Below are 57,671 nucleotides of genomic sequence, written 5' to 3'. Positions count from 1 at the left end.
GCCGCTTACGAACACGCTGTAATCCGGATGTCCGGCCAGCCATGCTTGTACGGTTTTATTGAAATTAGGCTTCATTACGTTGTCCAGCACATGCAGGGTACCATTGGCCAATATCACATCTTGACGGGTGACCTCGGATCCAGAAAAATACAGTTCATTTTCCGCGCCCCCATTTGGGTTTGTGGATGCCCTGGAAGTATACACTTCCGCATCGGATAAAGTGGCATAACGCACATCAATACCGTTGTTGGGAATATCAGTTACACTCAACTTACGAGGTAACAAATGGTATCCGATCACCTTTTTCAGGCTATCTGCGTTCAGTTTATCAAAATCTGTGGGATTATAAATACCCATTCTGTTAAATGCAGCATCAGTAGGTGCCAATATGGTAAAAGGGCCTGCTCCGTTGAGTTCATCCACATAGCCTACTTTTTTAATGGCTGCATAAAACAAGCGCATCTCATAGTTATTCTTCACAAAATCGGCTGCCGGACGGATGTTCTCGTTAGGTGCAGCAGTCGTTAAATCATCATGCTTACAGGAAGCTAGCAATAAGAGTTGCATTCCTATGGCCAGTATCATCAGCGTTTTACTCCTATATTTTCTTTTTTCCATGGAAATCATATTCTTAATAAATTGGCGGTGCATATTTCCTTTGAATAGTGGTTAAATAAACCTTACCATTTACTACTTCAATGGTGTTTACGGTAGCGAATGTGGCTGGATTGTTCTTTCCAGAGTGGATGTTAACCAATAGATTGGGCAATACTGCTCCGTTATCACTGCTCTGTAGTCTGATTTTACCATTTAGAAGGCAATTCACAGAAACCCAGTTCCCTCCGTTATCAATAGACCCATCAAAAAATGGATTGGTAGAAATATCCATTCCCGGCACAAAAAAGTCGAAGCGCTGCCAGATGTTTGTGGTGATGCCATTGGATGATTTGCTGGCCCAGATCGGGAAGCTGGAATAAGGGTTAACCACTGCGGTTTCCGTATTTAGCTTCACATTGGCGAAGTATTTCCCTTTATAACCCGGTACTGTAGGGCCTTTATGGTTCAATATATTCTGATCTTCGTAGAGTGAAAGATAAACGTTCATGTCATCTTTCATTCCCCACTGAAAACTTGCGAGCAGGAAATTGTCTTCTTTAAGCGACTTGTCGGCCTCCCAATAACCTTTTCCGCTCATGTTATAGAAATTCACATAGGCTAGTGAGTCAGATAGTGGGAGTTTATGGAAGATTTCCTGACGCAATAAAACACCTGTTCTTTTGGTCACGAAATCTTTCTGCAGCAGGTGCATGGTGTAAACCTCCTGAGCGGTTAAATTGATAGTCGTATCGATCAGAATATCTTTTTTAAGATGGTTTTCCAATTGAAAGAATGGCACCGTATTTTTAGGCCGGTAAGCGAACATAATGCGCACTTTCCCAGATGGCACCTGTGCCCAGCTGCTCAAATCAAAACCGTTTAAGATCGGACCTACCAATACATTTTCTTTTCCAGGATATTCCGGGTTGTTTACCGAAGTACTGGTTCCGATATGCGATGGATATGGTGGTGCATAAGCATCCCGCTGGTCTAGAAAATCACCTACAATTTCCGCACTTACCGGCATGCCGCTGGCATCCACTACAGGATTGATGAACATGCAGAAAAACGGCACTTTATTGTCCTTGCTGCCTAGGGTTTGCACGTAGTTAAGGTTGTTGAACACACGCAGGTAAGCAGGTTCTTTAATTTTACTGTACTCGACCTTTACACAACCGGAAGCTAACAGCAGGAAATTACAAGCTACCAGCCAGACGAATGTGGTGTTGATTTGAAATAATCTATTCTTTTTCATTATTTGTTATGTTTGATAATGATCATTTTTGCTTTGGTTGCCGGCGTACTTCCCGTTCCCGATTGCCCAATTAAGCTCAGGGTATAAATACCCGGCTCATGCACAGGCAATGCTCTTGCTGGTCGCAGATACAAGTCTTTATTGGCGATAAAGGCATCGCTTTTCAGCACCTCAATGTCGCTTGCCCAAATGCCCGGAACAACGTTAGGTTTAGAACGGTAGGCCATAATTTCGTATGGATTTTGCTCATAGCTACTGCTCACATAAGGACGCTCAAACAATGGCATTCCCGGCTGAAGATTCACTCCGGCATTGGGGTTGTCATCGCCGCTGGAAATAGACTGCCCATTATTCAAGGTGAAAGTGATGTAGGGATTGCCAGTTGAAAGGTTTAAAAACCTTTTAAAGAAGAAGTAGCGGTACTGATTTCTGGCATAAGTAGCATCTTCTTGTGCAAGGCCTCCGCTATAAGTTGCCCCACTTAGATCGTTGGCTACTAATAATAATTTAGGCCCACCTGCAGCATCCGGAGATAACCAGGCTGTATAATTTTGTGCAGGGCGAAGTACTTGCGTTACGCTGGCAATGACCTTACCTGAGGCATCTATAGCTTCGATGGTATGCGTACCCTGGATAAAATTACTATAGGCACCTGATGCACCAAAACCAAGGTCGGTAGCAATGGTTTTACCATCTACCCTGAAACTTACAGCTGCTGTATTCAAAGCATTAACGCCCTGTATCCTGAAGTAAGTGTTATTCACCGCAGGGCTATTGTCATTGAGTATTTGAAATGAATTCTGATAAGTATCAGCAGTCTCAGAGTTCTCATTGATCAGATAATTAAACCGCTGTGGTGCGATTAAAATTGTGTAAATACCTCCAGGTTGATAGGTTTGAATTGGCGCATAAGTTAAAGCGGTAGAATTCATCATATCTTTAGGAATCGTAGAGGTTGGTGGATCCAGCAAGGTGTATTGATTCAATTCGGAACCTAGCGCCGGCATTTGTCGGCCATCCTGCATCAGCACTTTGAACTGATAAGTACCATAAGGGACCTCTATATATTCAGATGTTTGTGTTGCTGAGCTGATGTTATTGGTCTTCGGATTTACCAATGAACCATCGGAATAAGCCAAAGAGACACTACCCGTTAAATCTTCCAAAGCCCCACTGCTGTTGAAGCCAGGAACTTTAATTTTACCGGAAAGGTTTACGATTCTGATTTTAAAATGATCAGGTTTTGAGGGTGCCGCAACACCGCGCTTTATTGGAACAACCTCCGGCTGCCCTTCCATACCAAAGGTTGGCATCAGGAAATAGTCCGTAGGGTTATTGTAATCATTTTTGACCTCCGTTTTGATATCATTACCCAATGTGGCCTGATATGATCTGGTCATGAAGTCCAGTTTTACAATTTCCTGTGCATTAAAAAGATCCTGAGGCACATTCCAGATTTTAGTCAAATACCCATTGTTCGGGAAATAAGAGGTTCCCGGTAATTTAGGTGGTGATCCAGGAGTTGGACTAGGGGTTAGAAAACTGGTCAGACTATCGCCATTGGCGATCACCTGATTATAAAGTGCTAGATTGATCACCCTGGCAGTAGAATTGATACGGTTTTCCGTTAAAACGCGGTTATCTGCCTCAAAATTCAGCTTGTCCTTTTTACAGGCCTGACCTAAAATCATGACCATCAGGAAAAAGAGGGGGAGGGGTTTATATTTTAGCTTATTCATTATTTAAAAAGGTTATAGGTAAAGCCCAGCATAATTTCTGCACCACGAGTAAAACTTCGGTTGATGTATTCGTTACCGTACCATTTACCCCCAGTCTGAGGATTTGCATAAACGGTTTTTATTGCCGGATTCAGGATATTCTTAGCGTAGCCTTTAAATTTCACGCTTTTAGTGATCCGCTGACTGAAGACAAAATCCAATACCGGTACTGGTTGCGTATATAAATCGGGTTCGCCGGTCAGGTTAATCTGTACCAAACGCTCACCTACCATATTAAAGGTCATGGTTAAATCAGAGCCCGATTTTGGGTTTTCATAGTTTAACCAAAGGTTGATAGAATACGGTGCCTGCTCAAAAAGCGGAGAGTTTTTTGGCGTATAACGATCCAGTGAACGAATGGCTTCATAACGTTCCGGTGTTTTTTTAATGTCACTTTGTGCCAGTAACAAGTTAGAACCGAAATAGAAATTCTTCAAAGGATCATATAAAGAGCCAAGGCTTTTCACTACCTCCAACTCCAATCCCCATACTCTACCCACGTTAGGATCGTTCTGGAACTGGATGGTTGGAAACTCTGGGTAGGTAGCTGCTAAACCTGCGGTTTGCAAGCTGAATACCTTTACCAACTGGTTTTCGATGCGTTTACCAAAGGCAGAAATTGCCAATACTTCTCCTTTTTCGGGAAACCATTCCCATCTGAAATCCAGATTTTGGGTAGATTGGTTTTTCAGGTTTGGATTACCTACTACCAATCCCATCTGGAAGGCGTCGAATTCAAAAACGTTGGTAATTTCCCTTAACTCTGGTCTGGCCAAAGTGGTGTTGTAAGCCGTACGGAAATTCATATTGTCGTTTAAGGTATAGGTCGCGTTTACAGAGTAATAAGGCTTGAAACCTGTTTTGTATACCGAATTGGGGTTGATTGGATTCAAAGGGATCCTTCCGCCGTTGGCGCCTCCTGCAGTCAATGAAGGATCTAAGAATACACCTGCAGTATCTACTTTCGAGCCAATATTAGTAGTTTCGAAACGTACACCCCCTGCTAAACGAAGTTTTTCAGTGATTTTCAAATCTACCATCCCGTAAAGGGCATTGGTTTCAAAATAGCCGGTATAGTTGTTTGGAGACTTCTGGGTATTGTATAAGAAACCACCGATAGGCAACATGCCCTCGCCCTGATTGGCTGCAGGCATTTTTACGCCGATCACCTGGTTGCTCACCAGTCGGTTCAGGTTACCTTCCACATCGTACAGTGGGATAGATTTATTAGTAGTAAAATTAGAACCTGGTAAAAACAACTGGTTCTCTGTGAAAGAGCGGTCACGGAATAAATAATTTACCCCTGTTTTAAATTGCTGGATGTGTCCGAATAATTTAAAAGGGATGCTTAAGTCTGCTTTGTAGTTGTAGTTTTTTTCATCCAGGTTACGCCATCTACGTCCGTTTGGCTCTGCCTGCATGATACCGTAAGGGCCAAATCCATTTACATAACCAGAAGTTAAGGCGTAAAGATGTTTAGTATAAGTCAGATCGCCACCAGTACTTCCAGCCCCGACTCCTGGTCTCTGGTACCAGCCACCAGCTCTTGGCATATAGTCCACTAAACTCGCGAAACGGAAATCCGGATCGTTTTGTTTCGACCTGGAGCTGGCCACATTATAGCTTAAACGAGGCGACATTTCTGTATCCAGAAATTTATGCTCTCCTTGTAAGTTAAATGTATTCAGGTTACGGAAAGTCTGTTTCAGCGAATAGGTGGTGGTGTATACATCGCCTGGTAAGCCTGTGTATTCATAACGGCCATACAGGTTTGTTGCCTTGCTTTCTCCGCCCCAGCTACCCAGATACTGCATACTGATTTCGTTTCGACTGTTAAAACGATAGGTTAAACCTGCCAGGGTACCGTAATTGAGGGTTTCAACACCAGTATTTTCTTTATAGGTCTGGTATTTACCCATGTACAAACTGTTTGGCGTGATATAGTTTGGAATATTTCGTGGACTGTATACATCTGGATTGCCAGTCACCACACCCTGATAGATACTGTATTGAGTTAAATCTCCACCAGAAATATCGGTAATGCGGCGGTAGTAATTTCCACCCAGAATCAAGCCTATTTTATGCTTTTTAAACACCTCATAGCTATTTCCGTAAGTAGCCGAGTACAATTGGTTCAACGGAGCCTTTTTGTATTGGGTAGTCATTACCGGATCAAAAGATTGCATGATGTTGTTGATCCTGTTTACTTCCTGATAAGCTGAAGGGCTGTAATTACTGTTTGCAATCATGCTTTGAATAGAGCCCAATCCGGCCGGATATTGCTGAGCCAGATTTTTGAAATCAGCAGTTAGATTTTTGTCGTTTATTTTATCGCCAAAAGTGCCCATATCGCTGTTCCAGAAACTATTGTATTGGCCGTCTAGGCCTACATTAGAGTTTAAGCCGCTTTGTGCTATGATTTCAAAAGTCTCCTTTTCAGGTACCGATTTTGTTTTTAGCTCTACAATACCGGCTGCGGCATCGGCAGGTTTATCCGGGGTTACGGTTTTATAAATGGTGATGTTATCTAACAGAGAGGCCGGGACGAGGTCTAAAGGAATGGTACTTCTGTCTGGATCTGAAGAAGCTAAACGTACACCGTTGAGCTGTCCGATTACACTTCTATCACCCAAACCGCGGATAGCTACATATTTATCATCGGTTACGGTTACACCAGCTACTCTTTGCAAAGCCTGTGTAGTTGTGATGCTACCGGTCTTTTCAATCAGTTCTGAGGAAATGGCATCCTGTATAATGGAAGATTTTTTCCTTTCATCCAAAACGGCGATGCTGGTGTTTGCTTTTCTTCTTGCCTGTACGGTGACCTCATTCAATGCCTTACTTGAAGCGCTCATGGCTACTGTAAGGTTACCGCTGTTTTTATCAACTTTCAGCTCTCTGCTGTTATAGCCGATATAGCTAAATACCAACACGACTTCCGGCTGACTGATCGTCATACTGAAATTACCATTGGCATCGGTTGTGGTGCCCCCCTGCACGCCTTTTACCCGGATAGATACGCCCGGTAAGGTTTCCTTGTTCACTGCATCAATTACTTTGCCCGTAATGCGCTGCTGGGCGGGGATGGCTTCGATTACCACATAATGATCTACTATTTTATATCTTAACCCCGAGTTCGAAAGCACATTTTTAATCGCTTCGGCAACTGTAATATCAGGGGCCCTGAGATTTACTTTTTTGGAGCTGATGTCAAGCGTCTTCTGCGGAAGCAGAAACTTAACGCCACTTTTGGCTTCTATAGCCAGTAGACTTTCTTTAATCCCCATCCCTTCCAGCTTCAGATCCACCTTTCGGCTAAGATTCTGACCAGTAACGGTGTTGGCATACAACATGCCTACCATAGTAAGCTTAGTAAACAACAGGACAAATGAACATTTCATCAGCAAATAAATTATTCTTAAAAATCTGGAACCACCGGGTTCCAATAAAAGTGAAGGATTAGCTATTGATCCTTTTTGCATATATTTGAATGTTATACGGGTTAAAATTGCCCTTTGGGCAAATAATCTGTTAATAGGCCGGTTTTCCGGCTGCCATTTCATCGTGCCTATGTGTCTTCCAAAACAATGAGGGCCCGAAGAAATATCTAAGCGTTCCCTTTAGCCTGCCAGGGCCATTGGGAACGTTTTGTTTGAAGTAACTAATGAGTCATAACCGCCTTTCCTTAATTAATGATGATGTTTTTACCTTTTATACTGTATTTAAACTGTGCGCCGGCACTTAAAACCCGAAGGGTTTGGTTTAATGGGATATTGTCCTGAAGGGTTACCGTGACTATTTCTCTGGCTTTTGCAGCATTTTTGAAGCTAAACTGAACATCATAAGCCCGTTCCAGTTGTCCTGCTATTTCCCCAATGGATTGATCCTTAAATACAAGCTTCGAATTTTTCCATCCACGAACATCCTGAACGGCTACCTGCCCAAGTATTGCGGTACTGTTTAAGGAACTTAACGTCACTTGCTGACCCGGCGTAAGCACTGCCAAATGCTCTGTTTGCCCTGGATTTACACGATCAACGCGAACTTTACCGGTAGCCACCTGCACTTCAAATGGCCGTCCTTTGATTGCATTCACTTTGAAAGAGGTGCCTAGGACCTGTGTGCGGATGTTTTGTGTGTGTATGATGAATGGTTTTTGTGGATTGTGGGCTACCTCGAAAAAGGCTTCTCCCTTAAGTGCGATCACTCTAGTTGAATCCGAAAACTGTTCTGGATATTTTAGTGTACTGGCCGGCCCCATATATACCAATGTGCCGTCTGCAAGGGTGATCTTTGCCCGTTGCCCTTTTACTGTACTAAATTCTTTCATCACCAGCGTCGCAATAGCAGGGGCCGATGTTGAAGGGCTATCTTTTAGCCGGCTAAAAGCATAAATTCCGACGCCGAGGATTAAAGGAATCCATACTGCTGCATACTTTAAAAAGCGAGGGCCTCTAAAAGAGCGGGATGTTTCGGACTGATCTAAAAGCGTTGTTTGAGCAGTTTTTCTTAGCTCAAATTTTGCTTGCCATTCTCTCATTTGATCATCAGGGATCAGCGTTGTATTGGTTTGCTGTTCCCATTCCTCTTGTGAGTCGGAAGTAATCAGGTCATGCAAAATTTCCCGGGTACCTGGTCTTAGCAAATAAGCGCGGACTTGCTGCAATTCTGCAGGGCTACAACTGTCCTTAAGGTATTTTTTTAGTAATTCTTTATCTATTGGTTGCTGCATAATGCGATGTCCTTCAAAAGGTATAGCGCAGAAAAGCAGGAGTAGGGTGAATGTATTTTAAAAAATAATTGAATTATTTTATCAACCAGGAAAGAAGGATTAGGAGAGTAGTTACATCAAGATGTTCGTGTAGGCTTTTTCTCAAATGATTTAGAGAAAAGCTGATGTGACTTTTGACGGTATTAGCAGATAAATTTAGTTTATGGGCAATTTGAGGATAGGTCATTTCTTCCTCTCTGCTCATTTCATATACTTTTCTGCGTTGCGGACTAAGTTCGTTTAGCTTTCTCTGAAGGCAGGTCTCTATTTCGGCAGAGATTTGATCATGGTCGGCATACCTTGAATCTTGCATAGTTTCCTCATGATACAGCTCAATAGGTTCTGTAGCTAAGGTCTTTTTGCGGAAAAAACTGATCACGCTATTGCGTATGGCTCGGAACAAATAGGCTTTAAGCGTTCCTTCTGGACAAAAATCGGTGGTTCTTTTCTCCCACACCCACATCATTAAATCCATGGCCAGCTCTTCTGCTACTTCAGTATTACGGACGTATTTAAGGGATAAGGAATACAAGGGTTTAAAATACCGCTGAAAGATGACGTCAAAAGCTTTATCATTACCATTGCGACAATATTCCAATAGCTGACGGTCTGATAAAGCATATAATTCCTTCATGATCTTCCTGAACTTAACGCTGGCAAACCTAGCAGGAAGAAATAAGCTGAAGATTAAGAATGGATTATGTGATTGTTAAGAAAACAAAATCGCCTGCGTCATTATAACGCAGGCGATTTTGTTTATTGTTTTTGTTTAGTGCAGATCTGCTGGCACTTCGACATTCTTTTTGAATTTTTGTAGGTACAGCAATGGGATCGAGCAGAGCAAGATCAGTCCGGCTACCCAATAGGCATCACTATAGGTTAACAATAGCGATTGTTTGGTTACTGTACCATCGATTGCCTTAATGGCAAGTGCCTTGGCATCAAGGTACGAATAGCCCTTGGCCATAAAATTGTTTAAAAAGGCGTTAAAACGATCGGTAAAGGCAGGGTTGTACTCGTTAACATTCACGAGTAAGTTGCTGCGGTGGAAGCCCTGACGCACATGTATAAGCGTGGTTAAGGCTGCGATACCGAATGAACCGCCCAATTGTCTCATCATGTTGTTTAATCCTGCACCCTGACCAATTTCGGCACCTTTTAAGTCCTGAATAGCCAGCGTGGTTAATGGCACAAATAACAAAGCCATACCCACACCACGAATCATCAGGGGAAAGAAAAAGTCGTTGGGCCCAGATTGCAGTGTCGATCGGCTCAGCATAGAGCAGAATACAAAGAACAGGAACATTCCGATGGTGGCCATGAATTGTGCAGGGATGTTTTTCTTAAGCATAATCCCTATAAATGGCATCATTACGATAGTACAGAGTCCTCCTGGGAATAAAAGTTCTCCGGTTTGAAGCGGTGAAAACCCAAGGAGATTCTGACAGAATATAGGAAATACGAACACAGAGCCATATAAGCCAAACCCTAAAATAAATGAGGTAAACATTCCGACAGAGAAGCTACGATGCCTCATGATTTTAAAGTTTACAATAGGGTGGTCGGTACTCAGCTCTCTCCATATAAATAGGATTAGACCTAGTACAGAAGCTACTGCAAGGGCTACAATGTATGGTGTGGCAAACCAATCTTCACTTTCTCCTTTTTCCAATACAGTTTGTAAACTACCAACGGCAACCGCCAATAGTAAAATACCCCACCAATCTACAGGCATTCCTTTTCCATCTTTTGGGGTTTCCCTGACAAAGGTATAGGTGCAATAGGCCGCAAGGATTCCGACGGGAATATTGACATAGAATATCAAAGGCCATGAACTGATCTCGAGTAAGTAACCTCCTATTGTAGGGCCAACAGTAGGACCTACAACCGCTCCAAGGCCGAATAAAGCCGTCGCAATACCCACATCCTCTCTTGGCCAGGTTTCTATTAGGATCGCTTGTGCCGTTGAAATTAAGCCTCCTCCTGCTAGTCCTTGCAAAATCCTGAAGGCAATGAGTTCTTCGAGGTTAGTTGCATTTCCGCAAAGAAAGGAAGCGATGGTAAAGAGGATAATGGAAAAGAGGAAATAGTTTTTACGTCCAAAACGGCTGCCCAGCCACCCCGACATCGGTAATACAATTACGTTTGCAACTGCATAACCGGTAGATAACCAGGCTACATCTTCTAGAGTTGCCCCAAGGTTACCTTGTATTTGAGGGATTGCCACGTTTACAATAGTGGTGTCAATCAGCTCCAATAGTGAAGCTGTGATCACTGTAAATGTGATAATCCACTTTTTTAAACCTTTCTCGGCCATTGTTTAGTCTTTTATAGAAACAGAAACCTTAACGCTCATTCCAGGACGTAGCTTTTCAAGGATATCTTTTGGGGCTTTGGTTATTTTTATTTTAACGGGTACGCGTTGTACAACTTTAACAAAGTTACCTGTGGCATTATCAGGGGGAAGCAACGAGCCTTTTGCTCCTGTAATCGGTGCAAAATTGTAAACTTCACCTTCTACGTCCTGATCAGGGTAAGCGTCCACTTCTACTTTAACCTTTGATCCGGTTTTTATGTCCTCCAGTTGAGTTTCTTTGAAGTTTGCCGTAACGTATAAGCTGTTCTCGTTTACAATAGCGAACAGGGATTGACCCGCTTGTACAAGTTGTCCTTTTTGAACATTCTTTTTAGATACAATACCTGAAGCCGGAGCTTTGATTTCTGTATAGGACAATTGTAATTTGGCAAAATCTACATCGGCCTGACGTTGTGTTACGCTAGTGCTGCTTACAGCCAATTGCGATTGCGTAGTACCAACTTGTTTCACCGCGGCATTGTATTGGTCGTTTGCTGCAGTAAAGGCTGCTTGAGCCGATTCTTTTTGCGCTTTGGCCTGATCAAATTGCTGTTGGGTAACAGATCCGTCTTTTACCAGGTTCTGGTAACGGTCATAATCTTTTTGTGCAAGGTTTAACTTTACTCTTGCAGCCTCGATATTGGCTTTCGCTGTACTGGTATTCGCCGAGGTGGCGGCAATTTGTGATTCAGAAACTCCAACTCCAGCACTTGCACCTTTTTGTCCAGCCATGGCCTGTTCCAGCTTTATTTTGTAGTCGCTATCATCGAGCTTAACCAATACATCACCTTCTTTAACTCTGGTGTTTTCTTCGAATTTAATGTCCTGTACATAGCCGCCTACGCGGGAAACTACCGGACTGATGTCTCCATCGATTTGGGCATCATCAGTATCTACGTGCTTGCTATAGTAGATATATTGTTTGATGCCAAATATTGCACCCAAGAGGATGAGAACCCCTAATATGATCGGGATAACTTTATTCTTTTTTTTCTTTTCAGTTGTCATTGCCTAATTTGTTATGGTATTTTATTGAGAAATTTTTCCGGTAGATTTTAATAAAGTGTAATAGGCTAGTCCAGCATCCGCTCGGGCCAGTTCTAAGTTGATTTTAGCCCGATATAGCAGGGTTTCGGCATCAATTCTGTCTATGGCTGATGCTACGTTGTTTTTATACTTTGAAGCAAGCAACTTGTCGTTTTCTGTTGCCTGTGCTATGGATGTTTCCAGGACACTGATCTTGTTTAAGGCCAACTGGTAGTTTTGATAGTTTCTGTTGATCTCTGTTTTAACCTGGTCAGAAAAGATATCTTTTTGGATCACAAGTTCTTTTTGTTGTATTCTGGCATCCGTTACTTTATGCTTATTTGTCCATAAGTTGCCAATGTTCCAGGAAACGTTAGCGCCAATGGTTACCGGCATAATGTATTGGTTGGCTGAGGGAATAAAGCTGCCATTAGGATTAATGTAGTAGAGATTTGCACCTACACCAACAGTAGGTAAAGTATTCGCTTTAACCGATTTAATATTTACATCAGCAACCTTATTTTGTAAATCCAGTTGTTTCAATTCCTGTCTGCTCGCAACGCCCATGTCCAGATAATTGCTTAGAGGGCCTATGGTTTTCAAATCTTTGGTCGGATCTGCAATTTCAATTTGGGTGTTTTCATTTAAACCCAGTAAGATATCAAAGTTATAATTGATGATCTTTCTGTTGTTTTCGGCTTCCATGTCCGTAAGGGAGATGTTTGCTTGCTGAAGTTGAAACCTTAAAACATCATTTTTGGTGACGATACCCTGTTCGAAAAAGCGTTGAGATTGCTTAAGTTGACTGGCGATAGACTCCAGATTTTGAGCAATGACTTTTTTGCTTTGCAATACTTTAAACAAAGAATAGTAGGTATTGATAATGGCATAGCTAATCTCTTCCTTGTCTTTGTCAGCGTCCAGGTTTGCTACATCAGTGAGTAGGCGGGTCGATTCTTCCGCATATCTCAGTTTCCCGCCACCATAAATCAGTTCTTCTACCGCTGCTGTTCCGACAAAGGCATCAGCGCGTTTAGGCAATTTAATTGGATCCGCGTCACCGATGCTTAAGGTATTGGTTGGGATTTCTGCATGGTTGTATAGAAATGAAGCCTTTGCTGTGGGTAAGACATTATCCTTAACCATGTTTAGCTTTGCTACGGCCTGATCTATTTTGTTTTGGGAAAGCTTTAGATTCTTGCTATTCTCTATCCCAAGTGCTATAGCTTCCTGTAAGCTTAACTTTTTAACATCCTGGGCGTAGAGGAGTCCTGGAACAAGGAATGTTAAGCAGCTTAATTTGATTGATTTATGTATCATTTTTTGGTGTTAAATACGTGATGATGAGGTCTTTTAAATGATCGATTAAACGGGCGGTAATCAGCTCCCGGTCTTCTTCGTTATTGATGTCAAGTGTTGTACCAGAGGTGATCTTTGAGGGGGAGATAGCGACATTACTGATCGTGCCCATAATCGTGGCAATCAGCATTCTAACGTCTACTTGTCTAAAACTTCCTTCGGTAATGCCGTCAGTGATGATTTTCTCTATGATCATCAGATTTTGAGCCATTGAGTTTTTGATCTTAAAAAACATTTCCGGACGGTGGGGCATGGAGAGCTCCCTGTGCATCATTTTATGAAAACCTGGATTGGATAGTATTCTTGTGGTATAGCCTTCGATTACTTTCAGTAATTTTTCCATCCCAGACATGTTGCCTTGATCGAGGCAAGAAAGCTGTGCGTTAAAATCGGCAATCCTTTGGCTCATGATTTCCATGAAAACACCATCTTTAGATCCGAAATAATAATTGATCATGGCCATATTGACCGCGGCATCTTTTGCAATTTGTCGGGTAGAAGTTGCTTCATAACCCAATTCGATAAACAATTTTTCTGCCGCTTCGAGGATATTGGCCCTTTTATCTATTTTTTCCATTTTATATTTGAGACAACGAAATTAATCAATCGATTGATTAATTTCTCTTGTGTGATTACTTATTTGTAATAATTGACGAAATACTGACAAGGGTTTGTTATTTTTATAGCTTACCAAATAAACGTTTGATATGAAATGGATGTATGTATGTGTCTGGTTTTTAGGCCTAACATTAATTTCGTTGAATGGTTACACTCAGCATTTGAATTCGGATCCGTCATGGGTCAGAATAAATTTACTCGGGTATCAGCCTCACGCTGTTAAAGTAGCGGTTTGGGTAAGTAAGGATCAAAAGGAACTGCCTGAGAAGTTTGATATTATAGAAAAAGGAACTGGAAAAGTGGTATACAGCTCAGGAAACCTGAAGTCCTTTGGTGCTTATGGTCCTTTTAAGATCTCTTGCAGATTGAATTTTAGTGATTTTGAAGATTCGGGACGCTACTTTATTAAAGTAGGGAATACGATATCGCCAGAAGTGATCATTAAGGAAGACGTATATCGTAATACTGCTGATTTTGCGTTGCGTTATATGCGACAGCAACGTAGTGGCTTTAACCCCTATTTGAAGGATAGTTGTCATACACAGGATGGATACACTATGTATGGCCCAATGCCGGATAGTACACATATAGATGTTAGTGGTGGATGGCATGATGCCTCTGATTATCTTCAGTATGCCACTACATCGGCAAATGCGACCTATCATCTGCTAGCCGCATATCGGGATTTTCCCGAGGCATTTATGGATCAATATCAGGCAAATGGGCTTGAAGGGAAAAACGGACGGGCAGATGTTTTAGACGAAGCAAATTGGGGCTTACAGTGGTTGCTAAAGATGCATCCTAAGAAAGACTGGTTGTTTAATCAAATTGCAGATGATAGGGATCATCAAGGGCTGCGCTTGCCAACAAAGGATGGTGTGGACTATGGTAAAGGGAAAGAGCGACCTGTTTATTTTGCCAATGGTAAACCTCAAGGTTTAGGTAAGTATCAAAGCCGGGCGACGGGAACAGCTTCTATTGCGGGAAAGTTTAGCAGTGCTTTTGCTTTAGGCAGCAGAATGTTTAATGACATTGATGCAGCTTATGCTCGATTGCTCCGAAATAAATCCAGATCTGCTTATACATTTGGTTTAAAGCAGCCTGGCGTACAACAAACAGCACCTAATAGGGCGCCCTATTTTTATGAGGAAGACAATTGGACGGATGATATGGAACTTGCTGCTGCCGAACTTTATCAAAGTATTGGTGGGAAGCGGTTTTTGAAGCAAGCGCTGAGCTATGCGAGTAAAGAGCCGATAACGCCATGGATGGGGGCTGATACGGCAAGACATTATCAATGGTATCCCTTTCACAATTTTGGGCATTATGAAATTGCTAAAACCGGGGATAAGTTGGCTTCTGAAATGGCGGTGTCTTATTATAAAGAGGGGCTAGACAAAGTTTGGCAAAAGGCAAAGCACAATGCATTTTATAGGGGTGTTCCATTTATCTGGTGCTCAAATAACTTAACAGCTTCATTTGCCATTCAAAGCTTTCTGTACCATAAGGAAAGTGGAGACGAGACCTATGAGGAGTTGGCACAGGCAAATTTTGACTGGCTGTTTGGCTGTAATCCGTGGGGATCTGCAATGGTGTATGGCTTGCCTGCTGAAGGGGATACGCCAAAAGATCCACATTCTGCATTTACGCATTTGTTTCAATATCCGATAGATGGCGGCTTAGTGGATGGGCCAGTTTATGGTCGCATTTATAAAAGTTTGATAGGAATTACGTTGCACAAGCCAGATGAATATGCCGAATTTCAATCAGATCTGGTGGTTTATCATGACGATTTTGGGGATTACAGCACCAATGAGCCTACCATGGACGGAACGGCATCATTGGTATATTTACTGGCTGCTTACGATAGTAGGGTAAAACCAGAAACTTCTCTTTTTAAAAAAGATCATGGCGCTATAATTAGGGGAAACACGAATGAAAAGAAGGTAGCATTAGTCTTTACGGGACATGAGTATGCAGATGGTGTAACGCAAATCAATAAAACCCTAAATAAGCATAAGGCAAAAGGATCTTTCTTTTTTACCGGCGATTTTTACAATACTCCAGGATTTGGTCCACTCATTAAATCAATAAAAGCGAGCCATCATTATTTGGGCGGTCATTCGAATAAGCACCTGTTGTATTGCGATTGGACGAATCGGGACAGCTTATTGGTTACAAAAACAGAGTTTCAGGCAGATTTAAGCGCTAATTATGAGGCGATGGATAGATTTGGTATTAGTAAGCGTGAAGCCCCTTTCTTTTTGCCGCCGTATGAATGGTACAATGATAGGATTGCTGACTGGACAAAGGGAGCGGGCCTAACCTTGATTAATTTCACCCCAGGAACGCGTTCTAATGCGGATTATACTTACCCGGAAATGGGTAAACGTTATCTGGGCAGTCCGGAAATTTATAAGTCAATCGTTGATTTTGAAGTGAAGCAGGGAATGAATGGTTTTGTGCTGTTACTTCATGCCGGTACCGACCCAAGAAGAACGGATAAGTTTTACAATAAACTAGATGATTTGATTATTTATTTAAAGCAAAAGGGCTATAGTTTGGTAACGGTTAATGATTTGCTGGGGAAATAAAAGGGTAATATTTGTTTTACAGATAAAATAAATCAATATCTTTGACGCCTAAGAATTAGTATAATGATTAAAGAAGACAACAATAGTTTTGACTGGGTTTATTATGTTATGGGCCTATTTTTTGGTATTTTAACTGCAGTAATTATATCAGGTAGCTTTGGTGCAGCCGTATTAGGTGGAATTATAGGTTTTATTTTTGGCGCTATTTTCTTAAATGGAATAGTTAAAGGCCGTGAATATTAAGCTAGCTTAAATTAATTTAAGACAACTTCTGATGAAAAGATTAAGCCTTATCGCAATACTTGCGATGTTTACTTTCGTTGCTAAAGCACAGGAGCTTAAATTTGCTTCTGTTGATACTAGCCCTGCTGATATTGTGTATTTTCCTTTAAATGCTGCGAAAGCTAAGGATAATTCAGCTCCATCGATTAAGATGGTTTATTCCAGGCCAACTAAAAAAGGGCGCGAAATATTTGGCGTGCTTGAGCAATTTGGAAAAGTATGGCGCGTTGGGGCGAATGAATCTGCAGAAATCAAATTTTACAAGCGCGTAAAAATTGGGGGTAAGTCTATTAAGGCAGGTTCTTATAGCTTATTTGCGATTCCTAATCAAGATAAGTGGACAATGATCATTAATAGGCAGACAGATCGTTGGGGTGCTTTTACTTATGATCAGACTAAAGACGTAGTTCGGGTTGACGTTCCGGTTAAAGTATTGGATAAGCCAATGGAATCTTTTGCGATCACGTTTACCACAGAACCGCAAGGTGCTGACTTGGTTATGGCCTGGGACCGAACTTTAGTAGAACTTCCTATTACCATAAAATAAATTAGACTTTATTAATAATGGCTACTGTAAGCCTGCTGATACAGTTCATTTTTCCTCTGTCATCATAGATCTTGATTTCCCAAACATGAGTTTTAGTACCAATATGTAAGGGCTTACAAATACCCGTTACCAAGCCTGATTTAACCGGTCTGATGTGGTTGGCATTAACTTCAAGACCAACAGCCTGGTATTTTTGAGGATCGATACACATATACGAGGCAACACTCCCAAGGGTTTCGGCGAGCACTACAGAGGCTCCGCCATGTAAGATTCCTGCGGGTTGATGCGTACGTTCGTCTACCGGCATTGTTGCAGTCAGGGCATCATCGGCGACTTCTGTAAACTTAATACCGAGGAAAGCACCCATGTGGTTTGTAGGCCTATCGTTTAACTGTTCGGGGGTGAATTTTGTAAACCAGCTCATAAATATCGGCTTTTAATGGTCTGTATATGGTGTATCACGTGGCCTGGTATTACGTAGAGCAAAGCTCTTACCGTAATTTGTCGCTCAGATGCGGTACCACTTCTGTTTAATTCTTTTTCTATCAAGGAATTGAATAAGTACATATTCGCCCTTCTAAGTAAGGAAAACTCTTCTGAAAGACTCAATAGACTCCTATCCTTAAAGTGGGCCTGTGCTACGTAATCATCTTCTTCAAATCCTGGAAGTGCATGGTTTTCTCCACGAGCAAAGCAGGTTAGGCGATATACGAGAATACGTTCCGTATCGATGATATGCCCAATAATTTCCTTAATTGTCCATTTTCCGGGCGCATAAGCATAGTCAGCTTTTTCAACCAGATCATTCACAAAGTCTGGAAACTCTGTGGCTTGCCTTTTTAATAATTCGAATACATCTCCTTCAACGAGGCTGATGTATTGTTCAGCCCACACGGGATACTCATGCGTTTGAGGTCGGTTCATAAGTAATGCTACTTTTTAAAATGATACGAAAGGTCGTGCCTTTGCCAAGTTCAGAATCTTTAACAAAGATTTGGCCATTATGGTAGTTCTCAACAATTCTTTTGGTTAGCGATAAGCCTAAGCCCCAACCGCGTTTACGGGTGGTATAACCCGGCTGAAATACCGCGTCAAATTTAGACCGGGCAATGCCTTTTCCAGTGTCGGTTACATCTATAAACACCTCTTCTTTGGTTAAGTTTTCGATAATGTTTATGGTGATTTTACCTTCGTTTTCAATCGCATTTGCTGCGTTTTTCAGCAAGTTCTCTATTACCCAATCAAACAGAGGTACGTTTAACAAGGCTCTTACTTGTTCATCTCCGATGATTTCGAAGACTACCTTATCTGATGTCCTAAGCTTGAAATAGGCAACGAAATTATAGATCACGGCATATACTACGTGGTCTTCTACAATTGGTTTAGATCCAATTTTAGAAAAGCGATCGGTAATTACCTCGAGACGTTTAATGTCGTTCTCCATTTCAGCAATTAAAGGGTCGTCTTCTGCGTCAAACCTTGATTTGATCAGCTCCACCCAGGCCATGAGCGAGGAGATTGGTGTGCCAAGTTGATGGGCAGTTTCTTTAGCCATGCCGACCCATACCTGATCCTGTTCTGCTTTACGTGCTGAGCTAAAGGCAACATAGGCAGTGAGTAAAAACAATCCAATAACAGCTAGCTGAATGTATGGGAAATAGCGAAGCTGGGTTAAAGTGGCAGAATCTTTATAATAGATATACCACCGACTGCCGTCCAGTCCAATAATTGGTGTTGGTGGATGCTGTTTTTTCATTTTTCGGAGTTCTCGGGAAAAATAGGCGGGGTCGTAGGTTTTGTTAGGTTGTTTTTCTATTTCGTAATTCGTTTTTGTAGAGTCTAATCCCTGATAGGCGATGATGGCTCCTTCGGAATCGATCATGATTACGGGCAGCTTGGTGTTTGTTCGGATCAGGTCTATCAAACTGGTGTACCTGTCGTCGTCATACATAGCAAGGGATTGCTCAGTTACTTTTATATATAGCTGAAACTGAAGCTGTTCTTCCCGTTCCATCTTTTTTACAAAGAAATCGCTATAGACAACAGATGCTGTGCCGATCACAATGGCAAAGACAAGTAAAAAGAATTTCCAGCGGCGTTTTTTCTCGTAAGGGTTCATAGAATATGAAGGCAAATTACAAAATAGCATTCAAAAATGTATCAATTGAACGGTAACGCGGTAAAAAATATATCTTTGTAGCTCGTAATATGGAAAAGAAAGTAAGAGTAAGATTCGCCCCGAGCCCAACCGGCGGCCTGCATTTGGGCGGTGTACGTACCGCTTTATTTAATTATCTGTTCGCAAAAAAGCACAACGGAACGTTTATTTTGCGGATTGAGGATACCGATCAGACCCGTTTTGTAGAAGGCGCCGAGGAATATATTGTTTCCTGCCTTAAATGGTGTGGTATGGTTCCTGACGAGAGTCCGGAGCAGGAAGGCAACTTTGGCCCTTATCGTCAAAGTGAGCGGAAAGCGACTTATAAACAATATGCTGATCAGCTGATTGCTGATGGATATGCTTATTACGCTTTTGATACCCCAGAAGAACTGGATGCCAAAAGAAAACAAATACCAAACTTTACTTATGGATTGGCTACAAGAGGGGACATGAGAAACTCCCTTACTTTAAGCGAGGCCGAGGTAGATGCACTTTTAGCAAGTAATACACCGCATGTAGTGCGTATAAAAATGCCTGAAAATGAGGTTGTTTCTTTTACCGATTTGATAAGAGGGCATGTTAGTTTTGAGACCAATTTGGTGGATGATAAAGTTTTGTTAAAGGCCGACGGAATGCCAACCTACCATTTGGCTGTTGTGGCGGATGATAAGGCAATGGAGATTAGCCATGTTTTTAGAGGTGAGGAATGGCTTCCTTCGGCACCGATTCATATTTTACTATGGAGATATCTTGGATGGGACGATGAAATGCCTCAGTGGGTTCATTTACCGTTGATTTTAAAGCCTGATGGAAATGGCAAGCTCAGTAAAAGAGATGGCGATAGATTGGGGTTCCCAGTGTATGCTCAAAATTGGACTGATCCTAAAACCGGTGATTTAACAAAAGGCTTTAAGGAGCTTGGCTTTATGCCTGAGGCGTTTGTAAACCTACTGGCTATGCTGGGTTGGAATGATGGAACGGATCAGGAAATATTTGCTTTAAATGAGTTAATCGAGAAGTTTTCTATTGAGAGAATCAGCAAAGCAGGAGCTAAGTTTGATTTCGAAAAGGCAAAGTGGTATAACCACGAATGGATTAAACATACAACTTCAAAAGTGGTGCTTCCCTTTGTAAAAGAAGAGTTTAAGGCTCAAGGTACGGTTTTAAATGACGACAACTATCTTGAAAGGGTTGTTGACCTAATTAAAGATCGGTGTACATTATTAACTGATTTTGTTACTCAAAGTATATATTTTTTTACTGCACCCGAAGGATATGATTTGGATGCAGTGAAACCGAAGTGGACACCAGAAAAGGCTTCTTTTTTTGAATCTTATGCTTTGGAGTTGAAGGATGGATTGACCGGGGTAGAACTGGAAGAAAAGTTCAAATTATTGGCTATGGCACATAATTTTAAACCAGGTGAGTTGATGTTGCCTTTTAGAATTATGCTTGTTGGCGGAAAATTTGGTCCAGGAGTATTTGATATTGCAGTAGCTCTTGGTGCAGAAGAAACCCTAAAAAGAATCCAAAAAGCAATTACCGCCTTTAATTAAACTGGGCTTTCTTTTAGTTTTGGTATAACAATTGTCAAGCCTGTTATTAACCAAATTAAAAGGAGTTTATATGCAATGGTTCGGTAAAGGAAGTGGCAATGTTGATGACAGAAGAGGGATGGCTGGTGGCAAGGTGCTTGGCGGCGGTGCAGCAATAGTTGTTGTTGTACTTGGTCTTATCTTCGGACAGGATTTTACAAGTTTAGTTAGCCAGTTGCCTATTGGTGAGGCTAGTAATGTTGTTGGTAAACAAGGTGTGCCACAAGATGCGGAAGGTAAATTTGTTGCCGGCGTGCTGGAGTCGACAGATTCCGTTTGGATTGCACAGTTTAAGCAATTGGGAAGGGTGTATGAGCCTCCTGTGCTTACGCTGTTTGATAACAGTGTCCAATCTGCCTGTGGTAATGCCAGCGCCGCTGTAGGGCCATTTTACTGCCCCGCAGATCATCGCGTATACATCGATCTTACTTTTTATAAGGACTTAAAAGATAGGTTTGGTGCTGCTGGCGATTTTGCGCAAGCTTATGTTATTGCACATGAGGTAGGGCATCATGTACAGAATTTACTAGGGATTTCCGAAAAGGTACAACGTGCCAGAGCTCAGTTGAGCGAGGTTGAATACAATAAATTATCTGTTAAGTTAGAATTACAGGCCGATTTCTTTGCCGGACTGTGGGCGCACGATGCCCAAAATCTCGCTAATTTTAAATTAGAGGAAGGAGATATTGAAGAGGCGTTGACCGCTGCAAATGCAATTGGCGATGATAAGCTTCAGCAGCAGGCACAGGGACAAGTTGTTCCTGATGCATTTACTCATGGTACATCTGCCCAAAGAATGTACTGGTTTAAAAAAGGCTTTGATACGGGTGATTTTAAGCAGGGAGATACTTTTAATTCTGCTGGGTTATAATTTCTTTTTTTCAATAAAATGATTATTTATCAGTTTAAACTTATAAAGTTTATATAACTTTAATGCGATACTAACACCTACGCTGTCGCCAAAAAGTTTAATAAGCCTTATTTATTTTTAATAATGATATTAATTGTAGATGATACCTCTGAGAACCTGATTTCTTTAAAAAAGGTTCTGGAGAAACATAATTTTGAAGTCGATACTGCGTCATCAGGTGAAGAGGCCTTAAAAAAAGTACTTAAAAACGAGTATGTTCTGATTATCCTTGACGTTCAAATGCCGGGGATGGATGGATTTGAAGTAGCTGAAGCGATTTCTGGCTACAGCAAGGCCAAAGAAACAGCTATTATCTTCTTGTCTGCTGCAAATACTGAGCTTAAATTTATCGCTAAGGGATATTCTTCAGGTGGCTTGGATTACATCACGAAGCCGGTAGATATGGACATTCTCCTGTTAAAGGTGAAAACATTTTATAGGATTTATGAACAGAGCCGAAAGCTAATCGAAATACAAAAGGCATTGTTGGATGAGATTGAATTCAGAAAAAGAGCCGAGCGAAAAAAAGATGAGTTCATTAGTATTGCAAGCCATGAGTTGAAAACCCCTTTAACAAGTGTAAAAGGGTATGTGCAACTATTGGCCCGAAGCGTAGATAAAGGCGATATTCCTACCGTAAAAAAGCATCTGGCCAAAGCACAGGTTCAGTTGGAAAAGCTGAATGAGCTTATTGCCGACCTTTTGGATATCTCTAAAATAGAGAGTGGCAAATTAAAATTCAATAAAAAACATTTTGTATTTGATACCTTACTTGATGGAGTGATCGAGGTTATTCATCAGGCCAATCCTGAATTTAAAATCAGCAGAATGGGGGATGGACCTAAGGATATTTATGCTGATGAGATGCGGATTGAGCAGGTCATTGTTAATTTTTTAACCAATGCCATTAAGTATTCGCCAGGAACAAATGAAGTAGACGTGAATGTCAAAACGACGGCAGATCAATTGTATGTTGGTGTTCGGGATTTTGGAATAGGAATCGCCCCCGAGCTGCAAAAAAGTGTGTTTGAGAAATTTTATAGAGTCGAAGAAACGTCTATTCATTTTCAAGGATTAGGCATCGGCTTATATATTTCAGCAGAAATTATTAACAGACATGGTGGTGAAGTTGGCGTAAAAAGTAAATTAGGAGAAGGGTCTGAATTTTATTTCACATTGCCCTTAGTGTCTAGTCCTGAAACGGAGTAAAATAATATTCGTATGAGTAAGAAATCTATAAAAAATAACCTGCGCATTGGTTTAGGGTTGTCATTATTGATCCTTTTTATAACATCTTTAGCCTCTTATCTAAGTATAAGAAATCTGATTAAAAGTGCCGAGATGGTTTCTCAAAGCAATGCAGTCATGTTTAAGCTAGAGGATGTGATCTCTACTTTAAAGGACGCCGAAACAGGTCAGAGGGGGTATTTACTAACCGGAAGAGAGGATTTTCTTGAACCTTATAAAGGCGCTAAAGAAGTTGCTTTGGGCTTGATCGACCAGATTAAAGCTGAAACCAAAAATAATCCTGTACAGCAAAGGAATGTAAAAAAATTGCAAGACCTTATTCTGGGTAGGTTTGAGATATTAAAAAATACGGTTGAGATTAAAAGTCGTGGCGGCTTTGTAAGTGTTGCAGAGCTGATCAACGGGAAATCTTACATGGATGCTGCAAGGAGTCTGATTAAGGTAATGGGGGGCGAGGAGAGACGAATACTGGATGTGAGAACTGCCAATCTGAATAGGATGGCTGGTTTTACCCCGATATTGATCATATTCGCCGCTTTCCTTGCTATTTTAATTACCATATTCTTTTATAGAAAGGTTACACTTGATTTTAATACAAGGGTAAGGCTGCAGGAAGAATTACAGCATAAAAATGAAGAAATAGACAATAGAATTTCCGTTATCCAAGGAATTGCCAACAGGATTTCGAGCGGAGATTATCGGATGCGACTTGATGAAGAGGAAAAGGACGGCTTGGGTAGTTTGGTGGGTTCTTTAAATGCAATGGCAGAATCATTGCAATATTCGTTTTCATTATTGGAAGATAAAGAGTGGTTGCAATCAGGAATCGCAGCACTAAATGATAAAATGGTGGGTGAGAAAACCGTTCAACAGCTTGCGGATGATATTGTAGCTGAAATTGTTGAGCAAACACATAGCCAGGTCGCTGCATTTTATCTTGTTGAAGAAGATCGGACCTTACATTTGGTAGGCAGCTATTCGTTGATGGAAGAGCATAAGCGGAAAAAACTGAGATTTGGAGAAGGCTTTGTGGGACAGGCAGCGCAATCTGGCAAGCAACTTTTAATCAATGATATTCCGGATAATGAGTTGACCATTAGCTTTGCCATCGGAACTACCCGACCACGTAATGTTATTGCAGTACCAATTTTTAGAGAAGGAGAAGTTATAGGGGTAATGGAGTTTGGCTCTATACGTGTTTATAAACCCTTACAACTGGATTTTTTCAATAATATTTCGGATAATATTGGTGTAGCGGTCACGGTCTCACAGAATCGTAAAAAACTACAGGAATTTTTAGAGGAAACACAAGCGCAGGCTGAAGAGTTACAGGCACAACATAGGGAGTTGGAAGGCTTAAATGCAGAATTGGAAGCGCAAACTCAGCGGATTCAAACTTCCGAAGAAGAATTAAGGGTACAACAAGAGGAGCTTTTGCAAAGTAATCAGGAACTGGAAGAACGTACCAATTTATTGGAGGAAAAGAATCAGCTTATTCAAGAACGAAATCTTGATATTCAGCATAAGGCAGAGCTGTTGGAGCAGAGTACCAAATACAAATCAGAGTTTCTAGCCAATATGTCTCATGAGCTGCGGACCCCTTTAAATTCGATTTTATTGCTATCAAAACTGATGTCGGATAACAAGGATTTAGATGAAGAGTATATCGAATATGCAGAAGTGATACAAAGTTCCGGGCAGGGATTACTAGGTCTGATCGATGAAATCCTGGATCTTTCTAAAATTGAAGCCGGTAAAATGAAGCTTGAATTTACCGATGTCAATATTAAGGAAGTCGCAACAGATATGCGCTCGTTATTTAACCCGGTGGCAAAAAATAAGCAGCTGGAATTGATTATTGATGCGGAGGAGACCTTAACGACCATCAATGCCGACAAAATGCGACTGGAGCAGATTCTGAAGAATTTACTTTCTAATGCCATCAAGTTTACAGCTGAAGGTAAGGTTGTTTTAACGATTAATAAGGATGAGCAGGGTGAAAATATACTATTTAAAGTTACCGATACTGGAATTGGTATTCCGGCAGGTAAACAAGAATTGATTTTTGAAGCCTTTCATCAGGCAGATGGCTCTACGCGTCGTAAGTTCGGTGGAACAGGGCTGGGTCTATCTATAAGCCGGGAGCTGGCTAAGCTGTTGGGTGGGAAAATAGAGGTAACCAGTACTGAAAATGTGGGTAGTGAGTTTACTTTCTCTTTACCATTGAATCGAAAGGAAAATCTTGAAGAAGATTTAGCTCCGGAGGCTGTGGTTCCGCCTATTTATATGGAACGGATTGAGCCTGTTGTTGCCGAGCGCTTTACGGTTGATCTTATCCCTCAGGAGATAGAAGATGACAGGAATGATATTGAACCCGGGGATCGTGTCATATTGATTATTGAAGACGACACTAATTTTGCTAAAACGCTGTTAAAGTTTACCCGAAAAAAAAATTATAAGGGGATTGTCGCTGTTCGTGGCGATGTGGGGATTGAATTGGCAAATCGCTATCAGCCCTTAGCCATATTGCTGGACATACAGCTGCCGATAAAGGATGGCTGGCAGGTAATGGAAGAGTTGAAAGCTAACCCTGCTACCAAACCCATACCTGTTCATATCATGTCTTCTCTTGAAGTAAAGAACGAAAGCTTAATGATGGGCGCTGTTGATTTTATCAATAAGCCCGTTGCTTTGGAGCAGATGAAGCAAATTTTTCAGAAATTGGAAGACGCGCTGAGTCGACATCCCAAAAAAGTATTGATTGTTGAAGAAAATAAGCAGCATGCCGAAGCGCTAAGTTATTTTCTTAGTAACTATAGCATACATACAGAGGTGGTTAGCAATGTGAACCAAAGTATCGGTGCGCTGAATAAGAATGAAGTGGATTGTGTGATCCTGGATATGGGAATTCCTGATAGGAATGCTTACGAAACGCTTGACATGATCAAGAAAAGCAGGGGGCTGGAGAATTTACCTATCATCATTTTTACTGGAAAAAACTTATCTAAGGGTGAGGAAAGCCGTATTAAGCAATATGCAGATTCTATAGTCGTGAAGACGGCACATTCTTACCAAAGAATTTTGGATGAGGCGGGGCTTTTTCTTCATTTGGTTGAAGAAAAGGAAGTAGATGGTAAGCATAAAAAAACGCCGTCTGAAAACCTGGGCGGTTTATATGAAGTCTTAAATAATAAAACAGTGCTGATTGCTGATGATGATGTCCGAAATATATTCTCTTTAACAAAGGCTTTGGAACAGCATAAAATGAAAGTTCTTGCTGCCACCGACGGAAAGGAGGCGCTACAGATGCTTAAAGAGAACCCATTGGTGGATGTGGTGCTTATGGATATGATGATGCCTGAGATGGACGGATATGAGACAACAAAGGAAATTAGAAAGATTCAAGCATACAAACAATTGCCTGTCTTAGCTGTTACAGCAAAGGCTATGATGGGTGACAGGGAAAAATGTATAGCTGCAGGGGCATCGGACTATATTTCAAAGCCGGTGGATATTGATCAATTGATTTCATTATTAAGGGTGTGGCTTTACAACAAGGCGTAGTTATAATTTCTATGTTTTTATATATATGGCAGACAACAAAGTATTAATCGTAGATGATGATAACCGGAATATTTTTGCCTTAACAGCAGTGTTAAAAGCAAGAGGTTATCAGTGTATATCTGCCACAGGGGCAGAAGAGGGGCTTGAAATTCTTACGAATGATGGCGATATTGCGGTGGTGCTAATGGACATGATGATGCCCGGGTTAGACGGGTACGAGGCCATGGCAAGGATGAGAAATAGCCCCGAACTAAAGGATGTGCCTGTGATTGCGGTTACTGCGCAGGCGATGCTTGGGGATAAGGAGCGTTGTATAAATGCCGGCGCAGCAGGCTATATTTCCAAGCCAATAGATGTAGATGAATTAATTAGGATGCTAAATCTTTATGTTTTAACGGAATAGAATTTGGACTTATCAGTAATAACCGATGAACATGTAGAAATATTGCTCTCTGATCTCTTGGAGCAGTATGGATATGATTTTACAGGTTATTCAAGAGCATCTATAAAAAGACGCATCTCCAGAATTTATACTTTAGATAGAGCTTTAAGTTTTGCTGAGTTTAGGTATAGGATTTTAAATGATCAGACCTATTTTAAACGATTTGTGGAACAGATTACGGTTAATGTGACAGAGATGTTTCGAGATCCATCTTTCTTTCGAAAATTGAGGGAAGAAGTGTTGCCCAAGCTTGGTACTTATCCCTTAATCAGGATATGGCTGGCCGGTTGTTCTACAGGAGAAGAGGCCTACTCTATTTCTATTATTTTGAAGGAGTTGAATTTGTTGCATAAGTCACTAATTTACGCGACAGATCTTAACCCCACTGTGCTTGAAAAAGCTGCTCAAAGCATGTTTGCAATGAGCCAGATGCAGCAGTATTCGGAAAACTACATTTTATCCGGAGGCACTAAAGAATTTTCAAGTTACTATACAGCAAGTTATTCTTTGGCAAAGTTTGATGATGAATTGAAGCGTAAGATCGTTTTTTCGACCCATAATCTGGTCTCTGATCATTCGTTCAATGAATTTCAGCTGATACTTTGCAGAAATGTGCTGATTTATTTCAATCGCGATTTGCAACATAATGTGTTAGATTTGTTTGATAGTAGTCTTGATGAACTCGGGTATCTGGCATTAGGATCAAAAGAAACGGTTGAATTTTCAAGAATTTCCAATAGGTATAAGCGCTTGCCAGGAGAAAAAATATGGAGAAAAGTCGGTTGATGACAAAATGTAAAGCATTTATAATTGGAGGCTCGGCGGGTAGTCTGGAAGTGTTACTTAAAGTGCTTCCAAATGTTAGGACTGATATTCCCTTTCCAATTATCATTGTGGTTCATAGAAAACATGGAGTAGACTCTTTGCTACCAGCGCTCCTCTCTACGCGCACAGAACTTAAGGTTAAGGAAGTAGATGAAAAAGAAGAAATAATGGCCGGCACGGTTTATATTGCGCCCTCGGACTACCATTTACTTATAGAGCAGAATGAAACATTTTCTCTGGACTACTCGGAAAAGATCAACTATTCCAGACCAGCAATAGATGCTACATTTCAAACAGCTGCAGAGGCGTATAAAACAAAACTTGCTTGTTTGCTACTTTCAGGATCAAATTCTGATGGCGTAAATGGACTAAAATATGTCAAATCCTGGGGAGGTACCACATTAATTCAGGACCCAGATTCGGCTCAGGTAGCCTATATGCCTGCGCAGGCACAACTTAATGTAGCAATAGATCAGGTACTTACGATTGAAGATATGGCGGCATTTATAAATTTGCTATCTTAAGCCCTATATCAAAAAATGACTATGAACAAGAAAGTATTCGTATTTGATGATAATGTAGATATTTTAGAATTATGTACTATTATTTTGGAAGACGCGGGGTATGACATTAAAACGTCCTCTACATCCAATAATATTATAGATCAGGTAATGGGTTATACGCCGGATATTATCTTTATGGACAACTGGTTGCCAGATGTTGGGGGGATAGCGGCCACAAGAGCCTTAAAGTCGCATGCGGTATTGAAGGATATTCCAGTGATTTACTTTTCCGCCAATAACGATGTAAAGTCGCTGGCAGACGAGGCAGGTGCCGATGGGTATCTATCCAAGCCCTTCGATATCGAAGAGCTTGAAAAGATAATCAGTAAACATTTGATTATTTAACACCCAAAACATCTACGCCCTGTTCGAATACAACATCTACAGGGATTCCTCTTTTGGTTAGTTTATCAAGGTCAGCCTGTAACTCTGGAGTAATTACGGCTTTTTCACGTTGTGTTTTTTCAACAGCAGCTTTATCTCCATTACCTTGAAGCGTAATGATTAAGTTGCTTAGTTTGTTCATAGAATCTTCGAATTTAACGAAGTCTACTTTGTAAGTTCCATTGTCATTTCTGATAAAGGCACCATTGTCTTTAAAAAAGTTAAAGCATTGCATATTAGCTTTTCCATGAGCGCTTGCAGCACCAAACCTTACTGAGCGAAGAATGCCAGCCATATATGTCGTATAAAACTGCTTAATATCGCCTTCGAGTTCGCCTTTTTTAAGCAATCCAGTTACCATATATAGGCCCAAAACATCGGCCTTGCCTTCTTCAAGCCATGAATATTGCTCTTGTAGCGCTTCTTTAACAAAGCCTTTTCCAGTTACGGTCTTTTTTATACCTAATCCGTGTGCTACTTCGTGAAACATCACATTAGCAAAGAAAGCATCAAAGTTGATGTATTGAAGCTGGTCCTTATCTATCAGTTCCTTGGCGATTGGCAACAAAATCTTATCAAATTTGGCCTTCATCGCATTTTTTAATTGTGAACGTCTGGTTCCCTTTTTTTGTTGAATCACCTCATCATTTGGAAGGTTAACAGCTATCGTTTTAGAGCCCGCATTGCAATCTCCCGCGTAATACACCACGTCATAAGCATTCAGCTCTGAATCTGTTCCAGGTTTTTCTGCTTTGTATTTCGCATCAACAGGTAGGCCTTGTTGTAGCTGAGGCAGCATGTTTACGTATTTTGCCAGTTTTTTGCTCCATACTTTATCCTTTACCAGAACATATGCCTCATAAGAAGCACGGGCATTGAATAATTTGTCTTCGTAGTTCTCAATCGGACCAATGATCAGGTCGAGCGTGTTGGTTTTCATATCCAACCATGCATAATCACTAGCCGTGTAATTATCAGAAAGTAGTGCGTCAGCGCGTAAATTCAGATATTTCTTTAATCCCGCGTCATCGGCAAGTAAGGCTGCCTGTTTTAATAAGCTTGAAGCTTTTTGTAGTTCTGTAGCGTATAAAACATGATATGGTATGGATGTAAGCTTACCCTTGTCGTCTTTTCTAATCACCGAATATTGACCAGATTTATCTTTTACATCAGAATTTTTAAGCTCTTCTTTAGTCATACCCGCTGGGTAAAAGGTAGCGCCATCCGGTTTTGGTCCAATGCCCGAAATAAATGATTTATCTCCGTTTAATCTATCCCAAGGGCCGTAATTGATCAAGAGGAATTCTCTGGATTTTTCGTCCTTGATGGTGCTTAACAAGCTATCGCGCTGCGGATATGCCTGTTTCCAGAACAGTTCATCCATAATCTTGGCGGCCTGGATCATTAATGGCAAGATTTTCCGGTCATTCACAGAAAGTTCGTTGATATTGGTGGTCAACTTAACCTTTTCGTAAATGGCCAGACGTTCGTCTACATACTTTTGCAAGCTGTCTTCTGTAGAAGAATGTTTTGTTGTTTTTTGATCGTTATTTCCCTGAGGTCCAGAGCATGAAGCCATCCCCATAACAATTGAGCATCCAGCAATAAAAACAGTTGCTTTGCTTATGTGTTTCATATATCAGTTAGTTTTAAATAGGTTATGAGACCGCCAAGATACCATGGGATTCATATATCGAATTATTTGCGGCTAAAATAGTAAAAAATAGTAATTTCACATTCTCTATTCCCTCAATATGGTATACCTCTATAAATTTACAAAAATTGGGCTCGTAATTGGTTCTTTATTTTTATTCGGTGCTTGCTCTACGAACAAGTATGCGGCAACGGAGAAAATCTACAAAGATAAGGCCAAATCTTTTTCTGAAATCATTAAGACGGTACCGCCTCCAGCACAAAAAATCGATGGCCTTGATCCCACAATACAATCTTGGGTAGGCTCAATTAATTTCGGTATCCGTAAGCCTAATTTTGTCATCATTCACCATACCGCGCAAAACTCTACTCAGCAAACGATCAATACATTTCTGGTAAAGGGGAAGAGTGAGGTGAGTTCTCATTACATTGTAGGTAAGGATGGTGTGGTTGTGCAAATGGTAAATGATTACCTGCGTGCCAATCATGCTGGTATAGGGAAATGGGGAAACACAAGTGACCTAAATTCATCTTCTATAGGGATAGAATTAGATAATAACGGCATTAACCAGCCTTTTACGGATGCACAGATCAAAAGTCTGGTTGCACTTCTGGATGCTTTAAAGAAACGGTACAATATTCCTACAGCTAATTTTATTGGTCATTCCGATATTGCACCGGGCAGAAAAAACGATCCAAAGAATTTTCCATGGAAGGTTTTGGCAAAGCAAGGCTTTGGTCTTTGGTATGATGATATTTTGAACTTGCCTCCAGAAGATTTTAATGCGGAATTGGCTTTGAGAGTGATTGGTTACAATACCAGCAATTTGCCAGCGGCTATTGAAGCATTTAAAATCCATTTTGTGCAAACCGATATTACGCAGGTACTCACACCGGCAGATAGACTGATCCTGTTTAATCTGTATAAAAAATACATGTAAACAACAAAGGCGCTGTTAAAGCGCCTTTGTTGTTTTTATTTATTCCCTTTTGCCCAGGCATCTTTTAAAGATACTGTGCGGTTAAACACCAGGTGTTCTGATGTTGAGTCTTTATCCAGGCAGTAATAACCTTTTCTGATGAATTGATAACGGGCATCCTTATCGGCTGTAGCCAAGTAAGGTTCGATATAAGCATGTTTAATTACATCGATACTGTTTGGGTTCAGGTAGTCCTTAAAATCGCCTTCTTCCCCATCAGGAGATTCTACAGTAAACAAACGATCGTACATTCTGATTTCTGCACTTTTCGCATGTTTGGTACTTACCCAGTGGATTGTTCCTTTAACGTTAATGCCACTAGTATCTTCACCGCTTTTAGATTCAGGGAAGTAAGTACAACGTATTTCAGTCACATTTCCGGCTTCGTCTTTTACAAAATCTTCGCATTTAACAATGTAAGCATGCTTAAGACGTACCATTGCACCAGGCGCAAGTCTGAACCATTTTTTTGCAGGCTCTTCCATGAAATCCTCACGTTCGATCCATAGTTCATTGCTAAATGGAATTTCTCTGCTTCCGCCTTTATCTTCAGCTTCAGGGTTGTTTTCTCCAATTAATGTCTCGTCTTTTCCTTCCGGATAATTGGTAATTACCAGTTTTATCGGATCTAATACGGCCATCACACGATTAGCTGTTTTATTCAGGTGCTCGCGTACACAGAATTCCAAAAGACTAAGTTCTATGATGTTCTCTCTTTTTGCAACCCCAATTCTTTCACAAAACTCACGGATGCTTTCTGGCGTATAACCGCGTCTTCTTAATCCGCTTATTGTTGGCATCCTAGGGTCATCCCATCCACTTACCACGCCTTCATTAACCAATTGAAGCAACTTACGTTTGCTCATTACAGTATAAGAAAGGTTTAAACGCGCAAATTCATATTGTTTAGAAGGGTAGATTTCTAGTTTTTCAATGCACCAATCATACAGCTCTCTATGAGAAACATACTCTAATGTACAGATGGAGTGCGTAATGGTTTCAATACTATCACTTTGACCATGTGCAAAATCATACATTGGGTAGATACACCATTTATTACCTGTACGGTGATGTTCAGCGTGTTTAATACGGTAAATTACCGGATCGCGCATAATCATGTTTGGGCTAGCCATATCTATTTTGGCCCTTAAGGTACATGCTCCATCTTCAAATTCACCGTTTTTCATGCCGGTAAATAGATCCAGATTCTCCTGAATGCTACGGCTGCGGTATGGACTATCTTTGCCCGGTTCAGTAGGTGTACCCTTTAACTCTGCAATTTCTTCAGCCGTACTATGGTCAACATAAGCTAAACCTTTTTCGATCAATTTAACGGCGTATTCGTACAGTGTATCAAAATAATCAGAAGTATATAGTTCATTTTTCCACTCAAAACCAAGCCATTTAATGTCGGCCTGTTGACTGTCAACGTATTCTGTTTTTTCGGTTACTGGGTTGGTATCATCAAACCTAAGGTTTGTATAGCCGCCGTATTTTTTTGTTAAACCAAAGTTTAAACAAATGGCTTTAGCATGGCCAATGTGTAAATATCCATTAGGTTCAGGTGGAAAACGGGTGATTAACGTCTTGTATTTTCCGCTATTTAAATCGTTCTCAATGATCTCTTCAATAAAGTTCAATGATCTTTCCTCACTCATATCAGCTGTAAATTTTTGGTCAAAGTTAACATAAAACGGCTAATTTACTTACATTTACAGCCTACTTATTACCATAAAATATGAGCAATGCAGTAAAAAGGCCTATCCGCGTTTTAGTGGCTAAGGTTGGACTAGATGGCCATGATAGGGGAGCAAAAGTAATCGCTACTTCTTTAAGGGATGCCGGCATGGAGGTTATTTATACCGGATTGCGCCAAACGCCTGAAATGGTGGTGAATACGGCCCTGCAAGAGGATGTTGACGCAATTGGGGTTTCTATTTTATCGGGTGCGCACATGACCGTATTTCCAAAGATCGTAGAGATCATGAAACAGAAAAATGTAACTGATGTTTTGCTTACCGGCGGTGGGATTATACCCGAAAAAGATATGGATAAGTTGAAAGAAATTGGAGTGGGGGAGTTATTTGCTCCGGGAACAACAATGGAGACAATCGTTAATTATATTAAAAACTGGGTTGCTGAAAACAGAAATTTTTAGATTATGACTTATCAAAATATTCTATCCGAACTGAAAGAACAGATTTTATATGTAACCATTAACAGGGAACATAAATTAAATGCTTTAAATAAAGAAACACTTGCTGAACTGGCTGATGTGATTGCTGTTGCTTCACAACAGGATGAGGTAAGGGGGGTTCTTTTAACTGGAGCTGGAGAAAAAGCTTTTGTAGCCGGGGCCGATATTTCGGAGTTCTCTGATTATAATGGCGAACAAGGCGAAGAGCTGGCTAGAAAGGGACAGGAGCTGGTTTTTAATGCAATAGAAAAATGTCCTAAACCTGTTGTTGCGGCTATTAATGGTTTTGCGCTTGGTGGTGGATTAGAATTGGCGATGGCCTGTCATATTCGTGTTGGTGCAGATCACGCAAAATTGGGTCTGCCGGAAACCTCGCTGGGTTTGATTCCAGGATACGGAGGTACACAAAGGTTGACACAAATTGTAGGCAAAGGAAAGGCTATTGAAATGATTGCAACAGCTGATATGATCTCTGCAGAGGATGCAGAAAAAATCGGATTGTTAAATTATGTGGTTCCTCAATCAGAACTTATAGCGAAAGCAGAAAGCATCTTAAATCGGATCAAATTACGAGCGCCTTTAGCAATTGCAGCTGCAATAAAATCTGTCAATTCTGCATTTGATGTTGAAGCGAATGGATTTGAAATCGAAATAAAGGAATTTGGATTGTGCTTTAACACCGAAGATTTTAAAGAAGGTACGCGGGCTTTTTTAGAAAAAAGAAAGCCGGTTTTTCAAGGTAAATAGTTGATTTTTACGATTTAACTTGCTTTTTTGTCTTTTATTTCTCCATTTTATGATCTGGGTTGGGGGAATACTTACATAAAAAGTGTAGAAAATATTTCCCATAACAAAAAAAACCACATATATTTATCTCAGTATTATTCAATAAATACCTATGAGAAAAATATTAATTGTTGACGACGAAATAAATATTGGGATACTATTATCTAAATTTTTAACGCGCAATTCGTTTAGTGTATCAACTGCTACAAGCGGTGTTTCAGCGATGGAATATCTGTCCAAAGAGTATTACGATTTAGTTTTATGTGATTACCGTCTGGAAGATACCGATGGTAAGGAGATGCTTATTAAAATCAAAGAAAAGTACCCTAGAACAGGGGTAATCATTATAACTGGTTATTCAGATATCAAGTTAGCCGTTGAGTTGATCAAGCTTGGCGCTTATGATTACATCACAAAACCACTGTACCCTGATGAGATTTTGAATACAATCAATAAATCCATTGAGACTCAGATGGCGCTTAATGCAGATCCTTTACCTGAAGTTTCTGAAACACCAAAACAAAGATTTCAAAGGCAGATTTACAGCCAAACAGATAATTTTGTAGCTGGACAAAGTAGTGCCTCAAAGCATTTGTTAAAACAGATTCAATTGGTAGCCCCCACCTCCTATAGCGTAATTTTAACTGGAGAGAGTGGCACCGGGAAGGAATCTGTTGCTAAAGCCATTCACTTAAACAGTCCGAGGCGCGATAACCCATTTGTGGCTATGGACTGCGGTTCTTTAACCAAAGAGCTAGCTGGGAGTGAGTTTTTTGGACACGAAAAGGGTTCATTTACAGGGGCTCTGTACACTAAAATCGGTCATTTTGAAATGGCTAATGGTGGAACACTTTTTCTGGATGAGGTAGGAAATCTTTCTTATGATATTCAGGCGGCCTTGTTGAGGACCGTTCAGGAGCGGAAAATCAAGCGCATCGGCAGTACTAAAGAAATTGATCTTGATGTGCGGATTATTGTTGCAACGAATGAGAACCTGGCAAATGCCATTCAAAAAGGCAAGTTCAGAGAAGATTTATATCATCGCTTTAACGAGTTTTCGATCGATCTTCCTCCACTAAGTCAGCGTGGAAGAGATATTCTAATCTTTGCTAATACATTTTTGGAAGTTGCCAATCAAGAACTTAGCCGGAATGTGCTGGGCTTTTCACAAGAGGTTGAAGATTGCTTTTTAACTTATAACTGGCCAGGTAATGTAAGGGAGTTGAAAAATGTAATCAGAAGGGCGACCTTGTTAACTGAATCTCAGGAAATTCAGCTGAAGGCATTGCCCTTAGAGATTTCGACCTATGCAAAGGCTAACGCCATTGAAACAACCATGTCGCGCACAGAGCGTCCAAGGGACTTAAAAAATGCGGCATTAGAGGCAGAATATGAGGCTATTTTAAAAGTGCTGCGGGAAGTTAATTTTAACAAAACTAAAGCGGCTAAAATTCTAAACATAGACAGAAAAACACTTTACAATAAAATGAGGGCCATTAACCTGGATAAATAAAGCGAATAATTATGTCAATTTTCAACTATAAGCAACGGAATAATATCAATCTGGTTATTATCATAGCATTAGGTTGTTTAATTGCGTATTCTTTGCAGGGGATTTTTGGCTCCATTTTAAGCACACTGGTCTTGTTTACCATTTTACGACCTGCATTTATGTATCTGGTGGATGTTAAGCATTGGAATAAGAGTTTCTCTGCTGTGCTATTGCTGGCAATGTCAGTTATTGTGCTCATTCTTCCATTTTATGCCCTTAGTGCCATGGTGATTAAAAAAATCGCCGAGCTGCAAAGTGATCCTGCGTATTTTAAAGGTCTTCTGTTTAAGCTCCAACATTTGGTGCCGGTAGGAGAGAATATGGAAAGGCTAATTGGAGAAGGTTTAAAGAAGGTCGGCACTTGGGCTGCTGACTTGTTTCCCTCGCTCATCTCAGGTGCATTTAATATTGTACTAGGGCTGTTGCTGATGTATTTTTTACTGTACTTTATGTTAGTAGAAAGAGAGCGATTTGAAAGTGCATTGATAAAATATGCACCCTTTAGGGCGCAAAATGCGCAAAGGTTTGCCGAGGAGATGCGTAACACGACTTATGCAAATGTGTTGGGACAGGGCTTTATTGCAATGGTTCAGGGTAGTTTGTTAGGTCTGTCTTTTTATTTGTTGGGTTATTCTGATCCTGTATTTTGGGGGGTAATAACTACTTTTATCTCTTTTGTGCCTGTATTGGGGCCGCCTATCATTTTTGTTCCTGCCGCATTAATACAGATTGCCAATGGCAATGATTTTGGTGGCTGGGCAATGTTGGTATTCGGTTTTCTGGTGATTATTAACATCGATAACGTGCTGAGGTTCATCATTGCGAAAAAAGTTGGAAATATTCATCCCATTATAACTGTAATTGGCGTAGTTATTGGTGTACCCTTATTCGGAATACTCGGGCTGGTTTATGGCCCACTATTGTTATCATATTTTATCCTATTGATTAAAATATACGAAACAAGCTCAATGGCTTCGGAAAGGTTGGAAAGAATTAAAACAATTTCTGAACACGAAGGGTTGTAATACTGGTGTTTCGGAGAATAAATATATCGTTAACCGTTAAAATTTAAATGTTATGAATGATAATTCAAAAGTGTTAGTTGGATTGTTGGTTGGATTAGCTGCCGGCACCGCACTGGGTTTGCTATTTGCTCCGGAGAAGGGTAGTGAAACCCGAGATAGATTAAGTCAATCGTTAAAGGATCTTGGAGATTCTATTAAAGATAAGGCCGCAGATGAGATCAATAACCTTAGTAATTTGAAAGATAAGGTCGTTAGCTCTGTTAAAAGCAAACTACGTCAGTCTGAGGACGAATTTGTTGATGACGATTTGGAACACGCTTAAAAACTTGCAAAAACCACATCATAATGCAGGAAAATAAAGAAAAGAGTATTGAAGGCTTGTTTGACGATGCCAAAGATTATATAGATACCCGGATAGAGTACACCAGGTTGTATCTGGTAGAAAAGGTGGCGAAGATATTTGCCGATCTGGTAACGAACGCTGCCGTGATCATTTGCTTTATTTTAGCCTTTTTGTTTGGTACGCTTACTTTGGCCCTCTTTTTATCAGATGTATTAGGTAGTTATGCCCGTGGTTTTGGCTGCGTAGCTGCTCTCTATTTGCTACTGGCGCTTATTGTGTATTTTACTAAAGAGAAATATATCGAAAAGGCAATAATTAACTTTACCATCAGGAATTATTTTAATAAACTGGCAGACAAGGATGAAGAAGAAGATCAGAAAATATAATATCAACAACCTTGATGACCTGCATGTTATGGTTTCTACTTTAAAGGCCGAACATGAGCTTAAAGGTGATTTATTGCTTAAGGATACCAAAGGATACCTTAACCAATTTACTTTAGGTGGATTGATTAAGCGATATGCTACGCCCTCAGCTTTCCTTAAGATTGATGATAAGCTAAACATCAGCAGCAGCATTATGTCTATGGTATTGCCTTTTTTAATGAATACAACTTTATTTAGGGGCTCTGGATTTTTAACTAAAACATTGGTTGGCCTGGCTTCAAACAAAGTAGGGAAAACATTGGATGCGGAGCATTTATCTGCCATTTTCAATTCCGTTAAATCCTGGTTCACAGGGACTAAAAAGAAAGACGAAAAGACGCCACAATATGTGGATTACGGGATTCCACCCGATAGTGAGACTTATTAGTTAAGCACTCCCGGTATTGTTATAAATCAAGAAAGCCAGACATCTCGTCTGGCTTTCTTGGTTTTAACCTTAATCTTATGCTAAACTGTTGATTTTATTTTTAATTCATTCAATTGCTTATCGTCAATTGTAGAAGGGCTATCAATCATTACGTCTCTTCCTGAGTTGTTTTTAGGGAAGGCAATTACATCCCGGATACTATCCAGACCTGCGAAAATAGAGCACAACCTGTCAAATCCAAAGGCAATACCACCATGTGGCGGAGCACCAAACTCAAAAGCATCCATTAAGAACCCAAATTGTTTTTGTGCTTCTTCTGGAGAGAACCCTAAGTGTTTAAACATTAAGGCTTGAAGTGTTCTGTCATGGATCCGGATTGAGCCACCACCGATTTCAGTACCGTTTACCACCATATCGTAAGCATTGGCTCTCACATTTTTCGGATCGGTATCTAATAAGGCGATATCTTCCGGTTTTGGTGAAGTAAAAGGATGGTGCATAGCATGGAAACGCTCTGATTCCTCATCCCACTCTAATAGCGGGAAATCAAGCACCCAAAGGGCACTGAATTTATTTTTATCACGTAAACCTAAACGAGTACCCATCTCCAGACGTAGCTCGCTCAACTGCTTGCGTACTTTATCTGTATTTCCTGCCATTAGAAGCGCTAAGTCGCCAGGTTGGGTGTTTAGGGCTGCCGACCACTTTTTAAGCTCATCTTCGCTGTAAAATTTGTCTACAGAAGATTTTAATGAGCCGTCTTCATTGTGTCGCATATAAATTAGACCTGTAGCACCAATTTGCGGACGTTTAATGAAGTCAGTTAGTTCGTCAACCTGCTTGCGTGTATAGCTCGCACAACCAGTAGCATTGATCCCAATTACCAGCTCTGCATTGTCAAATACAGGGAAATCTTTCCCTTTAACCAGCTCAGTTAGCTCTACAAACTGCATCTCGAAACGAGTATCAGGTTTGTCAGAACCATACAAACGCATGGCGTCAGCATATTGCATTCTTGGAACTTCTGGCAAATCAAAGTCTTTCAGGTCTTTGAATAAAGTACGGATCAACCCTTCAAAAGTATTTAATATATCTTCTTGCTCAATAAACGACATTTCGCAGTCAATCTGCGTAAATTCTGGTTGTCTATCCGCACGTAAATCTTCATCTCTGAAACATTTTACAATTTGGAAATACCTGTCGAACCCAGAAACCATTAGCAATTGCTTAAAGGTTTGAGGCGATTGAGGTAAAGCGTAAAACTCACCCGCATTCATTCTGCTTGGTACAACAAAATCTCTTGCGCCTTCTGGTGTAGATTTGATCAAGACAGGGGTTTCTACTTCAATAAAATCTAAGCCATCTAAATAACGACGAACAGCCTGTGCCATTTTATGACGTAAAATCATGTTATTACGGACAGGGTTTCTACGCAAGTCTAAATAACGGTATTTCATACGTAAATCATCACCACCGTCAGTTTCATCATCAATCATGAACGGAGGCAACTTTGCCGCGTTTAATACCTCGAGTGCAGTGATTTTTATTTCCACTTCACCTGTTGGCATTTTAAGATTTTTGTTAGAACGCTCTACTACTTGTCCGATTGCTTTGATTACAAATTCACGGCCCAAATTACGGGCAGCTTCGCACAAATCACGATTGTCATCCATATTGAAAACCAATTGAGTAATGCCGTATCTGTCGCGAATGTCTATGAAAGTCATTCCTCCTAAATCTCTTGATTTCTGAACCCAGCCACACAGGGTTACATTTTCGCCCAGGTTCTTAATGGTTAAAGCGCCGCAAGTAGTTGTTCTTAACATTATTATTAAAGTATTAAGCGGCAAAAATATTCATTTTGAACCACATATTTCAAACCGGAATGATTTTACTTGTTATATTCAAGAATTTTTAAATAAAGATGCAACGTTTCTGAATTTGCATTGTCATATATAACGAATAGCAAAATATTGGAAATCGCATACATAGATAAGCACATCGCTCTTGTAGATCAATGCAGGAAGGGAGACCGTAAGGCACAATTTGAAATTTACAAATTGTATGCTAAGGCTATGTACAATGTGGCGTATAGGATTGTGAATTTTGACGAAGAAGCTGAGGATATTTTGCAGGAAGCTTTTTTAGATGTTTTTACAAGGATTGACAGCTTTAGAGGTGAAACAACATTTGGTTTATGGTTAAAGCAAATTGTAATCAATAAATCCATCAATCAGCTGAGAAAAAGGAAAGTGGATTTTGTAAATATTGATGATGTGGAGGTTGCGGAGGAGGAGGAACCGGATTTATATAGTTTGGAGCTAAAGGCAGAAGAAATCAGGCAAGCTATTATGGGGCTTCCTGACAGATATCGGGTAGTGTTGAGTTTGTACCTGCTTGAGGGGTACGACCATAGTGAGATTGCTCACGTATTAAAGATTTCTGAAGGAACATCACGCTCACAATTTATGCGGGCTAAACTAAAATTGAATGATTTTTTGATAAAGGGAGGGGTAAAAGATGAAAAATATTGAGGATTACATAAGAAAAAATAAGGCAGATTTCGATGTTGAAATACCATCAGATAAACTTTGGGGAAGAATCGACGCTGGGTTGAATCAGCAAAAAATAAATAGCAACAGAAAGTTTCCGTTTTGGTTAAGCATAGCTGCATCTGTCCTATTGGTTGTAGGGGGAGTATGTTTATTCAAGTTTTATGTTAGAAATGACCGATCTGAACTTTCGGCGATAAATTCAGGATACAAAAAAGAGGAAATGAAGTTTGCCAGCTTGATTGAGGAAAAAAAGGACAGCTTGCTGATTTATGCAAAAGACAATCCTGATTTGTATAAAAAATTTAACGAAGATCTTAATGGATTGGATAAGGATTATGAACGGTTAAAAAATGAATTGCGGCATAGTCCAGATCGAAGATTGGTAGTTAAGGCGATGGCCCAAAATCTGGAAACGCAATTACAGATTGTCAGCCAGCAATTATCCGTGATTAGTCAGGTTGATAATTATAGAAGGGAAAATCAAATATGAAAGGGTTAAGGGGAATAATTAGCATTATCATTTGTCTCGTTGGATCTATTGGAAGTCAGTGTATTTATGCTGCTGAGACAAAAGAGGCTCCATACACTAGGACTGGTTCGCCAGTAGGATGCGAAATTGATGAGCAGGATCCTGGGGTAAGTAAAATCAGTAAGACCTTTGCTGTAAATGCCTCTGATAAAGTTATTTTAGATAACCAGTATGGCACATTAAACGTTAGAACATGGAATAAGAATGAGGTTCGGCTTGATGTGATTGTGTATGGGAGTCCTGAATTGGATGCTCGGAGATTATCAGAGTTTGTTACTGTAAATGCCATTAAAAATGAGGGCGTAGTAATTTTAGATACAAAACTCTCTGGGAGTAAACGGCTAAATGGAAAGAAAATCAGGGTAGAATTTATGGTCTATATGCCTGAGACAAATAATTTGAAGCTATTACATCAATACGGAAATGTAAGTATAGGTGATTTTACAGGTTCAGTTGTTGCAGGAGTACAATACGGAAATTTCTCGGCAGGAGATCTGAAAAATAGTAATAATGATCTTTCCATCAGTTATGGGAGCACGACGATTAAAAGTATCAACAAAGCGAAAATCTCGCAGGAATATGGAAATGGTTTAACGATAGGAAGCGTTGGGACATTGTCTCTTAATTCGTCTTATGCGGCTGTAAAGATCAATACGATCCTAGAAAAAGCCAATATTTCACTAGAATATGGCGCGGGGCTAGTTATTGGCGCAGTTGGCCAATTGACGCTGGACGCTGCCTATGCCAATGTTCGAATCGGGACAATTAAGAATTATGCTAAAATTTCGCATCAATACAGCGACCTCAACATAGGTGTAGCCAATGGGGTAAATTTAAATGCACAATACAGCAATGTAAAGCTAGGGCGTTTAAATGGCGATGCTAAGCTGAGTATCCAATACAATAGTTTAAATATTGATGATGTAAGTGTCGATTGTCAGTCCTTAATTGTTGACTGTGCTTATGTAAAAACCAACATTAAATTTAACAGTAATTATAACGGTAGTTTAGATGCGTCTACCAGCAATTCATCGCTTAATTACGGGGCGGGAATTTCAGTGAGAGTTGAAGGCGATAAACAGAATAAACGATATAAGGGTAAGATAGGCGTCGGTGGCAATGCGAAAGTAAATCTCGTTTCCAGCTACGGATCCGCCGTTGTCAATTGAAAAATTAGCACGCACAACTCAATGGCTTTTTGATTTATCAACAAGCTTTTTTATATCTTAGCGGCTATAAAATTACCATATGGAACTTTTAAGCAGCCCAGAGGCCTGGATCTCACTTTTAACCCTAACCGTTCTTGAGATCGTTTTGGGGATAGATAACATTATCTTTATCTCTATTTTGTCCGGTAAACTACCTGCACACCAGCAAAAAAAAGGACGTCAGGTTGGTTTGGCTTTAGCAATGATTACTCGCGTTTTATTGCTTTTGTCCCTAACATGGGTAATGAGCTTAACTGCACCATTGTTTAATCTTGGTTCGCTGATTAACATTACCGATTCAGAATGGCTTGGTAAATTGGCTATATCTGGTCGCGATCTAATCCTGATTATCGGCGGATTGTTCTTAATCTATAAAAGTACGCACGAGATCCACGATAAGTTGGAGAGTGAAGAAGAAAAGGAAATCAAGGGAAAAGTATATTCTTTTTCTGGTGTGATTATCCAGATCTTACTGTTAGATATTGTTTTCTCTTTAGATTCTGTAATTACTGCTGTAGGTATGGCAGAGCACGTAGAAATTATGATCGCTGCGGTGGTTATCGCTGTAATTATTATGATGATATCCGCAAGTGCCATTAGCAATTTTGTGAATAACCACCCTACGGTAAAAATGTTGGCTTTATCCTTCCTGTTGCTAATTGGAGTTTCATTATTGGCCGAAGGATTTGACCAGCACATACCAAAAGGATACATTTACTTTGCGATGGCCTTCTCTATTTTAGTAGAAATGCTGAATTTGAAGATGAAGAAAAATGCGAAGAAGCCAGTTGCGCTTCGTAATGTCCCAAATGAAAACGAAAATAAAGCCTAATTTTTCTGCATGATTTCTTTTTTTGAGGCCTCACTGGCCGAATTATCTATACACCGTATCGGAAATAAATCCGAAGATGAGTTTTACGTATTGTCTGAAAAATCAATTGCGATCAGAGACATTACACTGAGCAATTTACTACAGCAGTACTTTTTAAGCCCTTATGAAAAGGTAAATGAGGTATACCGTTTTATTCATCCCAACGGTGATTTAAACCTGAATGAAACCTATCATTTCGCTACAGAGATATTTGCAAATGGCGAAACGTTTCATGAGAATAGTAAACAGCTGGCTAAGTACCTTTACGACGTGTCAGGGCACCCAAAAATTAAATCTGGGGAGCTTTATGTGGCCTATTTTGAGAATGTACAAATAGAAGGAGAGCTTCACGATGCGATCGGAATCTTTAAATCTGAAACGAAAGAAAGCTATTTAAAAGTTTTTCCTGAGCAAGATGGCTTCGGTTTAAGTTATGAGCAGGAAGCAATAAATATCAATAAACTGGACAAAGGTTGTTTGATTTTTAATACGGATAAAGAAGAAGGATTTAAAGTTGCTGTAATTGACCAAAGAAGTGCAGAAGCGGTATACTGGAAGGATGAGTTTTTGAAGCTTAAAATCAGAAATGATAGTTATAATCAAACCGCAGGTGTTTTAGGGGTATATAAAAACTTTGTAACCGAGAAGCTAGACCAGGAATTTGATATTTCAAAGGCTGATAAAATAGATCTGCTTAACAAATCGATGAAATACTTCAAAGAAAAGGAAAGCTTTGACATCGAGGAATTTTCTAATGAAGTGATTGGCAATGCGGAGGGCATAGAATCCTTTAAAACCTATAAGAAGAATTTTGAAGAGGAGTTTGATCAGCCTATTCCGGACAGTTTTGATATTTCGGGTGCTGCGGTGAAAAAACAGGCCCGCGCTTATAAAAGCGTATTAAAGCTGGATAAGAACTTCCATATTTATATTCATGGTGACAAAGAACTAATCGAAAAAGGTTTTGATGACGATAAATCCATGAATTATTATAAGGTTTTCTTTAAAGATGAAGAATAAGGGAGTACTGGATTTGTTTCAGATTAAGCATTATAATGCTAATTTTTAAATAAATCCTGCTTAATTTTTCGATACTGTAAAAAATGTTTGAATTATTCTAACATTTTTACGGATATGCTTTGCTCATAGTTAGAAATAAATGGTAGATTTATTTTTTAAGTCAAACGTTTAAACCAAATATGAGCCAAGAACCACAACAAAGCAGTATTTTTAAAGTTATAGGCGCCTCCTCCCTGGGGACGCTGATTGAATGGTATGATTTCTACATTTTCGGAAGTTTAGCCACCATTATTGGATCACAATTGTTCCCCGCAGATGCCGGGGCTTCTGCCTTAATTAACACATTAGCCATTTTTGCAGCCGGTTTTATCGTGCGCCCTTTTGGAGCATTGGTATTCGGTCGCCTTGGCGATTTGATTGGCAGAAAATATACCTTCTTATTAACCCTTGTGTTGATGGGCGGTTCGACCTTTCTCATCGGATTGATTCCTTCCTATTCAAGCATTGGTTATGCAGCACCTATATTGGTGTTAATATTACGCCTGATACAAGGCTTAGCCCTGGGTGGCGAATATGGCGGAGCGGCAACTTATGTTGCTGAACATGCGCCAGCAAACAAGAGGGGTTTTTTTACCAGTTGGATTCAAACTACCGCTACGGGAGGATTATTTCTTTCTCTGGGAATCATTGTGGTGACCAAAAACCTGGTGGGTGCAGAAAGTTTTGCTGAGTGGGGCTGGAGAATACCATTCCTATTGTCTATCCTATTGGTTGGTGTTTCTATCTATATCAGGATGAAGATGCATGAGTCGCCAATGTTTACCAAGTTAAAATCAGAAGGTAAAGTATCTAAAAACCCATTAAAAGAGAGTTTTAATAACAAAACGAATTTTAAAATGGTACTGCTTGCCCTGTTTGGCGCTACAATGGGACAAGGAGTGATTTGGTATACAGGACAGTTTTATGCACAATCATTTATAGAAAACACCTGTCATGTTGATTTTAATGATTCGAGATACATTCTTTTGTGGGGTATTGCCTTTGCGACTCCTTTCTTTGTGATCTTTGGATCCTGGAGTGATAAAGTAGGTCGCAAGTGGATTATGCTAGCAGGAATGCTCTTAGGTGTAATATTTTATAGACCGATCTATCAGATCTTTCTGGATGATACCGATGTTTCAAAGATTGAGCAAAAGGATATCAAAGAGGTTTCTAACCCTGTAGTTACCCGGACTGCCGTTGTGGGAACAACAGACAGTTTGATTACCACCAGTTCGATGGTCACCTTATTGGATGGAACTTCATTTAACAAGATACAATCGCATACTAAGTTCGCGGATGTAAGTAAGCCTGCCGTAGAATTACCGGATGCTTATAAAGATAAAAAACTATCAACGCCTATTTTCTGGAAGTTTGTGTTGTTGATTTTCTTCCAGATATTACTGGTTACGATGGTTTATGGGCCAATAGCTGCCTTTTTGGTCGAGCTGTTTCCTACCAAGATCAGATACACATCCATGTCTTTACCTTATCACGTTGGTAATGGTGTTTTTGGAGGCTTGGTGCCGTTTATTGCTACACTTATTGTCAGTTTCCAGGGAGCTACGCCTTTGTCGGGCTTATGGTATCCAATAGGGATAGCGGCTTTGAGCTTAGTTATAGGAACAGTGTATTTATCTAATAAAAAGCCAGATCACAACGAGGGCGAATCAGAAAACCATTAAAACATTTAGATCATGAACGCAATAAAAAAAGCATTAGGAGTAGTTTGGATCATATTGGGTCCTGCGTCTATCATATTTATGTTTATGCAAGCCATAGAGAAAGTAGGCTTAGCCGAAGAAGGTGTGCATAGAACAAATACAGCATTGCAATGGGGGATTATCCTCTTCATTTTTATCCCAATCAGTGCCGGTCTAGTCATATTTGGCTATTATGCGCTGAAAGGAGAGTATGATAAATTGCCGGAAGAATAACGGGGCTTTATAATTATAAAAAAAAAGAGGGTGATAACACCCTCTTTTTTTATTTTAAAGTACTCTCAGTAATAGTCCTTTTAGGTATTCTCCTTCGGAGAAGGAAATTCTTACCGGGTGATCTTCAGGTTGGCTAAATTGCTTAATGATCTGAACTTCCCGGCCTGCATCTAACGCGGCCCAAGCGATAATCTGTTTAAAAGTTTCCAGATCTACAGCTCCTGAACAAGAATAAGTAGCCAATATGCCGCCTTTTTTTAGCAGGAGCATGCCCAATCTGTTTAAGTCTTTGTAAGCCCTTGCAGCGCGATCTAAAGCCGATCTGGAAGGTGCATATTTAGGGGGATCTAATACCAGTACATCGAAAGTTTTGCCTTCCTCCTTAAAAACACGGAGTTGTTTGTTTACATCTGACTGGATGCTGCTTTGTTTATCCTCGCTAAAGCCATTAAGCTCAAGGTTATGTTTTAAGGTTTCAATAGCTAATGCAGAGCTATCTACACTGGTTACATGTGCAGCGCCGTATTTTAAGCTATTTAAAGTAAAACCGCCACTATAGCAAAAGCAATCCAGCACGGTTTTGTCCTTCGTGTAAGCTGCAAGGATTTGCCTATTGTCACGTTGGTCGCAATAGAATCCTGATTTTTGCCCATCAGCAATGTTGATGTGGTATAGGACGCCATTTTCTTTTACTTCAATAAATTCAGGAGGTGCTTCTCCCCAAATTAGTCCTTGTGCAGGCTCCAGATTTTCATGTTTACGGGCACCAGCGTCGCTTTTATCAAATATCCCTTTAGGGTTTAACTCTTGTCTTAATATATCAACGATATCTTCTTGTATGGTCTCAATTCCTGCACTCGATACCTGCAGGGATAGGAAATCACCATACTTATCAATGATAAGGCCGGGTAAAAAATCAGCTTCGCTAAATACCAATCTGCAGGTGTTAGTGTCTGCACTTAATACATGGGCGCGAGCGTCAATAGCCGCTTTTATTTTTCGTTGATACCAACTTTTGTCTATGGTGATGCTTTCATCCCATTCTAATAAGCGGAGGGCTACCCTTGATTGATCGTTGTAATAAGCATAAGCAAGAAATTCTTTTTCTGCCGATCTTACGATGACCACCTCACCATTTTCAGGCATTCCTTTAATTTTGTCAATCGCACCGGAGAAAATCCAGGGATGGCGCAGCACAGCAGCTTTTTCTTTGCCTTTTTTAAGTATTACATCGATCATCATGGGGCAAAGATAAAAAAAACAATGTGGCTAGTTGATTAATTCACAAGGATCATATCATTGAATAAATTGTAAATTCACGGCATGGAAGAAATAACCTGGAATGACTTCGAGAAAGTCGAATTGTGTGCAGGGACAATTTTAGAGGTCTTGGATTATCCGGAAGCTAGAAAACCTGCCTATAAAGTAAAAGTAGATTTTGGAGAATTGGGTATCAAAATGAGCTCTGCCCAGATTACAGCGCTGTATACGAAAGAAGAGTTAGTTGGTCAACAGATTGTTGGGGTGGTTAATTTTCCCAAAAAACAGATTGGTAAATTTATGTCGGAGTTCCTGGTTACAGGATTTGCGGATGAAAGCGGGAATATTGTATTAACCACCTTAAATAGGAAAGTTCCTAATGGGAGTAAAATGATATAATACTATCTTTGGGGCATGAGCTTTTATAATTTTTCAGAAGAAGATAATCCTGCCGCGGAAGATGAGCATTTTATGCGTATGGCCTTACAGGAAGCACAAAAAGCTTACGAGGCTGAAGAGATCCCAATAGGGGCAATTGTGGTCTGTAAAGGCCGCATAGTGGGCCGTGGACATAATTTAACTGAGCAGTTGAATGATGTAACTGCGCATGCGGAAATGCAGGCGTTTACGGCAGCATCGCAAACCCTTGGGGGTAAATATCTAAAGGATTGTACTTTATACGTTACGATTGAGCCTTGTGTGATGTGTGCTGGTGCAAGTTACTGGACGCAGATTGGTAAAGTGGTATATGGTGCCTCAGAACCTAAAAGAGGTTTTACAACCAAAGACGCGAGTTTGTTACACCCAAAAACAGTCTTGAGAAGTGGTGTTTTAGCACAAGAATGTGGCGCCTTGATGAAAAAGTTTTTCGAAAATAAAAGAGGCTAAACTTGACAAAGTATTGAACAAAACTTAACCCTCGATTGTTATATTTGCTGTTGAAGACGGCAATTATTGAGTCGTTGGCAAAAATTAAATAATTATTTAAACTTAAATCATAATAGTATGGCTTTTGAATTACCTGCGTTACCATACGCAACAGATGCATTAGAACCGCATATCGATAAATTAACTATGGAAATCCACCATGGTAAACACCACCAAGCTTACGTTACTAACCTAAATAAAGCTTTAGAAGGCAAGCCAGAAGCGACTCAAAGTATCGAAGAAATTGTTAAAAACATCTCTAAGTTTCCTGCTGCAGTAAGAAACAACGGTGGAGGTCATTATAACCACTCTTTGTTTTGGGAAGTTATAGGTCCAAATAAAGGTGGAGAGCCTAAAGGTGATTTAGCTGATGCAATTAATGCTGCATTTGGTTCATTCGCTGATTTTAAGACTAAATTTGCTGAAGCTGGTGCAACTCGTTTTGGTTCAGGATGGGCTTGGTTAAGCGTAGGTGCTGATAAAAAATTAGTAGTTTCATCTACTCCTAATCAGGATAATCCTTTAATGGATATCGCTGAAGTAAAAGGTACTCCAATTTTAGGAATGGATGTTTGGGAACATGCTTACTACCTGCATTATCAAAACAGACGTCCTGATTACATTGCTGCTTTCTGGAATGTAGTGAACTGGGATGCTGTAGCTGAACGTTTCAAAAAAGCTTAATTTTCTTCCTGTTTTATAGCAGGATCAATCATATAAAGAGGCCCGGATGTTTTTGCATCCGGGCCTCTTGTTATTTTTTGCTTATGTTTTTCTCATTATAGTCATTAAATGCAACAATAATGGCTTCAGCTTCTTTAGGCTTAAAAGCCGTTTTCATTGCCATGGCAACCATCCTGGCAGCAAGGCCTTTTTTTACCATAATGGGCTCGTTCCCATAGGTGCCATTTTTATATTTCTGCAATACTTCAGGGGTATCTTCAAAATACTTTTGAAGATCGGCGTCGAACGCATTTTTTGGTTTGCCTGTATTGTCTTTAATCGCAAGGATCTTAAATCCTCTTATAAGCTCGTTTGTCTTAAGCCTTCTTTTTTCAGCAATGTCGGCAGGGGTGGTCATCATATATACCTCCACTTCTTCAGGATAAGAATAAAAACGATAAGAATTGATCCGGCCTGCAGATAAACGCTCCATCATATGATCATTTGAACCAAGACTTTTTAGCTGAAGATTCTCTGCATCTACAAAATGGATTTTTTCAAAGGCACGCGATCCTGCCTGGTAAAATTTCATGTCATCCACTTTATACTTTTTTGGCTTTACGTCAGGGTTGCCGATAATCGCCACAGAGTCTTTTAGAAAAATAAAACGTTGATTGAACCAAGGGGCATCATCGTATATGAGGATTGAGCCGCTTACACGGGTTCCGTCGTTAAGGATTGCATAACCAGGCTGATAGTTCTCCTGAGCCTTACTTACAGAAAATGTCAATAATAGTAGTAAAACTATCCAGTAATTTACATGCTTTTTCATAGCGCTAATTTGAGTTAAGAAATTTAGGCTAAGCTATAGAATTTATACCAGTTATTAATAACGTGTAAAACTCCGCCGGTATTTTGTGTCGAGCTGTTTTGTGGACTATTATATGCCTACTATATCCTTTTTCTTTTTCTGCTTCATCGTTTTTGGGATAACCGCCAGAATCTCATCCTTTAACGCATTTAACATTCTTTTCTTAATGAAATTCTTGTGCGTTGCAAGGCTGATTTCCCTTACAGGCTCCGGTGATTTAAAATGCCTCACCTTGCTCAGTTGCCTACTGTTTAGTTCCTCTAAGGCCAGCTCAGGCAGCAAGGTCGCACCATTATTCATGTCTACCATCCTGATCAGCGTTTCTACACTACCGGTGTTGTAAGTTAGTCCCTGAAGTCTATTTTGACTGGTCGAACGACAGATATTTAATACCTGAGATCGCATACAATGCCCCTCATTAAGCAGCCAGATGTTTTCATCTTCCAGGTCTTCCGAGTCAATAGTCTTCTTTTTATACAGCTTACTGTTTTTGCTGATGTAGGTGACAAAGTTTTCATAGTACAGCGGTAATTCGGCTATATTGTTGTCACCAAGCGGTGTAGCGAGAATTCCGCAGTCCAGCACACCAGTTTTTAAATGGTGTATGATGTCTTCAGTGGTATACTCCCAGATCAATAATTTCAAGTCGGGGTATTTCGCCATCATTGCCGAAATTACCCGGGGTAAAAGGTAAGGCGCAACAGTAGGGATAATGCCAACTTTGAGTTCGCCACTAACCTCTTGTTGTTGGTTGTTGATGATCTCCTTAATTTTTTGGCTTTCTTGCAAGACTAGTCTTGCTTGTTCAATAATCTGAGAGCCGATTTCTGTTGGAACAACTGGTTGTTTACTGCGGTCGAAGATCTTGACATTTAGCATTTCTTCGAGCTTTTGAACCTGCATACTCAGCGTAGGTTGGGTCACAAAGCATTTCTCGGCAGCGCCTACAAAACTTCTGTAAGTGTCTACCGCAACAATATATTCCAGTTGAACTAAGGTCATATAGCTAAAGTTTATTTTTCTTTAGCAAAGATATCAATTTTAGCTATGCTTCTCCAGGAAATCCTGATAAGCTAGCTTAATGCCCTCTTCCAGAGCTACTTTGTGTTTCCATCCTAAGGCATGTAGCTTGGATACATCCATTAACTTACGTGGTGTGCCGTCAGGTTTGCTGCTGTCAAAAGTTAGCTCACCTTCAAATCCTATAATATCTTTAATCAATATAGCCAGATCCTTTATGGTTAGGTCTTCCCCAGTACCTATATTTAAAAATCCAGCTTCGTTATAATTTTGCATTAAGAAATAACATGCATCTGCCAGATCATCAGCGAATAAGAATTCTCGCATAGGCGTGCCAGATCCCCAGATGTTAACTTCGGCATGTTGATTCACTTTTGCTTCATGAAACTTGCGAATCAGCGCAGGCAACACATGAGAATTTTGAGGATGGTAATTGTCATTGTAGCCATACAAGTTGGTTGGCATTACAGAAATGAAATTGCAATTGTATTGGGCACGATATGCATCGGCCATTTTAATCCCGGCAATTTTAGCAATGGCGTAAGGCTCATTGGTTTCTTCAAGTAGGCCAGTAAGCAAGTATTCTTCCTTTAGTGGCTGAGGCGCTAGTTTTGGGTAGATACAGCTTGAGCCCAGGAACATTAGTTTTTTAACCCCGTTAGTATAAGCCTGATGGATTACATTATTTTGGATACATAGGTTTTCGTAAAGAAAATCGGCACGGTAAGTATTGTTGGCAATGATGCCGCCAACTTTCGCTGCCGCCAAAAATACATACTCAGGCTGTTCAGTAGCAAAGAAATCAGTAACTGATTGCTGATTGCGCAAATCAAGCTCTGCTGATGTTCTGGTGATTAGGTTGCTGTAGCCTTCTTTTTGTAATTTACGGTAAATCGCAGAGCCAACCATTCCCCGGTGTCCTGCAACGTATATTTTTGCGTTTTTTTCCACGTATCTTATAATGAGGTCACAAAAGTACGAAAAGCCACCATGAATATGTAAAATCCTGAAATAAATTAAGGTTTACGGGAGGGATAAAATAACTATTTGCCTAAGTTTGTATAAAAATCAAAATAGTGGGTAAAGATAAATTAAGAAAGTTTGCGGAAATAGACACCTTCCCAAATGTTTATCAGTTGGATGCTGGAAAAGAATTAAAGGGTAAATGGGCATCGCAACATTTTAAAAATGATCATCCAGTAGTGCTTGAGTTGGCATGCGGTAAAGGCGAATATGCCGTTAGTATGGCAAAGTTCTTTCCGGAAAAAAACTTTATTGGAGTTGATTTAAAAGGCAATAGAATCTGGCGAGGTGCGCGCACAGGGATGGATGAAGGAATTGCTAACCTGGCTTTTTTAAGAATCCAGATTGAAGATATCATGGAGTTTTTCGGTGAAAATGAGATCGATGAGATTTGGATCACTTTCCCAGACCCACAACCTCAAGATAGCCGTGAAAAGAAACGCTTAACCTTTCCAGGATTTTTAGATAAATACAAAACCTTCTTGAAACCGGGTGGTAAAATAAATTTAAAAACGGATAACGATGGCTTGTACCTTTATACAGTAGAAAAGGTAGAAGAGCTTGGTTTAAAATGTCATAAAAAAACGGATCAACTGTATAAATCAGAGTTTTATGATGAGGTACTTTCTATTAAAACACATTACGAACGCATCTATTTAAAGCACGATAAAAGCATTAATTATATACAATTCTCTTTGGAGTAACCGCAAAACAAGAAATGGAACAATCATTTTACGACCAGGTTTTTGAGTTGGTAAGACTAATCCCTAAGGGGAGAGTAACCTCTTATGGTGCTATCGCCAAAAGCTTGGGCGCAGGTGGTTCTGCACGTATGGTGGGTTATGCCATGAGCAATGCCTCACTTGCACATCCCCCTATTCCAGCGCATAGAGTTGTAAATAGCTCCGGGCTGTTGACTGGGAAGTTCCACTTTGAAACACCAGATCTAATGCAGGAACTGTTGGAGAAGGAAGGGGTTATGGTAAAAGGCGATAAAATACAGAACTTTAAAAAGCATTTCTGGGATCCGTTACAAGAATTATAGTATGGAAAAACAAGTAGAAAGATGTGGATGGTGTGGAACCGATCCTATGTATGTTAAATATCATGATGAGGAATGGGGTAAACCTGTTTATGATGATCAAACTATGTTCGAATTCTTAATTCTAGAGGGCGCTCAAGCAGGTTTAAGCTGGATCACTATTTTGAAAAGAAGAGAAGGGTACAAAAAGGCTTTTGCCAATTTTGATGTGCATAAGGTTGCTGCATTTACCGAGACCGATGAAGAACGCTTGATGAATGACCCTGGGATCATTAGAAATAAGCTAAAAGTAAAGGCTGCCATCACCAATGCCAAGCTATTTATAGCAATACAGAAAGAATTTGGCTCGTTTTCTGATTATATATGGGGATTTATACCCGGTAAGCGACCGATCATGAATAAAGTGGTTACCTTAAAGGATGTTCCTGCCAGAACGGAAATATCCGATGCCATTAGTAAAGACATGAAAAAGCGGGGCTTCAAGTTTTTTGGCACCACGATTTGCTATGCGCATATGCAGGCAACAGGGATGGTGAATGACCATATAGAAACCTGTATCAGCAGATAATTTATTTGTGCATTTCGTTGTAAGCCGCCACATAAGCCTTGATCAGTTTGGCGTCAAAGGTTTCTGTGGCCTTTATACGCTCGGCAAGATCTTCGTCATTGATCAGCTTTTGCAATAACACATTTTTAATTTGTTGGTTTTTACCTTCAGAATTTCCACCATTAACAGGAAGTTCTACCATGGGGCCTGTGCCAAAGCGCTCAATAAAATAGGCAGTAGGGGCAACTGCTCGAGGTTGGTCATCATCTCTGTTTCTACCGCCGCCAATGGTAATGCCTACACCGCCACCGAATCCGCCAAAACCACCGGTGCCACCACCAATACCTACGCTAGGTTGTATACGGCGTCTTTTTTCCTGAGGTTGCTCAGCGGCACCATTTCCTCCAATACTATATAGGTTCACAGCTCCTCGTTCTACAACCTTGAAAAAACGAAGTTCCATGCGTTTCTTGATAACAATAGGCTTGCTTACATAGGTTTCCCCATTCCATAAAAACTCTTTGATGTCCTTAGCCTTATATGGAGAAATGTTTCCATCATCATTTTTAAGCATAACAGTAGAGAAGTCTGTGCCTTGTATGGTTCCCCTAACAAAGTTTCCTTCCGAAATAACGATTATATCCTGTGCTTTTACCGCAGTTACAGTTATAGAAAGCATCAACAGCAAGGCGTATACTTTTATCCCTTTCATAATAATCAAATAACGGAAATTATTCTGTTTTTGTTGTGGTCCAAGGGAGTATTGTTACCTTTATCCGAGTAATTTTAAATAAAAAATATGAAACGACTTTTTCTTCTTGACGGTATGGCGCTGATTTACAGGGCACATTTTGCATTGAGTAAAAACCCCAGATTTACTTCAGCAGGAGTCAATACTTCGGCAGTAATGGGTTTTGCCAATACCTTAATGGAGATACTTAAAAAGGAAAACCCAACTCATATCGCCGTAGTTTTTGATACGGCGGCACCTACAGAAAGGCATACTGATTTTGAGGCTTATAAAGCACACCGCCAGTCGATGCCTGAGGATCTTTCGGCGGCATTACCTTATGTTTTTAAGTTAATAGAAGGGTTTAAGATCCCTGTAATTACAAAGGATGGCTATGAGGCTGATGATATCATCGGTACTTTGGCTAAAGAGGCAGAGCAAAAAGGTTTTCAAGTATTTTGTATGACCCCAGATAAGGATTTTGCCCAACTGGTGTCAGAAAATATCTTCATTTATAAGCCCGCACGTATGGGCAATGATATGGAGATACTGGGTGTAAAGGAAGTGTTGGAGAAATGGGAAATTGAAAACGTAGAACAAGTTATCGATATTTTGGGTCTCTGGGGAGATGCGGTTGATAATATCCCTGGCATCCCTGGCATCGGAGAAAAGACTGCAAAATCATTAATCAAACAATACGGTTCGGTAGAAAATATCATTGCACATTCACACGAATTAAAGGGTAAGCAACGCGAAAATGTAGAAACCTATGCAGAGCAGGGCCTATTGTCTAAAAAACTGGCGACAATTCTATTAAATGTTCCGGTTGAATTTGACGAAACAGCATTAGAGGTAGAGACGCCTAGCAGGGAATTGTTGGAACCTTTATTTGCGGAATTAGAATTTAGAACCATAGGGAAAAGAGTATTTGGTGATGACTTTAATAGAGGAGGCACCGTAGTAGTTTCTCAGCAAACAGACCTTTTCGGTAATGCGGTAGGTGAACCGGTAAGGAGTGTTCAGGTGGTTGTTAGCCCGCCGCCACCACCTTCACTAGAAATGGTGCCCCTTAAAACCATAGCAGATACCGAACATGATTATAAATTGGTAGATACAGCCGAGTCGCGCAAATCGTTAATTGAGCTTTTGCAGCAGCAGGAAAGGATCTCTTTTGATACGGAGACCACTGGAACAGATGCTAATCTGTCTGACTTAGTGGGGATGTCTTTTAGCATTAAACCTGGCGAAGGTTATTATGTGCCTGTGCCTGCAGATAAAGAAGAAACGCAACGGATTGTAGATGAGTTTAAACCTGTGTTTGAAAACGAGAATATCGTTAAAATAGGGCAGAACATTAAGTATGATATGTTGATGCTGAAATGGCATGGCGTTTCCATTAAGGGAGAGTTATTTGACACCATGTTGGCACATTATCTAATAGATCCAGATACCAGACACAATATGGATGTGTTGTCGGAGAATTATTTAAACTATTCGCCAATCTCTATCACTACCTTAATTGGTGCCAAGGGCAAAGGACAGGGCAATATGCGTGATGTTCCGGTAGAGCAAGTGGTAGATTATGCTGTCGAGGATGCTGATGTAACCTTACAGTTGGCTAATGTTTTTATGCCAATGCTAAAAGAGCTAAACGCTGAAAAATTAGCAACAGAAGTAGAAAATCCGTTGGTTTACGTACTTGCTGATATGGAAATAGAAGGGGTGAGGATTGATATGGATACGCTGATCAATTACTCTAAAGAGCTGGAATTGGATATTAGGAAGTTTGAACAGAATGTGTACGATAAATGTGGCATTAAGTTTAATCTGGCCTCACCAAAACAATTGGGTGAAGTGCTTTTTGATAAACTACAGCTTGATCCTAAAGCTAAAAAGACCAAAACTGGTCAATACCAAACAGGAGAGGATGTATTGTTGGCACTAGCACATAAAAGCGACATCGTTCAGGATATTTTAGATTTCCGTCAGTTACAAAAGTTAAAATCAACTTATGTTGATGCTTTGCCATTGTTGGTAAATCCTAGAACTGGTCGTGTACACACTAGTTTCAATCAGGCCGTTGCCGCAACAGGAAGGCTAAGTTCAAATAATCCTAACCTGCAAAACATTCCAATCCGTACAGAACGCGGTAGGGAAGTGCGGAAGGCATTTATTGCCAGAGATGAGAATCATATCCTACTTTCAGCGGATTATTCGCAAATAGAGCTTCGCATTATTGCAGAGATTAGTAAAGAAGAGAATATGTTGGAGGCCTTTAACAAAGGAATAGACATTCACACGGCAACCGCAGCTAAAGTGTATGGTATTGCTATCGAAGTAGTAGACTCAACACAGCGTCGTAACGCTAAGGCAGTAAACTTTGGAATCATATATGGGCAGTCTGCCTTTGGATTGTCACAGAACCTGGGGATACCAAGAAAAGAGGCTGCGGCAATTATAGATCAATATTTTACGCAATATCCGGGTATCAAAAGGTTCATGTCGGATACCATGAACTCTGCCCGTGAAAATGGGTATGTAGAGACAATTCTAGGCAGAAGAAGGTATTTACGTGATATCAATTCGGCGAATCAGACGGTTCGTGGTTTTGCAGAACGAAATGCCATAAATGCGCCGATTCAAGGCTCTGCTGCGGATATGATCAAGGTAGCGATGATAAATATCCATAAAGATATTCAGGAGCAAGGCTTACAGTCTAAAATGACCATGCAGGTACATGATGAGTTGGTGTTTGATGTGTTGAAGACAGAAGTCGAAGCTATGAAGAATATCATTTCACATCGAATGAAAACTGCAATTAAAACTACCGTGCCAATTGAAGTTGAGATTGGTGAAGGAGTGAACTGGTTAGCGGCGCATTAATACGGTCGTCATCCTGAATTTATTTCACTGTTGTCCGGATAAAATTTTGGGCTAGCTGTTAAGCTAGCCCATTGTTGATATATTTGAGTTACCACACTTAAAAACATCAACATGAGCAAAAGTATATTTTTTACCGGACAGCCCATACTAAATCAACTGTTAAATTTGCTGGATCGGGGCAAGATTAAATCCATTGCCCGTGCCGGTAAACACGATCACTACTATAAGCATTTTGACACTTATACCCATTTAATAACGATGCTATACTGCGCATTGAACAAATGCACAAGTAGCCGTGAAGTTGTAAGTGGAATGAAGGCCT

General features: G+C 40.2%; 55 protein-coding genes (1 of these 55 running past the window's edge). 34 read left to right on the top strand and 21 right to left on the bottom strand.

The features are described 5' to 3' along the window. The 10 genes from FBD94_RS18960 to FBD94_RS18915 all read right to left on the bottom strand — a co-directional run. Positions 1–618: the 5' portion of a fasciclin domain-containing protein gene (locus FBD94_RS18960; protein ID WP_169472358.1), read on the bottom strand. Its footprint begins 465 nt before the window's first position; 618 of the gene's 1,083 nt are visible here — the first part of the coding sequence; the start codon lies at positions 616–618; the stop codon falls past the left edge of the window. A gap of 13 nt (positions 619–631) precedes the next feature. Continuing rightward, complete coding sequence (locus FBD94_RS18955) at positions 632–1,852, bottom strand: hypothetical protein (RefSeq protein ID WP_136881372.1); 1,221 nt, start codon at positions 1,850–1,852, stop codon at positions 632–634. Beyond that, on the bottom strand, positions 1,852–3,591 hold the full coding sequence (locus tag FBD94_RS18950) for a DUF4397 domain-containing protein (RefSeq protein ID WP_131612248.1): 1,740 nt from the start codon (positions 3,589–3,591) through the stop codon (positions 1,852–1,854). Before FBD94_RS18950 ends, FBD94_RS18955 begins: the two co-directional genes overlap by 1 nt. After that, positions 3,591–7,112, bottom strand: coding sequence for a TonB-dependent receptor domain-containing protein (locus tag FBD94_RS18945; RefSeq protein ID WP_235884565.1), 3,522 nt, complete (start codon positions 7,110–7,112; stop codon positions 3,591–3,593). The genes FBD94_RS18950 and FBD94_RS18945 overlap by 1 nt, the downstream gene beginning before the upstream one ends. Before the next feature lie 203 nt (positions 7,113–7,315). Continuing rightward, positions 7,316–8,362, bottom strand: a complete 1,047-nt coding sequence (locus tag FBD94_RS18940) for a FecR family protein (RefSeq protein WP_136881371.1) — start codon at positions 8,360–8,362, stop codon at positions 7,316–7,318. 73 nt (positions 8,363–8,435) lie between these two features. Then, positions 8,436–9,035 carry an RNA polymerase sigma-70 factor gene (locus FBD94_RS18935; RefSeq protein WP_131612244.1) on the bottom strand — a complete coding sequence of 200 codons (600 nt, stop codon included), beginning with the start codon at positions 9,033–9,035 and terminating at the stop codon, positions 8,436–8,438. 135 nt (positions 9,036–9,170) lie between these two features. Next, complete coding sequence (locus tag FBD94_RS18930) at positions 9,171–10,718, bottom strand: DHA2 family efflux MFS transporter permease subunit (RefSeq protein ID WP_131612242.1); 1,548 nt, start codon at positions 10,716–10,718, stop codon at positions 9,171–9,173. Between the two features lie 3 nt (positions 10,719–10,721). Beyond that, positions 10,722–11,765 carry an HlyD family secretion protein gene (locus tag FBD94_RS18925; RefSeq protein WP_136881370.1) on the bottom strand — a complete coding sequence of 348 codons (1,044 nt, stop codon included), beginning with the start codon at positions 11,763–11,765 and terminating at the stop codon, positions 10,722–10,724. A 21-nt stretch (positions 11,766–11,786) separates the two neighbouring features. Further along, entirely contained in the window at positions 11,787–13,103 is a 1,317-nt protein-coding gene (locus FBD94_RS18920) for a TolC family protein (RefSeq protein WP_136881369.1), read from the bottom strand. Next, on the bottom strand, positions 13,093–13,719 hold the full coding sequence (locus tag FBD94_RS18915; RefSeq protein WP_136881368.1) for a TetR/AcrR family transcriptional regulator: 627 nt from the start codon (positions 13,717–13,719) through the stop codon (positions 13,093–13,095). The genes FBD94_RS18920 and FBD94_RS18915 overlap by 11 nt, the downstream gene beginning before the upstream one ends. A 130-nt stretch (positions 13,720–13,849) precedes the next feature. Between FBD94_RS18915 and FBD94_RS18910 the strand changes: the two genes are divergently transcribed. The 3 genes from FBD94_RS18910 (at position 13,850) to FBD94_RS18900 (ending at position 17,183) form a co-directional block, all read left to right on the top strand. Then, the gene (locus FBD94_RS18910; protein ID WP_136881367.1) at positions 13,850–16,354 is read left to right on the top strand and encodes a glycoside hydrolase family 9 protein; all 2,505 of its coding nucleotides are present in this window, start codon (positions 13,850–13,852) and stop codon (positions 16,352–16,354) included. Positions 16,355–16,417: 63 nt separating this feature from the next. Next, positions 16,418–16,597: a hypothetical protein gene (locus FBD94_RS18905; RefSeq protein ID WP_090783289.1), complete on the top strand. Its 180-nt coding sequence runs from the start codon at positions 16,418–16,420 to the stop codon at positions 16,595–16,597. A 31-nt stretch (positions 16,598–16,628) separates the two neighbouring features. Beyond that, the gene (locus FBD94_RS18900) at positions 16,629–17,183 is read left to right on the top strand and encodes a DUF2911 domain-containing protein (RefSeq protein WP_131612233.1); all 555 of its coding nucleotides are present in this window, start codon (positions 16,629–16,631) and stop codon (positions 17,181–17,183) included. 1 nt (position 17,184) lies between these two features. Here FBD94_RS18900 and FBD94_RS18895 read toward each other — a convergent pair whose 3' ends face one another. The 3 genes from FBD94_RS18895 to FBD94_RS18885 are packed head-to-tail and all read right to left on the bottom strand — an operon-like array spanning position 17,185 to position 19,302. Next, on the bottom strand, positions 17,185–17,607 hold the full coding sequence (locus tag FBD94_RS18895) for a hotdog fold thioesterase (RefSeq protein ID WP_136881366.1): 423 nt from the start codon (positions 17,605–17,607) through the stop codon (positions 17,185–17,187). After that, positions 17,604–18,107 carry a DinB family protein gene (locus FBD94_RS18890; protein WP_136881365.1) on the bottom strand — a complete coding sequence of 168 codons (504 nt, stop codon included), beginning with the start codon at positions 18,105–18,107 and terminating at the stop codon, positions 17,604–17,606. Before FBD94_RS18890 ends, FBD94_RS18895 begins: the two co-directional genes overlap by 4 nt. After that, positions 18,085–19,302 carry a sensor histidine kinase gene (locus FBD94_RS18885; RefSeq protein ID WP_136881364.1) on the bottom strand — a complete coding sequence of 406 codons (1,218 nt, stop codon included), beginning with the start codon at positions 19,300–19,302 and terminating at the stop codon, positions 18,085–18,087. The genes FBD94_RS18890 and FBD94_RS18885 overlap by 23 nt, the downstream gene beginning before the upstream one ends. 89 nt (positions 19,303–19,391) lie before the next feature. Here FBD94_RS18885 and gltX point away from each other — a divergent pair, with 89 nt between their 5' ends. From gltX to FBD94_RS18845, 8 genes are all read left to right on the top strand, one after another. Next, on the top strand, positions 19,392–20,900 hold the full coding sequence (gltX, locus tag FBD94_RS18880) for a glutamate--tRNA ligase (protein ID WP_136881363.1): 1,509 nt from the start codon (positions 19,392–19,394) through the stop codon (positions 20,898–20,900). A gap of 70 nt (positions 20,901–20,970) precedes the next feature. After that, complete coding sequence (gene ypfJ, locus FBD94_RS18875) at positions 20,971–21,810, top strand: KPN_02809 family neutral zinc metallopeptidase (RefSeq protein ID WP_131612223.1); 840 nt, start codon at positions 20,971–20,973, stop codon at positions 21,808–21,810. Between the two features lie 123 nt (positions 21,811–21,933). Then, complete coding sequence (locus tag FBD94_RS18870) at positions 21,934–23,058, top strand: hybrid sensor histidine kinase/response regulator (protein ID WP_131612221.1); 1,125 nt, start codon at positions 21,934–21,936, stop codon at positions 23,056–23,058. A 12-nt stretch (positions 23,059–23,070) separates the two neighbouring features. Beyond that, on the top strand, positions 23,071–26,661 hold the full coding sequence (locus tag FBD94_RS18865; RefSeq protein WP_136881362.1) for a response regulator: 3,591 nt from the start codon (positions 23,071–23,073) through the stop codon (positions 26,659–26,661). A 25-nt stretch (positions 26,662–26,686) separates the two neighbouring features. After that, a complete protein-coding gene (locus FBD94_RS18860; protein ID WP_131612217.1) occupies positions 26,687–27,064 on the top strand; it encodes a response regulator in 378 nt (125 codons plus the stop codon). Positions 27,065–27,067: 3 nt separating this feature from the next. Further along, positions 27,068–27,889: a CheR family methyltransferase gene (locus tag FBD94_RS18855; RefSeq protein ID WP_136881361.1), complete on the top strand. Its 822-nt coding sequence runs from the start codon at positions 27,068–27,070 to the stop codon at positions 27,887–27,889. Continuing rightward, positions 27,889–28,452 carry a chemotaxis protein CheB gene (locus tag FBD94_RS18850; RefSeq protein WP_235884564.1) on the top strand — a complete coding sequence of 188 codons (564 nt, stop codon included), beginning with the start codon at positions 27,889–27,891 and terminating at the stop codon, positions 28,450–28,452. The genes FBD94_RS18855 and FBD94_RS18850 overlap by 1 nt, the downstream gene beginning before the upstream one ends. Positions 28,453–28,473: 21 nt before the next feature. Continuing rightward, positions 28,474–28,836: a response regulator gene (locus FBD94_RS18845; RefSeq protein ID WP_136881359.1), complete on the top strand. Its 363-nt coding sequence runs from the start codon at positions 28,474–28,476 to the stop codon at positions 28,834–28,836. On the opposite strand, the gene FBD94_RS18840 is transcribed toward FBD94_RS18845, so the two are convergent. Next, positions 28,829–30,511: a dipeptidyl-peptidase 3 family protein gene (locus FBD94_RS18840; protein ID WP_205945907.1), complete on the bottom strand. Its 1,683-nt coding sequence runs from the start codon at positions 30,509–30,511 to the stop codon at positions 28,829–28,831. The two genes, FBD94_RS18845 and FBD94_RS18840, sit on opposite strands and share 8 nt — an antisense overlap. Positions 30,512–30,629: 118 nt before the next feature. Between FBD94_RS18840 and FBD94_RS18835 the strand changes: the two genes are divergently transcribed. Continuing rightward, positions 30,630–31,469, top strand: a complete 840-nt coding sequence (locus FBD94_RS18835) for an N-acetylmuramoyl-L-alanine amidase (protein WP_136881358.1) — start codon at positions 30,630–30,632, stop codon at positions 31,467–31,469. Positions 31,470–31,504: 35 nt separating this feature from the next. On the opposite strand, the gene FBD94_RS18830 is transcribed toward FBD94_RS18835, so the two are convergent. After that, the gene (locus FBD94_RS18830) at positions 31,505–33,166 is read right to left on the bottom strand and encodes a glutamine--tRNA ligase/YqeY domain fusion protein (RefSeq protein WP_131612207.1); all 1,662 of its coding nucleotides are present in this window, start codon (positions 33,164–33,166) and stop codon (positions 31,505–31,507) included. 80 nt (positions 33,167–33,246) lie between these two features. On the opposite strand from FBD94_RS18830, the gene FBD94_RS18825 reads away from it, so the two are divergent. From FBD94_RS18825 to FBD94_RS18795, 7 genes are all read left to right on the top strand, one after another. Continuing rightward, the gene (locus FBD94_RS18825; protein WP_131612205.1) at positions 33,247–33,666 is read left to right on the top strand and encodes a cobalamin B12-binding domain-containing protein; all 420 of its coding nucleotides are present in this window, start codon (positions 33,247–33,249) and stop codon (positions 33,664–33,666) included. A 3-nt stretch (positions 33,667–33,669) separates the two neighbouring features. Then, a complete protein-coding gene (locus FBD94_RS18820) occupies positions 33,670–34,452 on the top strand; it encodes an enoyl-CoA hydratase/isomerase family protein (protein WP_136881357.1) in 783 nt (260 codons plus the stop codon). A gap of 151 nt (positions 34,453–34,603) precedes the next feature. Continuing rightward, positions 34,604–36,004 carry a sigma-54-dependent transcriptional regulator gene (locus FBD94_RS18815; RefSeq protein ID WP_131612201.1) on the top strand — a complete coding sequence of 467 codons (1,401 nt, stop codon included), beginning with the start codon at positions 34,604–34,606 and terminating at the stop codon, positions 36,002–36,004. Positions 36,005–36,015: 11 nt separating this feature from the next. After that, positions 36,016–37,068: an AI-2E family transporter gene (locus FBD94_RS18810; protein ID WP_136881356.1), complete on the top strand. Its 1,053-nt coding sequence runs from the start codon at positions 36,016–36,018 to the stop codon at positions 37,066–37,068. A gap of 52 nt (positions 37,069–37,120) precedes the next feature. Continuing rightward, positions 37,121–37,390 carry a YtxH domain-containing protein gene (locus tag FBD94_RS18805; RefSeq protein WP_090783244.1) on the top strand — a complete coding sequence of 90 codons (270 nt, stop codon included), beginning with the start codon at positions 37,121–37,123 and terminating at the stop codon, positions 37,388–37,390. Between the two features lie 23 nt (positions 37,391–37,413). Then, complete coding sequence (locus FBD94_RS18800) at positions 37,414–37,797, top strand: phage holin family protein (RefSeq protein WP_131612196.1); 384 nt, start codon at positions 37,414–37,416, stop codon at positions 37,795–37,797. Then, entirely contained in the window at positions 37,772–38,224 is a 453-nt protein-coding gene (locus FBD94_RS18795; RefSeq protein ID WP_131612194.1) for a hypothetical protein, read from the top strand. The genes FBD94_RS18800 and FBD94_RS18795 overlap by 26 nt, the downstream gene beginning before the upstream one ends. Before the next feature lie 80 nt (positions 38,225–38,304). Here the strand turns inward: FBD94_RS18795 and aspS are convergent, their stop codons facing one another. Then, positions 38,305–40,050 (bottom strand): aspartate--tRNA ligase, encoded by a 1,746-nt coding sequence (gene aspS / locus FBD94_RS18790; protein WP_131612192.1) that lies wholly within the window; start codon positions 40,048–40,050, stop codon positions 38,305–38,307. Between the two features lie 147 nt (positions 40,051–40,197). Here aspS and FBD94_RS18785 point away from each other — a divergent pair, with 147 nt between their 5' ends. From FBD94_RS18785 to FBD94_RS18755, 7 genes are all read left to right on the top strand, one after another. Continuing rightward, positions 40,198–40,758 (top strand): RNA polymerase sigma factor, encoded by a 561-nt coding sequence (locus FBD94_RS18785; protein ID WP_131612190.1) that lies wholly within the window; start codon positions 40,198–40,200, stop codon positions 40,756–40,758. After that, positions 40,745–41,269: a hypothetical protein gene (locus FBD94_RS18780; protein ID WP_136881355.1), complete on the top strand. Its 525-nt coding sequence runs from the start codon at positions 40,745–40,747 to the stop codon at positions 41,267–41,269. Before FBD94_RS18785 ends, FBD94_RS18780 begins: the two co-directional genes overlap by 14 nt. Then, complete coding sequence (locus FBD94_RS18775; protein ID WP_136881354.1) at positions 41,266–42,477, top strand: hypothetical protein; 1,212 nt, start codon at positions 41,266–41,268, stop codon at positions 42,475–42,477. The genes FBD94_RS18780 and FBD94_RS18775 overlap by 4 nt, the downstream gene beginning before the upstream one ends. A 79-nt stretch (positions 42,478–42,556) precedes the next feature. Next, positions 42,557–43,348, top strand: a complete 792-nt coding sequence (locus tag FBD94_RS18770) for a TerC family protein (RefSeq protein ID WP_131612183.1) — start codon at positions 42,557–42,559, stop codon at positions 43,346–43,348. 9 nt (positions 43,349–43,357) lie between these two features. Further along, positions 43,358–44,407 (top strand): nucleoid-associated protein, encoded by a 1,050-nt coding sequence (locus FBD94_RS18765; protein ID WP_131612181.1) that lies wholly within the window; start codon positions 43,358–43,360, stop codon positions 44,405–44,407. Between the two features lie 179 nt (positions 44,408–44,586). Next, a complete protein-coding gene (locus tag FBD94_RS18760) occupies positions 44,587–46,131 on the top strand; it encodes an MFS transporter (protein WP_131612179.1) in 1,545 nt (514 codons plus the stop codon). Positions 46,132–46,143: 12 nt separating this feature from the next. Beyond that, the gene (locus FBD94_RS18755; protein ID WP_131612177.1) at positions 46,144–46,383 is read left to right on the top strand and encodes a DUF6814 family protein; all 240 of its coding nucleotides are present in this window, start codon (positions 46,144–46,146) and stop codon (positions 46,381–46,383) included. A 54-nt stretch (positions 46,384–46,437) separates the two neighbouring features. On the opposite strand, the gene FBD94_RS18750 is transcribed toward FBD94_RS18755, so the two are convergent. Next, on the bottom strand, positions 46,438–47,622 hold the full coding sequence (locus tag FBD94_RS18750) for a class I SAM-dependent rRNA methyltransferase (RefSeq protein ID WP_136881477.1): 1,185 nt from the start codon (positions 47,620–47,622) through the stop codon (positions 46,438–46,440). A gap of 84 nt (positions 47,623–47,706) precedes the next feature. On the opposite strand from FBD94_RS18750, the gene FBD94_RS18745 reads away from it, so the two are divergent. The 3 genes from FBD94_RS18745 (at position 47,707) to FBD94_RS18735 (ending at position 49,254) form a co-directional block, all read left to right on the top strand. Next, entirely contained in the window at positions 47,707–48,042 is a 336-nt protein-coding gene (locus tag FBD94_RS18745) for a tRNA-binding protein (RefSeq protein WP_136881353.1), read from the top strand. A gap of 15 nt (positions 48,043–48,057) precedes the next feature. Further along, positions 48,058–48,531, top strand: a complete 474-nt coding sequence (locus FBD94_RS18740) for a nucleoside deaminase (RefSeq protein ID WP_131607862.1) — start codon at positions 48,058–48,060, stop codon at positions 48,529–48,531. 117 nt (positions 48,532–48,648) lie between these two features. Further along, positions 48,649–49,254, top strand: a complete 606-nt coding sequence (locus FBD94_RS18735; RefSeq protein WP_136881352.1) for a superoxide dismutase — start codon at positions 48,649–48,651, stop codon at positions 49,252–49,254. Between the two features lie 70 nt (positions 49,255–49,324). Here the strand turns inward: FBD94_RS18735 and FBD94_RS18730 are convergent, their stop codons facing one another. The 3 genes from FBD94_RS18730 to fcl all read right to left on the bottom strand — a co-directional run bounded on the left by FBD94_RS18730 (position 49,325) and on the right by fcl (position 52,087). Next, complete coding sequence (locus tag FBD94_RS18730) at positions 49,325–50,065, bottom strand: hypothetical protein (RefSeq protein WP_136881351.1); 741 nt, start codon at positions 50,063–50,065, stop codon at positions 49,325–49,327. Between the two features lie 108 nt (positions 50,066–50,173). Next, on the bottom strand, positions 50,174–51,106 hold the full coding sequence (locus FBD94_RS18725) for a hydrogen peroxide-inducible genes activator (RefSeq protein WP_131607865.1): 933 nt from the start codon (positions 51,104–51,106) through the stop codon (positions 50,174–50,176). A gap of 39 nt (positions 51,107–51,145) precedes the next feature. Then, positions 51,146–52,087 carry a GDP-L-fucose synthase gene (gene fcl / locus FBD94_RS18720; protein ID WP_225874671.1) on the bottom strand — a complete coding sequence of 314 codons (942 nt, stop codon included), beginning with the start codon at positions 52,085–52,087 and terminating at the stop codon, positions 51,146–51,148. Between the two features lie 113 nt (positions 52,088–52,200). Between fcl and trmB the strand changes: the two genes are divergently transcribed. Genes trmB through FBD94_RS18705 form a run of 3 tightly spaced genes read left to right on the top strand, consistent with a single transcriptional unit; the run spans position 52,201 to position 53,757 of the window. Then, the gene (trmB, locus tag FBD94_RS18715) at positions 52,201–52,851 is read left to right on the top strand and encodes a tRNA (guanosine(46)-N7)-methyltransferase TrmB (protein ID WP_131607867.1); all 651 of its coding nucleotides are present in this window, start codon (positions 52,201–52,203) and stop codon (positions 52,849–52,851) included. A gap of 14 nt (positions 52,852–52,865) precedes the next feature. After that, positions 52,866–53,192, top strand: coding sequence for an MGMT family protein (locus FBD94_RS18710; protein WP_131607868.1), 327 nt, complete (start codon positions 52,866–52,868; stop codon positions 53,190–53,192). A gap of 1 nt (position 53,193) precedes the next feature. Next, the gene (locus FBD94_RS18705; protein WP_136881350.1) at positions 53,194–53,757 is read left to right on the top strand and encodes a DNA-3-methyladenine glycosylase I; all 564 of its coding nucleotides are present in this window, start codon (positions 53,194–53,196) and stop codon (positions 53,755–53,757) included. A 1-nt stretch (position 53,758) separates the two neighbouring features. On the opposite strand, the gene FBD94_RS18700 is transcribed toward FBD94_RS18705, so the two are convergent. Continuing rightward, positions 53,759–54,448 carry a hypothetical protein gene (locus FBD94_RS18700; RefSeq protein ID WP_136881349.1) on the bottom strand — a complete coding sequence of 230 codons (690 nt, stop codon included), beginning with the start codon at positions 54,446–54,448 and terminating at the stop codon, positions 53,759–53,761. A gap of 87 nt (positions 54,449–54,535) precedes the next feature. Here FBD94_RS18700 and polA point away from each other — a divergent pair, with 87 nt between their 5' ends. Next, positions 54,536–57,349 (top strand): DNA polymerase I, encoded by a 2,814-nt coding sequence (gene polA / locus FBD94_RS18695; RefSeq protein ID WP_136881348.1) that lies wholly within the window; start codon positions 54,536–54,538, stop codon positions 57,347–57,349. Between the two features lie 111 nt (positions 57,350–57,460). After that, positions 57,461–57,671, top strand: a 211-nt coding sequence (locus FBD94_RS18690; protein WP_131612943.1) for a DUF4372 domain-containing protein, incomplete at its 3' end; no start/stop codon positions are given.

The organism is Pedobacter hiemivivus (assembly GCF_005144565.1).
GTDB lineage: Bacteria > Bacteroidota > Bacteroidia > Sphingobacteriales > Sphingobacteriaceae > Pedobacter > Pedobacter hiemivivus.
The sequence above is the reverse complement of the archived record's forward strand: the minus strand, read 5'-3'. Positions and strand labels throughout refer to the sequence as shown.

Bases quoted from the DNA above. Each gene is read 5' to 3' on its own strand.
- FBD94_RS18955 (WP_136881372.1), bottom strand. From the start codon at position 1,852: ATGAAAAAGAATAGATTATTTCAAATCAACACCACATTCGTCTGGCTG.
- FBD94_RS18950 (WP_131612248.1), bottom strand. From the start codon at position 3,591: ATGAATAAGCTAAAATATAAACCCCTCCCCCTCTTTTTCCTGATGGTC.
- FBD94_RS18945 (WP_235884565.1), bottom strand. From the start codon at position 7,112: ATGCAAAAAGGATCAATAGCTAATCCTTCACTTTTATTGGAACCCGGT.
- FBD94_RS18940 (WP_136881371.1), bottom strand. From the start codon at position 8,362: ATGCAGCAACCAATAGATAAAGAATTACTAAAAAAATACCTTAAGGAC.
- FBD94_RS18935 (WP_131612244.1), bottom strand. From the start codon at position 9,035: ATGAAGGAATTATATGCTTTATCAGACCGTCAGCTATTGGAATATTGT.
- FBD94_RS18930 (WP_131612242.1), bottom strand. From the start codon at position 10,718: ATGGCCGAGAAAGGTTTAAAAAAGTGGATTATCACATTTACAGTGATC.
- FBD94_RS18925 (WP_136881370.1), bottom strand. From the start codon at position 11,765: ATGACAACTGAAAAGAAAAAAAAGAATAAAGTTATCCCGATCATATTA.
- FBD94_RS18920 (WP_136881369.1), bottom strand. From the start codon at position 13,103: ATGATACATAAATCAATCAAATTAAGCTGCTTAACATTCCTTGTTCCA.
- FBD94_RS18915 (WP_136881368.1), bottom strand. From the start codon at position 13,719: ATGGAAAAAATAGATAAAAGGGCCAATATCCTCGAAGCGGCAGAAAAA.
- FBD94_RS18910 (WP_136881367.1), top strand. From the start codon at position 13,850: ATGAAATGGATGTATGTATGTGTCTGGTTTTTAGGCCTAACATTAATT.
- FBD94_RS18905 (WP_090783289.1), top strand. From the start codon at position 16,418: ATGATTAAAGAAGACAACAATAGTTTTGACTGGGTTTATTATGTTATG.
- FBD94_RS18900 (WP_131612233.1), top strand. From the start codon at position 16,629: ATGAAAAGATTAAGCCTTATCGCAATACTTGCGATGTTTACTTTCGTT.
- FBD94_RS18895 (WP_136881366.1), bottom strand. From the start codon at position 17,607: ATGAGCTGGTTTACAAAATTCACCCCCGAACAGTTAAACGATAGGCCT.
- FBD94_RS18890 (WP_136881365.1), bottom strand. From the start codon at position 18,107: ATGAACCGACCTCAAACGCATGAGTATCCCGTGTGGGCTGAACAATAC.
- FBD94_RS18885 (WP_136881364.1), bottom strand. From the start codon at position 19,302: ATGAACCCTTACGAGAAAAAACGCCGCTGGAAATTCTTTTTACTTGTC.
- gltX (WP_136881363.1), top strand. From the start codon at position 19,392: ATGGAAAAGAAAGTAAGAGTAAGATTCGCCCCGAGCCCAACCGGCGGC.
- ypfJ (WP_131612223.1), top strand. From the start codon at position 20,971: ATGCAATGGTTCGGTAAAGGAAGTGGCAATGTTGATGACAGAAGAGGG.
- FBD94_RS18870 (WP_131612221.1), top strand. From the start codon at position 21,934: ATGATATTAATTGTAGATGATACCTCTGAGAACCTGATTTCTTTAAAA.
- FBD94_RS18865 (WP_136881362.1), top strand. From the start codon at position 23,071: ATGAGTAAGAAATCTATAAAAAATAACCTGCGCATTGGTTTAGGGTTG.
- FBD94_RS18860 (WP_131612217.1), top strand. From the start codon at position 26,687: ATGGCAGACAACAAAGTATTAATCGTAGATGATGATAACCGGAATATT.
- FBD94_RS18850 (WP_235884564.1), top strand. From the start codon at position 27,889: ATGACAAAATGTAAAGCATTTATAATTGGAGGCTCGGCGGGTAGTCTG.
- FBD94_RS18845 (WP_136881359.1), top strand. From the start codon at position 28,474: ATGAACAAGAAAGTATTCGTATTTGATGATAATGTAGATATTTTAGAA.
- FBD94_RS18840 (WP_205945907.1), bottom strand. From the start codon at position 30,511: ATGAAACACATAAGCAAAGCAACTGTTTTTATTGCTGGATGCTCAATT.
- FBD94_RS18835 (WP_136881358.1), top strand. From the start codon at position 30,630: ATGGTATACCTCTATAAATTTACAAAAATTGGGCTCGTAATTGGTTCT.
- FBD94_RS18830 (WP_131612207.1), bottom strand. From the start codon at position 33,166: ATGAGTGAGGAAAGATCATTGAACTTTATTGAAGAGATCATTGAGAAC.
- FBD94_RS18825 (WP_131612205.1), top strand. From the start codon at position 33,247: ATGAGCAATGCAGTAAAAAGGCCTATCCGCGTTTTAGTGGCTAAGGTT.
- FBD94_RS18820 (WP_136881357.1), top strand. From the start codon at position 33,670: ATGACTTATCAAAATATTCTATCCGAACTGAAAGAACAGATTTTATAT.
- FBD94_RS18815 (WP_131612201.1), top strand. From the start codon at position 34,604: ATGAGAAAAATATTAATTGTTGACGACGAAATAAATATTGGGATACTA.
- FBD94_RS18810 (WP_136881356.1), top strand. From the start codon at position 36,016: ATGTCAATTTTCAACTATAAGCAACGGAATAATATCAATCTGGTTATT.
- FBD94_RS18805 (WP_090783244.1), top strand. From the start codon at position 37,121: ATGAATGATAATTCAAAAGTGTTAGTTGGATTGTTGGTTGGATTAGCT.
- FBD94_RS18800 (WP_131612196.1), top strand. From the start codon at position 37,414: ATGCAGGAAAATAAAGAAAAGAGTATTGAAGGCTTGTTTGACGATGCC.
- FBD94_RS18795 (WP_131612194.1), top strand. From the start codon at position 37,772: ATGAAGAAGAAGATCAGAAAATATAATATCAACAACCTTGATGACCTG.
- aspS (WP_131612192.1), bottom strand. From the start codon at position 40,050: ATGTTAAGAACAACTACTTGCGGCGCTTTAACCATTAAGAACCTGGGC.
- FBD94_RS18780 (WP_136881355.1), top strand. From the start codon at position 40,745: ATGAAAAATATTGAGGATTACATAAGAAAAAATAAGGCAGATTTCGAT.
- FBD94_RS18775 (WP_136881354.1), top strand. From the start codon at position 41,266: ATGAAAGGGTTAAGGGGAATAATTAGCATTATCATTTGTCTCGTTGGA.
- FBD94_RS18770 (WP_131612183.1), top strand. From the start codon at position 42,557: ATGGAACTTTTAAGCAGCCCAGAGGCCTGGATCTCACTTTTAACCCTA.
- FBD94_RS18765 (WP_131612181.1), top strand. From the start codon at position 43,358: ATGATTTCTTTTTTTGAGGCCTCACTGGCCGAATTATCTATACACCGT.
- FBD94_RS18760 (WP_131612179.1), top strand. From the start codon at position 44,587: ATGAGCCAAGAACCACAACAAAGCAGTATTTTTAAAGTTATAGGCGCC.
- FBD94_RS18755 (WP_131612177.1), top strand. From the start codon at position 46,144: ATGAACGCAATAAAAAAAGCATTAGGAGTAGTTTGGATCATATTGGGT.
- FBD94_RS18750 (WP_136881477.1), bottom strand. From the start codon at position 47,622: ATGATCGATGTAATACTTAAAAAAGGCAAAGAAAAAGCTGCTGTGCTG.
- FBD94_RS18745 (WP_136881353.1), top strand. From the start codon at position 47,707: ATGGAAGAAATAACCTGGAATGACTTCGAGAAAGTCGAATTGTGTGCA.
- FBD94_RS18740 (WP_131607862.1), top strand. From the start codon at position 48,058: ATGAGCTTTTATAATTTTTCAGAAGAAGATAATCCTGCCGCGGAAGAT.
- FBD94_RS18735 (WP_136881352.1), top strand. From the start codon at position 48,649: ATGGCTTTTGAATTACCTGCGTTACCATACGCAACAGATGCATTAGAA.
- FBD94_RS18730 (WP_136881351.1), bottom strand. From the start codon at position 50,065: ATGAAAAAGCATGTAAATTACTGGATAGTTTTACTACTATTATTGACA.
- FBD94_RS18725 (WP_131607865.1), bottom strand. From the start codon at position 51,106: ATGACCTTAGTTCAACTGGAATATATTGTTGCGGTAGACACTTACAGA.
- FBD94_RS18710 (WP_131607868.1), top strand. From the start codon at position 52,866: ATGGAACAATCATTTTACGACCAGGTTTTTGAGTTGGTAAGACTAATC.
- FBD94_RS18705 (WP_136881350.1), top strand. From the start codon at position 53,194: ATGGAAAAACAAGTAGAAAGATGTGGATGGTGTGGAACCGATCCTATG.
- FBD94_RS18700 (WP_136881349.1), bottom strand. From the start codon at position 54,448: ATGAAAGGGATAAAAGTATACGCCTTGCTGTTGATGCTTTCTATAACT.
- polA (WP_136881348.1), top strand. From the start codon at position 54,536: ATGAAACGACTTTTTCTTCTTGACGGTATGGCGCTGATTTACAGGGCA.